General features: G+C 66.5%; 60 protein-coding genes, 1 tRNA gene and 1 pseudogene (2 of these 62 running past the window's edge). 41 read left to right on the top strand and 21 right to left on the bottom strand.

Features of this window, described 5'->3' with window-relative positions; translation table 11 throughout:
• From AC1RCS_RS13325 to AC1RCS_RS13310, 4 genes are all read left to right on the top strand, one after another.
• Window positions 1–94, top strand: the end of a protein-coding gene (locus tag AC1RCS_RS13325; protein WP_218296808.1) for a LysR substrate-binding domain-containing protein. The gene continues 872 nt to the left of window position 1, outside the view; the window shows 94 of its 966 coding nt (coding positions 873–966); the start codon falls outside the window, past its left edge; it ends in the stop codon at window positions 92–94.
• A gap of 158 nt (window positions 95–252) precedes the next feature.
• Entirely contained in the window at window positions 253–1,992 is a 1,740-nt protein-coding gene (locus AC1RCS_RS13320) for a dipeptidase (RefSeq protein WP_492245049.1), read from the top strand.
• A gap of 122 nt (window positions 1,993–2,114) precedes the next feature.
• Entirely contained in the window at window positions 2,115–2,618 is a 504-nt protein-coding gene (locus AC1RCS_RS13315) for a Dps family protein (protein ID WP_218296810.1), read from the top strand.
• Between the two features lie 172 nt (window positions 2,619–2,790).
• Entirely contained in the window at window positions 2,791–3,159 is a 369-nt protein-coding gene (locus tag AC1RCS_RS13310; protein ID WP_218296811.1) for a response regulator, read from the top strand.
• A gap of 20 nt (window positions 3,160–3,179) precedes the next feature.
• Here the strand turns inward: AC1RCS_RS13310 and AC1RCS_RS13305 are convergent, their stop codons facing one another.
• Genes AC1RCS_RS13305 through AC1RCS_RS13290 form a run of 4 tightly spaced genes read right to left on the bottom strand, consistent with a single transcriptional unit; the run spans window position 3,180 to window position 9,287 of the window.
• Window positions 3,180–4,316: a hybrid sensor histidine kinase/response regulator gene (locus AC1RCS_RS13305; protein ID WP_492245050.1), complete on the bottom strand. Its 1,137-nt coding sequence runs from the start codon at window positions 4,314–4,316 to the stop codon at window positions 3,180–3,182.
• 56 nt (window positions 4,317–4,372) lie between these two features.
• Window positions 4,373–4,984 carry a chemotaxis protein CheB gene (locus AC1RCS_RS13300; protein ID WP_492245051.1) on the bottom strand — a complete coding sequence of 204 codons (612 nt, stop codon included), beginning with the start codon at window positions 4,982–4,984 and terminating at the stop codon, window positions 4,373–4,375.
• Entirely contained in the window at window positions 4,981–5,820 is an 840-nt protein-coding gene (locus AC1RCS_RS13295) for a CheR family methyltransferase (RefSeq protein ID WP_218296812.1), read from the bottom strand. Before AC1RCS_RS13295 ends, AC1RCS_RS13300 begins: the two co-directional genes overlap by 4 nt.
• Before the next feature lie 14 nt (window positions 5,821–5,834).
• Window positions 5,835–9,287, bottom strand: coding sequence for a response regulator (locus AC1RCS_RS13290; protein ID WP_492245052.1), 3,453 nt, complete (start codon window positions 9,285–9,287; stop codon window positions 5,835–5,837).
• A gap of 129 nt (window positions 9,288–9,416) precedes the next feature.
• Here AC1RCS_RS13290 and ubiA point away from each other — a divergent pair, with 129 nt between their 5' ends.
• Window positions 9,417–10,304: a 4-hydroxybenzoate octaprenyltransferase gene (ubiA, locus tag AC1RCS_RS13285; RefSeq protein ID WP_492245053.1), complete on the top strand. Its 888-nt coding sequence runs from the start codon at window positions 9,417–9,419 to the stop codon at window positions 10,302–10,304.
• A gap of 94 nt (window positions 10,305–10,398) precedes the next feature.
• On the opposite strand, the gene proC is transcribed toward ubiA, so the two are convergent.
• The 3 genes and pseudogenes from proC to AC1RCS_RS13270 all read right to left on the bottom strand — a co-directional run.
• On the bottom strand, window positions 10,399–11,235 hold the full coding sequence (proC, locus tag AC1RCS_RS13280; RefSeq protein WP_218296815.1) for a pyrroline-5-carboxylate reductase: 837 nt from the start codon (window positions 11,233–11,235) through the stop codon (window positions 10,399–10,401).
• Between the two features lie 34 nt (window positions 11,236–11,269).
• Complete coding sequence (locus tag AC1RCS_RS13275; RefSeq protein WP_492245123.1) at window positions 11,270–11,761, bottom strand: VOC family protein; 492 nt, start codon at window positions 11,759–11,761, stop codon at window positions 11,270–11,272.
• Window positions 11,688–12,815: pseudogene (locus tag AC1RCS_RS13270) on the bottom strand (thiamine pyrophosphate-binding protein); the annotation flags it as partial. The gene AC1RCS_RS13275 and the pseudogene AC1RCS_RS13270, both read right to left, overlap by 74 nt.
• 93 nt (window positions 12,816–12,908) lie before the next feature.
• Here AC1RCS_RS13270 and AC1RCS_RS13265 point away from each other — a divergent pair.
• Entirely contained in the window at window positions 12,909–13,628 is a 720-nt protein-coding gene (locus AC1RCS_RS13265) for a GntR family transcriptional regulator (RefSeq protein ID WP_492245054.1), read from the top strand.
• A gap of 15 nt (window positions 13,629–13,643) precedes the next feature.
• Here AC1RCS_RS13265 and glpK read toward each other — a convergent pair whose 3' ends face one another.
• Window positions 13,644–15,137: a glycerol kinase GlpK gene (glpK, locus tag AC1RCS_RS13260; RefSeq protein WP_218296820.1), complete on the bottom strand. Its 1,494-nt coding sequence runs from the start codon at window positions 15,135–15,137 to the stop codon at window positions 13,644–13,646.
• Between the two features lie 160 nt (window positions 15,138–15,297).
• On the bottom strand, window positions 15,298–16,062 hold the full coding sequence (locus tag AC1RCS_RS13255; RefSeq protein ID WP_218296821.1) for a DeoR/GlpR family DNA-binding transcription regulator: 765 nt from the start codon (window positions 16,060–16,062) through the stop codon (window positions 15,298–15,300).
• A gap of 190 nt (window positions 16,063–16,252) precedes the next feature.
• On the opposite strand from AC1RCS_RS13255, the gene AC1RCS_RS13250 reads away from it, so the two are divergent.
• The 26 genes from AC1RCS_RS13250 to AC1RCS_RS13125 all read left to right on the top strand — a co-directional run bounded on the left by AC1RCS_RS13250 (window position 16,253) and on the right by AC1RCS_RS13125 (window position 33,959).
• Window positions 16,253–17,332 carry an ABC transporter ATP-binding protein gene (locus AC1RCS_RS13250; protein ID WP_218296822.1) on the top strand — a complete coding sequence of 360 codons (1,080 nt, stop codon included), beginning with the start codon at window positions 16,253–16,255 and terminating at the stop codon, window positions 17,330–17,332.
• Between the two features lies 1 nt (window position 17,333).
• Window positions 17,334–18,410, top strand: a complete 1,077-nt coding sequence (locus tag AC1RCS_RS13245; RefSeq protein ID WP_492245055.1) for an ABC transporter ATP-binding protein — start codon at window positions 17,334–17,336, stop codon at window positions 18,408–18,410.
• Window positions 18,407–19,303: a carbohydrate ABC transporter permease gene (locus tag AC1RCS_RS13240; RefSeq protein ID WP_218296824.1), complete on the top strand. Its 897-nt coding sequence runs from the start codon at window positions 18,407–18,409 to the stop codon at window positions 19,301–19,303. Before AC1RCS_RS13245 ends, AC1RCS_RS13240 begins: the two co-directional genes overlap by 4 nt.
• Window positions 19,296–20,108 (top strand): carbohydrate ABC transporter permease, encoded by an 813-nt coding sequence (locus AC1RCS_RS13235; RefSeq protein WP_218296825.1) that lies wholly within the window; start codon window positions 19,296–19,298, stop codon window positions 20,106–20,108. The genes AC1RCS_RS13240 and AC1RCS_RS13235 overlap by 8 nt, the downstream gene beginning before the upstream one ends.
• Window positions 20,109–20,120: 12 nt before the next feature.
• Window positions 20,121–20,429, top strand: a complete 309-nt coding sequence (locus AC1RCS_RS13230; protein ID WP_218296826.1) for a DUF2160 domain-containing protein — start codon at window positions 20,121–20,123, stop codon at window positions 20,427–20,429.
• Between the two features lie 114 nt (window positions 20,430–20,543).
• The gene (locus AC1RCS_RS13225) at window positions 20,544–22,274 is read left to right on the top strand and encodes an ABC transporter substrate-binding protein (protein WP_218296827.1); all 1,731 of its coding nucleotides are present in this window, start codon (window positions 20,544–20,546) and stop codon (window positions 22,272–22,274) included.
• Between the two features lie 187 nt (window positions 22,275–22,461).
• Entirely contained in the window at window positions 22,462–24,054 is a 1,593-nt protein-coding gene (locus tag AC1RCS_RS13220) for a glycerol-3-phosphate dehydrogenase/oxidase (RefSeq protein WP_492245056.1), read from the top strand.
• Window positions 24,055–24,249: 195 nt separating this feature from the next.
• Window positions 24,250–24,618 (top strand): 50S ribosomal protein L14, encoded by a 369-nt coding sequence (rplN, locus tag AC1RCS_RS13215; protein WP_007861702.1) that lies wholly within the window; start codon window positions 24,250–24,252, stop codon window positions 24,616–24,618.
• Between the two features lie 9 nt (window positions 24,619–24,627).
• Complete coding sequence (gene rplX, locus AC1RCS_RS13210) at window positions 24,628–24,948, top strand: 50S ribosomal protein L24 (protein ID WP_184860255.1); 321 nt, start codon at window positions 24,628–24,630, stop codon at window positions 24,946–24,948.
• A 9-nt stretch (window positions 24,949–24,957) separates the two neighbouring features.
• Window positions 24,958–25,497, top strand: coding sequence for a 50S ribosomal protein L5 (rplE, locus tag AC1RCS_RS13205; protein WP_005793632.1), 540 nt, complete (start codon window positions 24,958–24,960; stop codon window positions 25,495–25,497).
• Window positions 25,498–25,505: 8 nt separating this feature from the next.
• Entirely contained in the window at window positions 25,506–25,811 is a 306-nt protein-coding gene (gene rpsN / locus AC1RCS_RS13200; RefSeq protein WP_007861712.1) for a 30S ribosomal protein S14, read from the top strand.
• 20 nt (window positions 25,812–25,831) lie between these two features.
• Complete coding sequence (gene rpsH, locus AC1RCS_RS13195; protein ID WP_008906523.1) at window positions 25,832–26,227, top strand: 30S ribosomal protein S8; 396 nt, start codon at window positions 25,832–25,834, stop codon at window positions 26,225–26,227.
• 25 nt (window positions 26,228–26,252) lie between these two features.
• A complete protein-coding gene (gene rplF, locus AC1RCS_RS13190; RefSeq protein WP_218296829.1) occupies window positions 26,253–26,786 on the top strand; it encodes a 50S ribosomal protein L6 in 534 nt (177 codons plus the stop codon).
• Between the two features lie 11 nt (window positions 26,787–26,797).
• A complete protein-coding gene (rplR, locus tag AC1RCS_RS13185; protein ID WP_005793639.1) occupies window positions 26,798–27,163 on the top strand; it encodes a 50S ribosomal protein L18 in 366 nt (121 codons plus the stop codon).
• A 16-nt stretch (window positions 27,164–27,179) separates the two neighbouring features.
• Window positions 27,180–27,698, top strand: a complete 519-nt coding sequence (gene rpsE, locus AC1RCS_RS13180; protein ID WP_218296830.1) for a 30S ribosomal protein S5 — start codon at window positions 27,180–27,182, stop codon at window positions 27,696–27,698.
• Window positions 27,699–27,712: 14 nt separating this feature from the next.
• Window positions 27,713–27,895, top strand: coding sequence for a 50S ribosomal protein L30 (rpmD, locus tag AC1RCS_RS13175; protein ID WP_007861725.1), 183 nt, complete (start codon window positions 27,713–27,715; stop codon window positions 27,893–27,895).
• Between the two features lie 10 nt (window positions 27,896–27,905).
• Window positions 27,906–28,337, top strand: a complete 432-nt coding sequence (gene rplO / locus AC1RCS_RS13170) for a 50S ribosomal protein L15 (protein ID WP_055395677.1) — start codon at window positions 27,906–27,908, stop codon at window positions 28,335–28,337.
• 24 nt (window positions 28,338–28,361) lie between these two features.
• Window positions 28,362–29,681 (top strand): preprotein translocase subunit SecY, encoded by a 1,320-nt coding sequence (gene secY, locus AC1RCS_RS13165; protein ID WP_218296831.1) that lies wholly within the window; start codon window positions 28,362–28,364, stop codon window positions 29,679–29,681.
• 149 nt (window positions 29,682–29,830) lie between these two features.
• Window positions 29,831–29,944, top strand: coding sequence for a 50S ribosomal protein L36 (gene rpmJ, locus AC1RCS_RS13160; protein ID WP_005793651.1), 114 nt, complete (start codon window positions 29,831–29,833; stop codon window positions 29,942–29,944).
• A gap of 23 nt (window positions 29,945–29,967) precedes the next feature.
• A complete protein-coding gene (rpsM, locus tag AC1RCS_RS13155; RefSeq protein ID WP_008906516.1) occupies window positions 29,968–30,333 on the top strand; it encodes a 30S ribosomal protein S13 in 366 nt (121 codons plus the stop codon).
• A gap of 18 nt (window positions 30,334–30,351) precedes the next feature.
• Complete coding sequence (gene rpsK / locus AC1RCS_RS13150; protein WP_005793662.1) at window positions 30,352–30,756, top strand: 30S ribosomal protein S11; 405 nt, start codon at window positions 30,352–30,354, stop codon at window positions 30,754–30,756.
• Between the two features lie 92 nt (window positions 30,757–30,848).
• Window positions 30,849–31,472 carry a 30S ribosomal protein S4 gene (gene rpsD / locus AC1RCS_RS13145; protein WP_218296832.1) on the top strand — a complete coding sequence of 208 codons (624 nt, stop codon included), beginning with the start codon at window positions 30,849–30,851 and terminating at the stop codon, window positions 31,470–31,472.
• A gap of 112 nt (window positions 31,473–31,584) precedes the next feature.
• Window positions 31,585–32,577, top strand: coding sequence for a DNA-directed RNA polymerase subunit alpha (locus AC1RCS_RS13140; protein WP_008906514.1), 993 nt, complete (start codon window positions 31,585–31,587; stop codon window positions 32,575–32,577).
• Between the two features lie 122 nt (window positions 32,578–32,699).
• Window positions 32,700–33,092, top strand: a complete 393-nt coding sequence (gene rplQ, locus AC1RCS_RS13135; protein ID WP_008906513.1) for a 50S ribosomal protein L17 — start codon at window positions 32,700–32,702, stop codon at window positions 33,090–33,092.
• A 22-nt stretch (window positions 33,093–33,114) separates the two neighbouring features.
• A tRNA-Met gene (locus AC1RCS_RS13130) sits at window positions 33,115–33,191 on the top strand.
• A 165-nt stretch (window positions 33,192–33,356) separates the two neighbouring features.
• Entirely contained in the window at window positions 33,357–33,959 is a 603-nt protein-coding gene (locus AC1RCS_RS13125; RefSeq protein ID WP_492255474.1) for a LysE family translocator, read from the top strand.
• 154 nt (window positions 33,960–34,113) lie between these two features.
• Here the strand turns inward: AC1RCS_RS13125 and AC1RCS_RS13120 are convergent, their stop codons facing one another.
• From AC1RCS_RS13120 to AC1RCS_RS13085, 8 genes are all read right to left on the bottom strand, one after another.
• Window positions 34,114–35,583, bottom strand: coding sequence for an N-acyl-D-amino-acid deacylase family protein (locus tag AC1RCS_RS13120; RefSeq protein WP_492245058.1), 1,470 nt, complete (start codon window positions 35,581–35,583; stop codon window positions 34,114–34,116).
• The gene (locus tag AC1RCS_RS13115) at window positions 35,583–36,551 is read right to left on the bottom strand and encodes a MurR/RpiR family transcriptional regulator (protein WP_218296835.1); all 969 of its coding nucleotides are present in this window, start codon (window positions 36,549–36,551) and stop codon (window positions 35,583–35,585) included. Before AC1RCS_RS13115 ends, AC1RCS_RS13120 begins: the two co-directional genes overlap by 1 nt.
• A gap of 15 nt (window positions 36,552–36,566) precedes the next feature.
• Window positions 36,567–37,856 (bottom strand): amino acid deaminase, encoded by a 1,290-nt coding sequence (locus tag AC1RCS_RS13110; RefSeq protein ID WP_492245059.1) that lies wholly within the window; start codon window positions 37,854–37,856, stop codon window positions 36,567–36,569.
• A gap of 42 nt (window positions 37,857–37,898) precedes the next feature.
• Window positions 37,899–38,891 carry an ABC transporter ATP-binding protein gene (locus AC1RCS_RS13105; RefSeq protein ID WP_492245060.1) on the bottom strand — a complete coding sequence of 331 codons (993 nt, stop codon included), beginning with the start codon at window positions 38,889–38,891 and terminating at the stop codon, window positions 37,899–37,901.
• Window positions 38,888–39,940 carry an ABC transporter ATP-binding protein gene (locus AC1RCS_RS13100; protein WP_492245061.1) on the bottom strand — a complete coding sequence of 351 codons (1,053 nt, stop codon included), beginning with the start codon at window positions 39,938–39,940 and terminating at the stop codon, window positions 38,888–38,890. Before AC1RCS_RS13100 ends, AC1RCS_RS13105 begins: the two co-directional genes overlap by 4 nt.
• A gap of 61 nt (window positions 39,941–40,001) precedes the next feature.
• Window positions 40,002–40,871 (bottom strand): ABC transporter permease, encoded by an 870-nt coding sequence (locus tag AC1RCS_RS13095; protein ID WP_492245062.1) that lies wholly within the window; start codon window positions 40,869–40,871, stop codon window positions 40,002–40,004.
• Between the two features lies 1 nt (window position 40,872).
• Window positions 40,873–41,820 (bottom strand): ABC transporter permease, encoded by a 948-nt coding sequence (locus tag AC1RCS_RS13090; RefSeq protein WP_492245063.1) that lies wholly within the window; start codon window positions 41,818–41,820, stop codon window positions 40,873–40,875.
• A gap of 27 nt (window positions 41,821–41,847) precedes the next feature.
• Window positions 41,848–43,446 (bottom strand): ABC transporter substrate-binding protein, encoded by a 1,599-nt coding sequence (locus AC1RCS_RS13085; RefSeq protein ID WP_492245064.1) that lies wholly within the window; start codon window positions 43,444–43,446, stop codon window positions 41,848–41,850.
• A gap of 111 nt (window positions 43,447–43,557) precedes the next feature.
• Here AC1RCS_RS13085 and AC1RCS_RS13080 point away from each other — a divergent pair, with 111 nt between their 5' ends.
• Window positions 43,558–43,950 (top strand): RidA family protein, encoded by a 393-nt coding sequence (locus AC1RCS_RS13080; protein ID WP_007849612.1) that lies wholly within the window; start codon window positions 43,558–43,560, stop codon window positions 43,948–43,950.
• A complete protein-coding gene (locus tag AC1RCS_RS13075; RefSeq protein ID WP_492245065.1) occupies window positions 43,943–44,893 on the top strand; it encodes a sugar kinase in 951 nt (316 codons plus the stop codon). The genes AC1RCS_RS13080 and AC1RCS_RS13075 overlap by 8 nt, the downstream gene beginning before the upstream one ends.
• A gap of 140 nt (window positions 44,894–45,033) precedes the next feature.
• On the opposite strand, the gene nhaR is transcribed toward AC1RCS_RS13075, so the two are convergent.
• On the bottom strand, window positions 45,034–45,930 hold the full coding sequence (gene nhaR / locus AC1RCS_RS13070; RefSeq protein ID WP_492245066.1) for a transcriptional activator NhaR: 897 nt from the start codon (window positions 45,928–45,930) through the stop codon (window positions 45,034–45,036).
• 157 nt (window positions 45,931–46,087) lie between these two features.
• On the opposite strand from nhaR, the gene AC1RCS_RS13065 reads away from it, so the two are divergent.
• Window positions 46,088–46,633, top strand: a complete 546-nt coding sequence (locus AC1RCS_RS13065) for an Rrf2 family transcriptional regulator (protein WP_218296843.1) — start codon at window positions 46,088–46,090, stop codon at window positions 46,631–46,633.
• Window positions 46,634–46,672: 39 nt separating this feature from the next.
• Here AC1RCS_RS13065 and AC1RCS_RS13060 read toward each other — a convergent pair whose 3' ends face one another.
• Both AC1RCS_RS13060 and AC1RCS_RS13055 read right to left on the bottom strand, forming a co-directional pair.
• Entirely contained in the window at window positions 46,673–47,266 is a 594-nt protein-coding gene (locus tag AC1RCS_RS13060) for a MarC family protein (protein WP_369643559.1), read from the bottom strand.
• Entirely contained in the window at window positions 47,263–47,676 is a 414-nt protein-coding gene (locus tag AC1RCS_RS13055; protein WP_218296845.1) for a VOC family protein, read from the bottom strand. Before AC1RCS_RS13055 ends, AC1RCS_RS13060 begins: the two co-directional genes overlap by 4 nt.
• 113 nt (window positions 47,677–47,789) lie before the next feature.
• Here AC1RCS_RS13055 and AC1RCS_RS13050 point away from each other — a divergent pair, with 113 nt between their 5' ends.
• Complete coding sequence (locus tag AC1RCS_RS13050; RefSeq protein WP_218296846.1) at window positions 47,790–48,599, top strand: enoyl-CoA hydratase/isomerase family protein; 810 nt, start codon at window positions 47,790–47,792, stop codon at window positions 48,597–48,599.
• A 133-nt stretch (window positions 48,600–48,732) separates the two neighbouring features.
• On the opposite strand, the gene AC1RCS_RS13045 is transcribed toward AC1RCS_RS13050, so the two are convergent.
• Window positions 48,733–49,371: a glutathione S-transferase gene (locus tag AC1RCS_RS13045; protein WP_218296847.1), complete on the bottom strand. Its 639-nt coding sequence runs from the start codon at window positions 49,369–49,371 to the stop codon at window positions 48,733–48,735.
• A gap of 123 nt (window positions 49,372–49,494) precedes the next feature.
• Between AC1RCS_RS13045 and AC1RCS_RS13040 the strand changes: the two genes are divergently transcribed.
• From AC1RCS_RS13040 to AC1RCS_RS13020, 5 genes are all read left to right on the top strand, one after another.
• On the top strand, window positions 49,495–49,863 hold the full coding sequence (locus tag AC1RCS_RS13040) for a DUF2946 family protein (protein ID WP_218341257.1): 369 nt from the start codon (window positions 49,495–49,497) through the stop codon (window positions 49,861–49,863).
• A gap of 80 nt (window positions 49,864–49,943) precedes the next feature.
• Window positions 49,944–52,247, top strand: a complete 2,304-nt coding sequence (locus tag AC1RCS_RS13035; RefSeq protein ID WP_492245067.1) for a TonB-dependent receptor — start codon at window positions 49,944–49,946, stop codon at window positions 52,245–52,247.
• Between the two features lie 209 nt (window positions 52,248–52,456).
• Complete coding sequence (locus AC1RCS_RS13030; protein WP_492245068.1) at window positions 52,457–52,933, top strand: YcnI family copper-binding membrane protein; 477 nt, start codon at window positions 52,457–52,459, stop codon at window positions 52,931–52,933.
• A 61-nt stretch (window positions 52,934–52,994) separates the two neighbouring features.
• The gene (locus tag AC1RCS_RS13025) at window positions 52,995–53,483 is read left to right on the top strand and encodes a copper chaperone PCu(A)C (protein WP_218296851.1); all 489 of its coding nucleotides are present in this window, start codon (window positions 52,995–52,997) and stop codon (window positions 53,481–53,483) included.
• Between the two features lie 88 nt (window positions 53,484–53,571).
• Window positions 53,572–53,688, top strand: the beginning of a protein-coding gene (locus AC1RCS_RS13020; protein WP_492245069.1) for a PhaM family polyhydroxyalkanoate granule multifunctional regulatory protein. Its footprint extends 762 nt past the window's final position; the window shows 117 of its 879 coding nt (coding positions 1–117); its start codon is at window positions 53,572–53,574; its stop codon lies off the right edge, out of view.

Below are 53,688 nucleotides of genomic sequence, written 5' to 3'. Positions count from 1 at the left end.
ATGGCGGCGCAGCTTCACGCGCTACGAAGCCATCGCGGCACTGCGCAACGCCGTGTATGCCTGCGAGCTGCCCGGCGTCAAGCGCCTGTCCTGACCCCGCCTGCGCGGGACTACACTCTCGCCCCGCATGGCGTGCGGCTGCTTTCGGGCGGCACGCCGCGGGCGGCGCCAACGGGCCGTCCGCACCGCGGGGCTGCGCCACATGCGCACCGCGGGCGCCCTGCGCACTCCACAACCCAAGGAAAGCAATAGATGAAAAAAATCCTGATGGCCGCCGGCCTGGCCCTGGGCCTGGCCGCGTGCACCAGCATGCCCACCAACGCACCCTCGGCGGGCACGGTCAAGAAGGCCGACATGGACCGCCTGGTGGCCGTGCTGCCCGCCGCAGCGCAAGGCAGCTTCACCGAGTTCCTGGCCCAGGCCGCGCGCGAGAACCCGCTGCTGCGCGCCAGCGTCTCGGCCTATGCGGCCAAGCAGCCGCTGGCGGGCGATGACCTGGTCAACATCAGCCGCCTGCTGGGCCTGTACAACCGCCTGCACAACCAGGCCGCGGTGATCGACGCCACGGCGAAGATGGTGGCGCTCCCCACCTTCCGGTCCGAGAAAGTGCCGCCGCACGAGGACAAGTCCATCATCGCCTTCGGCGCGCTGGTGGAACGCATGGCCCGCGATTTTGGCCTGCAGTACCGCAATGTGGACAACCGCATTTTTGAAGTGAAGCTGCCCGGTACGGGCAAGGAGGAGTTCGGCATCCTCACGCACGCCGACGTGGTGCCCGTGGTGGCCGACGAATGGGTGTTGGACGACGGCACGCGCCTGGACCCGTTCAAGCTCACGCGCGTGGGCGGCAACCTGTACGGCCGCGGCTCCATCGACGACAAGGGCTCGATCGCCGCCGTGCTGTATGCGATGAAGACGGTCAAGGACAGCGGCCTGCCGCTGTCGCGCACCATCCGCCTCATGATCGAGACGACGGAAGAGACCGGTGGCGACGCCATGAAGTACTACCGCGCCAGGACCGAACTGCCCGAGTACAACATCGTGCTCGACAGCAAGTACCCCGCCGTGGTGGCCGAGAAGGGCTCCGGCGCGCTGCGCGCCTCGTTCGCGCTGGGATCGATGGCTAGCGTCAGCGCCACCGCCATCACCGCCATGGCCGGCGCCGCATCGGCCAACGCCGTGCCGCAGACCGCCACGGCCAGACTGCAGGGAGGCAACACCGCCGACGTGTCGGCGCGCCTGAACGCTGCCAAGGCGGCGTTCGTCGAGAAGTACAAGCCGCAGGGCGGGCCCTTCAGCATCGATGTGGCCCTGGACGGCGCGGCCGTGCAGGTGAAGGTCACCGGCGCATCGGCCCACGGCTCGCGCCCTGAAGAAGGCGTGAACCCGCTGCCGCGCCTGGCGCTGTTCCTGAAGGAATCCGGCGTGGCGCTCGCCCCCAACGGCTACGCGCAGGCCGTGCGCTACCTCACCGACCTGTACGGCACCGACTACCTGGGCCGCACGCTGGGCCTGGCGTATGCCGACGACTTCATGGGCCCGCTGACGATGTCGCCCAACCTCATCCGCGAGAAGGATGGCAAGGTCGATGTGCTGGTGAATGTGCGCATGCCCCGCGGCAGCACGCCCGAGGCGCTCTCCCAGGCGACGGCCGCGAAGATCAAGGCCTGGGGCGCCCAGGCCGGCGTGGCGGTGGAGGTGGACCACCAACAGGGCAACTGGATGGCCCGCGATCCCCAGGGCGCCTGGCTCTCCACGCTGCTCAACACCTTTGGCGACACCACGGGACTGGAAGCCAAGCCCGTGCCCACGGCCGGCAGCACCACGGCCAAGCTCATGCCCAACGCCATCAACTTCGGACCCGCCATGCCGGGCAAGAAGTACACGGCCCACAACGCCAAGGAGTTCAAGGAAGTGGTGGACCTGGACGCGGACATGCAGATGTTCACCGAGATGCTCGTGCGCATCGGGAATTTGAGCCAGATGCAGTGATGGCTTTGGCGCCTGCGCTACAGTGACCACCAGCCGCCGTGCGCCGTGGCCCGGAGCCTTCCGGGCTGCGATGGCGCGGCGGATTCCATCGATTGACCCCCATTCCAACGAAGGAGCTTCCCATGGCCAAGGCCCCCAAGACCACCGCAGCCCCCAGCATCAACATCGGCATCAGCGACAAGGACCGCGCCGCGATCGCGCAAGGCCTCTCGCGCCTGCTGGCCGACACCTACACGCTGTACCTGACCACGCACAACTTCCACTGGAACGTGACGGGCCCCATGTTCAACACGCTGCACACCATGTTCATGGCGCAGTACACCGAACTGTGGAACGCGGTGGACCCGATCGCCGAGCGCATCCGCTCGCTGGGCCATGTGGCGCCCGGCTCGTACGCCGAGTTCGGCAAGCTCGCCACGGTGCCCGACGCGCCCGCCAAGCCGCCCAAGGCGCTCGATATGGTGCGTGTGCTGGTCGAAGGCCACGAGGCCGTGGCCCGCACCGCCCGCAGCCTGTTCCCGCTGGCGGACAAGGCCAGCGACGAGCCCACGGCGGACCTGCTGACGCAGCGCCTGACGGTGCACGAGCAGACGGCGTGGATGTTGCGCTCGCTGCTGGAGGAGTAGCCGCACCGCAGCCCTGGACGCGGGGCGGCGCCCGTGTGCGCCCCGAGGGGACGGAAGTGCGTGTTGTCCTACAGGGGGCCGCCTGGCTTGTGTGGATGATCCGGGCTTGGGCATGCCGCCTGCTGCCGTGGGGCGACGTCAGGGGCATGGAGGACAAGAAAATCTGTGATGTATGCGAATCCTCTACGTGGAAGACAACGCCGAACTGCGCGAGACCATTGGCATGCTGATGGAGGGCGAAGGCCAGACGGTGACTTCGTGCGCCACGGCCGAAGAAGCCCTGGAGCTTGATGCCCTGCAGTCCTACGACCTGCTGGTCTCGGACGTGAGCCTGCCCGGCATTTCGGGGACGGATCTCGCGCGCCGGCTGCTGGCACAGGACCCGCAACGCTGGGTGGTCCTGTGCTCGGGCTATGAGCTGGGCCACTATCCCGGCGCCTGGGGCCCCAATGTCCGGACCTTGCTCAAGCCCTTCGACCTGGAGGACCTGGAGCAGCTGCTGAGTTCCATCCGCGAGGCCGTGGCGCGCCCCGTCGCCTGACGCGCCACCGCGGTGCCGGCTCAGGCCGGCGGTGCCTTGCGATCGCCGGGCGCAGGCGAGACCCGGGGCAGGGTCACGCGAAAAGAGGTGCTTGCGTCCTGTGAGCACACCTCGATGTTCCCCGAGTGCGCGCGAACGATCTGGTGCGCGATGAACAGTCCCAGCCCCAGCCCCTGGTGGCGTCCCGGCTCTCTTTCCCGTCCGTGGAACGGGTCGAAAAGATGGGGCAGCAGGCCTGGCGGTATCACGCCCCCGTTGGCCACCGAGACCGACACGCTCCCCGCCTGGGTTCCGTCCACCGCGATGCGCACGGGTTGTGCGGGATCGCCGTGGTGGATGGCATTGCCCACCAGGTTGGTCATCACCTGGCACATGCGCTCGGCGTCCCAGACCCCGGCCAGGTCCCCCGCCAGCGTGGACTCGATGCGGTGGGCCGGGAACCCGGTCTGCACCTCGTCCAGCGCGCGCTGCACCACGGCCTGCATGCCGACGGGGCCCAGCTGCAGGGCCAGCCCGCCCGCGTGGCGTATGCGGGTGACGTCCAGCAGGTCTTCGATCATCCGGCCCATGCGCTGGCTGCTGCTGAGCACCCGGTCGGCCATCGCGCCCACCTTCTCGGCATCGGGCTGGCGCTTGAGCACCGTGGCGGCCGCCGTGATCGACATCAGGGGCGTGCGCAGGTCGTGGCTCAGCACCGCCATGAACATCTCGTTGATGCGCAGCGCCGCCGTGCGCTCCTTCAGTTCGTGGGCCAGGGCCTGCTTGCGCCGGTGCAGCTCGAAGAACACGTTGGCCTTGCTGGTGAGCACGTGCGGTTCGATGGGCTTGTACAGAAAGTCCACCGCACCGCTTTCGTAGCCCCGGAACTGCCAGTTCTGCTCGCGGGAACCGGCGGTCATGAAGATCAGCGGAATATGGCGCGTGCGCTCGCTGCCGCGGATCAGTTCGGCCAACTCGAAGCCATTCATCTCCGGCATCTGCACATCGAGCAGGGCCAGCGCCACGTCCCCGTGGGCGAGCAGCAGCTCCAGTGCCTGCGGGCCGGACTGGGCCTTCAGGATGTCGAGGCCGTCGCGCTGCAGCAGCGCTTCCAGCGCGATCAGGTTTTCAGGAATGTCATCGACGAGCAGGCATTTGATGCGGTCGGTGTGTGGCATGGTCTTCGCGTGCGGGGAGAGGATGTGGGCGTCGGGGTGGGTAAGGGCGCGGTGCATCACAGCAGGCGCTGGCGGTGCAGGTCTGCGAGCAGATCGGCAATGCCTTTGGGGGGCAGGACGTGGTGGGCCTCGGTGCAGGCCAGCGCGGCCTGCGGCATGGCGGGCATGGCCGCGCTGGCGGGTTCCTGGACGATGGCCAGCCCGCCCGCGGCGCGGATGGACCGCAGGCCGTGGGCCCCGTCCTCGTTGGCGCCCGAGAGCAGGATGCCCACCAGGCGGCCGCCATACTGGTCGGCCGCGGATTCGAAGAGCACGTCGATCGAGGGGCGCGAGAAATGCACGGGCGCGTCCACGGACAGCGCGATGCCCGGCCCCGCATCCACCAGCAGGTGGTAGTCCGGCGGCGCGAAGTACACCGTGCCCGGGGCGATGGACTGCTTGTCCTGCGCTTCGTGCAGGGGGAGCGCGCAGCGTTGCCGGAAGATCTCCGCCAGCAGGCTGCGCCGGTCGCGGGGCAGGTGCAGCACGATCAGCACCGCGGCGCGCAGGCTGGCGGGCAGCGCGGGCAGCACCTGCATGAGCGCATCGATGCCGCCGGAGGACCCGCCCACCACGATGGCGTCGTAGCCCTCCAGGGGCTCGGCTGGCGGGTGTCGTGGCCGCGTCACAGGCCCGCCTTCTTGCGGTAGATGCGGTCCTCGGGCACGAGGTCGTCAAAGGCATCCGCCTGGCCGGAGAACCGCAGCGACTCCTTGGAGCCCAGGCCCAGGAAGCCCCGGTGGCACAGCGCATCGCGGAACAGCCCCAGCGCCCGGTCCTGCAGTTCGCGCTCGAAGTAGATGAGCACGTTGCGGCAGGAGACCAGGTGCATCTCGGCGAACACGCTGTCGGTGGCCAGGCTGTGGTCCGAGAACACCATGTGCTCCTTGAGCGACTTGTCGAACACCGCCCGCCCATAGTGGGCCGAGTAGTAGTCCGACAGGGAGCTGCGCGCGCCCGAGCGGGCATGGTTCTCGGTGAAGGACGCGACACGGGCCACGTCGAACACGCCGGCCTCGGCGGCATGCAGCGCATGGGGGTTGATGTCGGTGGCGTAGATCAGCGTGCGCTCGAGCAGGCCTTCCTCGTGCAGCAGGATGGCCAGCGAATACACCTCCTCACCCGCGCTGCAGCCCGCCACCCAGACCTTGAGCGACGGGTACGTGCGCAGCAGGGGCACCACCTCGTTGCGCAGCGACAGGAAGTAGCTTGGGTCGCGGAACATGTCGCTGACCTGCACCGTGAGGTACTCGAGCAGTGCCGGGAACACCGCGGGCTCGTGCAGCACGCGGTCCTGCAGCTGCGACAGCGTCTGGCACTGGAACTGCAGCAGGGCCGTGTTCAATCGCCGCTTGAGGGACGCCTGCGCATAGCCCCTGAAATCGTAGTGGTAGCGGTGGTAGATCGCATCGATCAGCAGGCGCTGCTCGATGTCCGCCGTGCGTGCCTTCTTGCGGTGGGGCATGGTGCGCTGCCGGGTTACTTGGGCATCCAGACCCGCACCAGCGACAGCAGCTTTTCCACGTCGAGCGGCTTGGCGATGTAGTCGTTGGCTCCGGCCGCCAGGCATTTTTCCTGGTCGTCCTTCATGGCCTTGGCGGTGAGCGCGATGATGGGCAGGCGCCGCCATTCCGGGCGGGCGCGAATCTCGCGCATGGCGGTGTAGCCGTCCATCTCCGGCATCATGATGTCCATGAGCACGAGGTCGATGGCATGGGCGCTTGCGCCGCTGTCGGCGCGGGCCAGGGCGTCCAGCGCTTCGCGGCCGTTGCGGGCGATCTCCACGCGGATGCCCGAGGGCTCGAGGATGCTGGAGAGCGCGAACACGTTGCGCACGTCGTCCTCCACCACGAGCACGGTGCGCCCTTCCAGGGCCGTGTCCCGGTTGCGGGCCACCTGCAGCATCTGGCGGTGTTCGGCGGACAGCTCGGACTCCACCTGGTGCAGGAACAGCGTGACTTCGTCCAGCAGCCGCTCGGGCGAGCGGGCGTCCTTGATGATGATGGACTTGGAGAAGCGCCGCAGCAGCTGTTCCTCGTCGCGCGACAGCGCCCTGCCGGTGTACACGATGACGGGCGGGAACGACACGCCGTCCTGCTCGGTCATCTGCTGCAGCAGCTCGTAGCCGTTCAGGTCGGGCAGGTTCAGGTCCATCACCATGCAGTCGAAGGTCGCGCCGCGCAGGTGTTCGAGGGCGGCGGCGGCGGTGCCGGCGCAGACGATCTCCACGCCATCGCGGCTGAGCAGGTGGCGCACGCTTTCCCGCTGGCGCTCGTCGTCTTCGACCACCAGCACGCGGTGCATGTTCTGGGTGAACTTGGCCTCCAGGCGCTCCAGCGCATGCACCAGTTCCTCGCGCTTGACCGGCTTGAGCGCGTAGCCCACGGCGCCCCGGCCCATGGCTTCCTGCGAATAGTCGGCCACCGACACCACGTGCACGGGGATGTGGCGCGTGGCCGGGTTGCGCTTGAGCTGGTCGAGCACGCCCAGTCCCGAGAAGTCCGGCAGGTTCACGTCCAGCACGATGGCGCTGGGCAGGCTCTGCGTGGCGGCCAGCATGCCGTCGGCGGCGTTCAGGGCCACGGCGCACTCGAAGCCCATTTCCTGGGCCAGGTCGCGCAGGATGTGCGCAAAGCGTTCGTCGTCCTCGATGATGAGAATGCTGCGCGCACCGGCACGCGGCAGTGGCGCCGGGCCCGCGCGGGTGCCCGGAGGGGGCGGGGCGTCCTGCGGCGCCGCGGCGGGCAGCCGCGCGGGCGCATCGGCGGGCGGGGCGGGCTCCGCGCGCACGCTCGCGGGCAGGAGGGGCGCCACCGGCATGGCCGCTTCCAGCTGCAGGGGCAGGACCAGCGTGAACACGCTGCCCTGGCCGGGCGTGCTTTCCACGGTGATGTGCCCGCCCAGCAACTGCGCCAGGTCGCGTGAGATCGACAGGCCCAGGCCCGTGCCGCCGTACTTGCGGTGGGTGCTGCCATCGGCCTGGCGGAAGGCTTCGAAGATCAGTTCCTGCTGGTGCGCGGGAATGCCGATGCCGGTGTCCTTGACCACGAACGACAGCGTGTCGCCGGGGTTGCGGGACACGTGCAGCGCCACCGAGCCCTGCTCGGTGAACTTGATCGCATTCGACAGCAGGTTCTTGAGCACCTGTCCCAGGCGCAGGGGGTCGGTGTCCATGGTCGCGGGCACGTCCGGGGCCACGGTGGCGTTGAGCGCCAGGCCCCTTTCCTGGGCCAGCGGGCGCAGCGGGTCCACCAGTGCCTGCACGGCCCGTGCGATGGAAACCGGCTCCACGGCCACGGTGGCCTGGCCCGCCTCGATCTTGGACAGATCCAGGATGTCATTGATGAGCGCCAGCAGGTCGTTTCCGGCCGCGTAGATGGTCTGCGCGTACTTCACCTGGTCGCTGCTGAGGTTGCCGGGCTTGTTGTCCGACAGCAGCTTGGCCAGGATCAGCGTGGAGTTGAGGGGCGTGCGCAGCTCATGGCTCATGTTGGCCAGGAATTCGCTCTTGTACTGGCTCGACAGTTCCAGCTCGCGGGCCTTGTCGGTCAGCGCGCTCTGGGCGCGCAGGAGCTGTTCGCGCTGGTGCTCGAGCTGCTGGGTCTGCTCTTCCAGGTGCGCATTGGTCTGCTCCAGCTCGGTCTGCTGCACTTCCATCTGCGCCTGCGATTCCTGCAGCACGCGGCTTTGCTGCTCCAGCTCCTCGTTGTTGACCCGCAGCTCTTCCTGCTGCATCTGCAGCTCCTCGGACTGGCGCTGGGTTTCTTCCAGCAGGGATTCAAGGCGCGTGCGGTCGATGCCCGAGCGGATGGCCACGGCCAGCATCTCCGAGGCGCGCTCCATCAGGTCGCGCTCGGCCTCGCCCACCGGCCGGTAGAAGCCCAGCTCGATCACGGCGAAGACTTCGCCGTTTTCCACTGCGGGCGCCACCAGCAGCTCGGCCGGGCCGGACTGCCCGGTGCCCGAGGCGACCTGCAGGTGGCCCGGCGGCACATCGCGCACATGCAGCAGCTGGCGCGAGCGCACGGCCTGCCCGACGAGGCCCTCGCCCGCGAGGAGTTTCTGCTCCAGGCGTTCGCGCGGCAGGGCATAGCCGCCAAACAGCGCGAAGCTGCCGTGGCCATTGGCCGCATAGCCCGCGCCGACGGAGGCCTTGAGGTAGGTGGCCAGGTATTCCAGGGCCAGCTCGCCGATGTCCTCGAGCCGGTGGTCGCCCTGGATGCGCTGGCCCAGGCCGGTGAGGCCCGCCGCCACCCACGACTGCAGGGCCTTGGCGCGGTATTCGCGCGCGGTCAGCGCGGCGGAGACGCAGATCAGCACCAGCAGCACCAGCGAGCCGCCCCACGAATAGTAGGCGGAGGCCGTGGCGGCATCCACCCACTGCTGGCGGCGGGCTTCCAGCTGCTGGCTTTGCAGCGTGAACAGGTCGGCGGCCAGGTCGCGCACGCGGTCCATGAGGTTCTTGCCGGCATCGGTGTGCACGAGCGCCATCGCGCCGTCGGCATTGCCGGCCTTGCGCAGCTCGATGGTTTCGTTCAGCTCGCGCAGCTTTTGCTGGGCCAGGTCATCGATCTGCACCACCAGCCGCCGCTGCACGGGGTTGTCCGCCGTGCTGGCCTTCAGGGCGGACATCTGCCGCTCCACCGCGGTGAGCGCGAGCTGGTAGGGCTGCAGGTAGGGGGCTTCGCCCGTCAGCAGGTAGCCCCGCTGGCCCGTCTCCGCGTCCTTGAGGGCCGAACTCAGCAGATTGAGCTGGCGCATCGCCAGGGTGGTCCGGTCCATCGCATCGACCGCGTCGGCGCGCAGTTCGGAGGCGCGGAAATTGACCAGAGCGATGACCAGCGTGGCCAGGGCCGCCACCACGAAACCCGCCAGCAGCGTGCGGGGGATGGCAAAGCGCGTGGCGGCCTGGGGGCTCGATGATCGGGGCATGCGGGCTGGTCCGTAGTGGAAGGGAACGGGAGACTTTACCGGTTCTTCGGGCTGCCCGTACCCTCCCTGCTACATTCGGTGCGCCCGCGTGTCCGGCGGGTTTCCACCGTCCTTTTCCGCTCAGCCCGCATGCCGTCCGTATCTTTGCGCAGCCGCTTCGCCCTGTACCTTGACCTCATTCGCTGGGACCGCCCCGCCGGCTGGCTGGTATGCCTGTGGCCCACGCTCAGCGCGCTGTGGATCGCGGCGGACGGGTTTCCGGGCTGGCACCTGCTGGCGGTGTTCGTGCTGGGCACCATCCTCATGCGCAGCGCGGGCTGCTGCGTGAACGACGTGGCCGACCGCGACTTCGACAGGCATGTCAAGCGCACGGCGCAGCGCCCGGTCACCACGGGCGCCGTGGGCGTGAAGGAAGCCCTGGCCCTGGGCGCGGTGCTGGCGCTGCTGGCGTTCGGCCTGGTGCTCACCACCAACGCCGCGGCCATCGCCTGGTCGGTGCCCGCGCTGCTGGTGGCCATCGCCTACCCGTTCTCCAAGCGCGTGATCTCCATGCCGCAGGCGGTGCTGGGCATCGCGTTCAATTTCGGCATCGTGATCGCGTTCGCCGCGGTGCAGGGCGCGGTGCCTGCCGTGGCCTGGTGGATGTGGCTGGGCAACCTGTTCTGGGTGCTGGCCTACGACACCGAATACGCCATGGTGGACCGCGACGACGACCTGCGGATCGGCATCAAGACCTCGGCCATCACGCTGGGCCGCCTGGACGTGGCGGCCATCGTGGCGTTCTATCTGCTCTTCCTGTCCATTTGGGCTGTAGCGCTTGATCGGTATGCGCTAGGTGCTATGTTTTGCATAGCAATTGCCGGTGCGCTCGTGCAGGTGCTGTGGCATTGGCGCCTGATCCGCCATCGCACCCGCGAGGGGTGCTTCAAGGCCTTCCGGGTCAACCATTGGCTCGGCGCCACGGTGTTCGCGGGGATCGCCGGCAGCTATCTGCTGCGCCAGCTGGCGGCCCATTGACCCGTTTGCAGACGGTGTCTCCGCCTGTCACGGGGCTGCGCGGTACCCGCTGGCCGCGGACGGCATGGCCCCGGCCAGGGCAGCGCCTCGGGGCTTAGCCGCCGAATTCATCGCCCAGTTCAAGCGCCCGCTGCTCGGCGGCGCGCATGGCGGCCTCGAAGCTCGCGCCCATGCCCGCGGCCTCCATGGACTGCAGCGCCGCGTAGGTGGTGCCGCCTTTGGAGGTGACGCGCTGGCGCAGCACGGCGGGCGGCTCGTCGGAGCGGCGCGCCAGCTCCGATGCGCCCACGAACGTGCCCACGGCCAGCTGGTGCGCCTGCTGCTGCGACAGCCCCATGCCGACGCCCGCGCGGGTCATGGCTTCCAGGAAGTAAAAGACATACGCCGGGCCCGAACCCGACAGCGCCGTGACCGCGTCGAGCTGCTTTTCGCTTTCCACCCACAGGAATTCCCCGGTGGACGCCATGATGGACTCGACCTGCACGCGGGCGGCCGCGTCCACGGCGGGGCGGGCATACAGCGCGCTCATGCCCTTGCCCACCAGCGCCGGCGTGTTGGGCATGGTGCGCACGATGCGTTCGGTGCCCAGCCATTGGGCGATGCTGTCCGAGCGGATGCCGGCGGCCACGCTCAGGTGCAGCGCGTCCTGCGTGTGGGCCCGGGCCTGGGCGGCCGCGTCCTTGAAGGTCTGGGGCTTGACGGCCCAGACCACGATGCGGGCGCGCTGCAGGGCGGGGCCGGCTTCGGGCTGGGCCTCGATCCCGTAGTTCTTGCGCAGCGCCTCGCGCGCTTCGGGCCAGGGCTCGACCACTTCGATGTCGCGGGCGGGGTGGCCCTGGTGGATCAGCCCGCCAATGATGGCGCTGGCCATGTTGCCACCGCCGATGAAGGCGATGACGGGCAGGGAGGTGGGAGCGGCGGTGGTGTTCATGTCGGGCAGGCGGAGGGAATCAAAAGCTGGCAGTTTAGGGAATCTCGGCGGCCAGCCATTGGAGCGCGACGCCGTGGGTGGCCGCGGTGCCGGGCGGGAGCGTGTCAGCGCGGCGGCGAAGGACCAGCGCGCAGGGCCCTTCGCCGCGCGAGGCCAGCCGCTCGCGCAGCGCCTGGGCGGCGGGCGGTTCTGCCGCGCCGGGGGCGCTGGCCGCGCGCTCGGGGCTCTGCAGCCACAGCAGCGTGCTGCCCAGCGGGAGCCGCGCGGTGCGGATTCCGCCTGCGCTGGCCAGGGTGGCGGCCTGCGCCTGCGCGCCCAGCAGGGCCTGGTAGCGCGCCAGGGTGGCATCCAGGTCGTGCACGGCCACCGTCAGCGCCGCAGCGCCCTCTGCGCCGTTGGGGTGGACCCGGGCGGCGCCTTCGGGCACGCGCAGGGCCCGGGGGGTGATGTCGCCGCACAGGAAGGGAACGTCCGGCGTGGCGTGGCGCGCGGTCTGCCAGCGAAGCTGCGCGCCGTCGGGCCGCAGCCGGCCGCCGTCGACCGGGGCGGCGCCCGATGCGCGCCTGCACCGCGGCGTGCAGCGCCTGCAGGCCGAGCAGGGCATCCCCGACCAGCGCCACGTCGGTGCGGTAGTTGGTGCCGATGGTCATCGCATCCACGTCAAGGTGCAGGATGGTGACCTTGCGGGACGGCATCTGCCAGTGCTCGGTGGTGGTGGAGCCCGCGCGCGCGCCGATGAACAGGACGAGGTCGGCCTGCGCCACCACGGCGCGGGTGGCATCGATCCCGCCATTGGTGCCGACCACGCCCGCGTTCAGCGGGTGCGTGTCGGCCAGGCTGCCCTGGCCGCTCACGCTGGTGCAGACCGGCGCGTTGAGCAGCGTGGCCAGGGCGTCGAGCGCCGCGCTGGCGCCAGCGATCACCACGCCGCCGCCGCAGATGAGCACGGGCGACGTGGCCGCCACGAGGCGGTCGGCGGCCTCGTCCACCGCCGCGGGGTCGGGTGCCGAGCGGTGGGCGGGAAACTGGCCATGCCCTGGCTGCGCCCACACCTCCGCGGGGTCGATGGCATGTTTTTGCACGTCGTAGGGCAGGCAGATGTGGGCCGCGCCGGGGCGGCCCGTGGTCATGGCACGGAAAGCACTGCGCACGGCATGCGGAATCTGGTCCACCCGGTCGATGGTGGTGTTCCATTTGGTCAGGGGGCGGTAGAGCGCCTGCTGGTCGAGTTCGGTCAGCGGGAATTTGCCGCGCGCGCCCACCGACACATCCGAGGTGATGCCCAGCACCGCCACGGAGGACTCGTTGGCCTCCACCAGCCCGGGCAGCAGGTAGGTGGCGCCCCCGCCGCTGGGGCCCTCGCACACACCCACCTTGCCGGTCACGCGGGCGTAGGCGTCGGCCATGTAGCCGGCGCTGCGCTCGTCGCGGGTAAGGATGTGGTCGATGCCGTGGTCCAGGCGCGCCAGGGCGTCATAGAACGGCAGGCTGGTGTCGCCGCATAGGCCGAAGATGTGCTTCACGCCGTTGTGCTGCAGCATGCGCACCATCGCATCGGCGCCATTGAAAGGGGTCGTCATGTCGGAGGGCCTTCGTCGGGTTGGGTGATTCGCGAGAATTCATTTAAGTATACCTAAATGAATTCTGAAAGAGCGCGTGCACAATACACCCCCATGACAGCTCCCATTGCCAAGATTCGCCGCGAGAGAGGTTCCAGCGTCTACAACACGCTGCGGCACATGGCGATTGCCTACCAGTTCAAGCCCGGAGAGCGCCTGAGCGAAATCGAGCTGGCCGAGCGCCTGGGCGTGAGCCGCACGCCCGTGCGCGAGGCCCTGGGGCGGCTGGTGACGGAAGGGTTCCTGCAGCCGGCCACGCGGGGCTACATGCGCCGCCCGCTCGACGTGCAGGAAACGCTGGACCTGTATGAAGCGCGCGTGGCGATCGAGCGCGAATGCATGCGGCTGGCGATCGAGCGGGCAACGGACGCCCAGGTGGAAGAGGCCTGTTCCTACCTGGAGGAGAGCCGGCGCGTTCCCGCCGCGGCTGCGGTGCAGCGGCTGGTGGAGCTGGACGAGGGCTTTCACATGCGCATCGCGGACATGGCGGGCAATTCCGAATTGCGGCGCATGCTGCTGAGCGTCAATGAACGCATCCGGTTCATCCGCTGGATTGACATGGAAAACGTCGGGCGCGATTCCACCCAGCATGAGCACCAGGACATCCTGCAAGCCCTGCGCGCGCGGGACCCGGCCCTGAGCGAGCGTCTGCTGTCCGCGCACATCGCATTGCGGCGCGACCAGATCGTGGACGCGATCACGCGGGGGCTGGCGCGCATCTACCTGCCGCAGGAGCAGGCGCAGCCGCCCGGGGCCATGCCGCCCGCGGCCTGAAGGCGGTGAGCCTGCCTATGCGGCCGTGGTCTGCCGCACGGCGTGTTCCCAGTTCGCCATCAGCTCCTGCGCGCGCGCGCTGCCCAGCGTGGGGACGAAGCGGCGGTCGGCGCGCCACAGCTGCGAGAGTTCGTCCGTGCTGCGGTACACGCCGCTCGACAGCCCCGCCAGATAGGCTGCACCGAGGGCCGTGGTTTCGATGACGGCCGGGCGCACCACCGGGATGCCCAGCAGGTCGGCCTGGAACTGCATCAGCAGGTCGTTGATGCAGGCGCCGCCGTCCACGCGCAGTTCGCTGACCGGTGCGCCGCCGGCGACCACGGCATCGCGGCTCATGGCCAGGAGCAGGGCGGCGCTCTGGTAGGCGATGCTTTCCAGCGCTGCGCGGGCGATGTGGCCCAGCGTGGTGCCGCGCGTGAGGCCCGTGATGGTGCCGCGCGAATCGGGCTTCCAGTACGGGGCGCCCAGGCCCGTGAAGGCGGGCACCATCATCACGCCGCCCGAGTCGGGCACGCTCTGCGCCAGCGACTCGACCTCGTTGCTGGTGGAGATGGCGCGCAGGCCGTCGCGCAGCCACTGCACCACGGCGCCGCCCACGAAGACACTGCCCTCCATGGCGTATTCGGGCGCCGTGCCTGCCTGCGCCGCGCTGGTGGTGAGCAGGCCGTTCTGGCTGGTCTGGAACACGCCGCCCGTGTGCATCAGCATGAAGCAGCCGGTGCCGTAGGTGTTCTTGGCCATGCCGGCCGTGAAGCAGGCCTGGCCGAACAGCGCGCTTTGCTGGTCGCCCGCCACGCCGCCGATGCGGATGGAGTGGCCCAGCAGGTCGGGGGCGATGTCGCCAAAGTGGGCGCTCGACGGCAGCACTGCGGGCATCAGCGCCCTGGGAATGCGCAGCAGCGCCAGCAGCTCGTCGTCCCACTGGTTGGTGTGCACATTGAAGAGCATGGTGCGCGAGGCGTTGCTCACGTCCGTCACATGCACCTGGCCATGGGTGAGTTTCCACATCAGCCAGCTGTCCACCGTGCCAAAGGCCAGGTCGCCGCGCTCGGCGGCTTCGCGCGCACCGGGGACATGGTCCAGCAGCCACTGCAGCTTGGTGCCCGAGAAGTAGGCGTCCACCAGCAGCCCGGTCTTGGCCTGGATGGTGGCTGCGTGGCCTTGTTCGCGCAGCTGTGCGCAGGCGGGTTCGGCACGCCGGTCCTGCCAAACGATGGCGTGGTGCACGGGCTGGCCGGTCCTGCGGTTCCACAGCACCGTGGTCTCGCGCTGGTTGGTGATGCCCACCGCGCGCACGGCGCTCGCTGCTATGCCCGCCTTGGCAAGCGCATCGCGTGCCGTGGCCAGCTGGGTGCGCCAGATCTCCAGCGGGTCATGCTCGACCCAGCCGGGCTGGGGGTAGATCTGCGGCAGCTCCAGCTGCGCCTGCGCCACGATGTGGCCGCCTTCGTCAAAAACGATGCTGCGGGAGCTGGAGGTGCCTTGGTCGAGGGCGAGCAGGTAGGTCATGGTGACGAGGGGCTCCGAAATGTATGAATCCACGTAGTGTCCACGGCGGTCGATCAGCGCGCGGCCCAGGCCAGCGGACGCCGAGCAAGGGCCGCCCCGCAGCGAGGGCGTCGTCCCCCACCGGGGGAAGGCGCCGCAGGCGACTCAGGGGGGCCTTCTGTCATGCAGCGACCGTGCAGATGACCTCGGCGTCCTGGAGCAATACGGGAAAGGGCTCGGGCGGTGGCGCATCGGTGAACAGGCGGTCGATCTGCTGCAGCGTGGCCAGCTGCACCATGGCCGGGCGGTTGAACTTGCTGTGGTCGGCCGCCAGCCAGACCTCGCGCGACTGCTCGATGATGGTTTGCGCCACCTTCACCTCGCGGTAGTCGAAGTCGCGCAGCGAGCCGTCTGGCTCGACGCCCGAGATGCCGATGAGCGCGATGTCCACCTTGAACTGGCGGATGAAGTCCACCGCCGCCTCGCCCACGATGCCGCGGTCGCGCGCGCGCACCACGCCGCCGGCCACGATGACCTCGCACTCGGGGTTGCCGCTCAGGATGGCAGCCACGTTCAGGTTGTTGGTGATCACGCGCAGGCCGCGGTGGTGCAGCAGCGCCTTGGCGATGGCTTCCGTGGTCGTGCCGATGTTCAGGATCAGCGAGCAGTCGTTGGGCACCTGTTCGGCCACGGCGCGCGCTATGCGTGCCTTGCCTTCGGCATGCAGCGTCTCGCGCTGGGTGTGGGCCAGGTTCTCCACCGTGGAGCTGGGCACGCGCACGCCGCCATGGAAGCGCGTGAGCAGGCCGGACTCGGCCAGGCGCTGCACATCGCGGCGCACGGTCTGCAGCGTCACGCCCAGCGTGTCGGCCAGTTGTTCGACCGTGGCGGACTTGCGCGCGCGGACTTCTTCGAGAAGCAGCAGTTGTCGGGGGTTCGTATTCACGCGAATCAATGGTCTGAGGATTGGAGATACTTTAAATCGAACAAAAAGGAACCTGTTAAGGGTAAACCTTGATTCAATACGATCAAAAAAGAACAAAAATGAACGCAATCGAAAACGAGGCGTTTTGCTGCGTGCGCGGCAGGGAGCCAGATCCACCCGGCCCTCAGGGGCCCATTAGAAAGGTTGCGTGATGCAGCTGGCACTGGACAGCATCAGCAAGAAGGTTGGTCCGCAGACCTGGCTCCATGACATGAGCCTGGCGCTGCACAGCGGCGCCGTGACGGTGCTGCTGGGCGCCACGCAGGCAGGCAAGACCAGCCTCATGCGCATCATGGCCGGGCTGGACACGCCGACCGCGGGCCGCGTGACGGTCGATGGCGTGGATGTGACCGGCATGCCCGTGCGCGACCGCAACGTGGCCATGGTGTACCAGCAGTTCATCAACTACCCCTCGATGAAGGTGGCGGCCAACATTGCGTCGCCGCTCAAGCTGCGCGGCGAAAAGAACATCGACGCCCGGGTGCGCGAGATCGCCAGCCGCCTGCACATCGACATGTTCCTGGACCGCTATCCTGCCGAGCTGTCGGGCGGGCAACAGCAGCGCGTGGCGCTGGCCCGCGCCCTGGCCAAGGGTGCGCCCCTGATGCTGCTGGACGAACCCCTGGTGAACCTGGACTACAAGCTGCGCGAAGAGCTGCGTGAAGAACTGACGCAGCTGTTTGCTGCCGGCCAGTCCACGGTGGTCTATGCGACCACCGAGCCGGGCGAGGCCCTGCTGCTGGGCGGCTACACCGCCGTGCTGGACGAGGGGCAGCTGCTGCAGTACGGCCCGACGGCGGAGGTGTTCCATGCGCCCAACTCGCTGCGCGTGGCGCGTGCCTTCAGCGACCCGCCCATGAACCTGATCGCCGCATCGGCAACCCCGCGTGGCGTGCGCCTGGAGGGCGGCGTGGAGCTGGCCGTGCCGCTGCCGCAGGGTGTGGCCACGGCCGCGGGGCTCACCGTGGGCGTGCGCGCCAGCGCGCTGCGCGTACATGCCCGCCCTGATGACATCAGCGTGGGGGGCGTGGTGGAGCTGGCCGAGATTTCCGGGTCCGACACTTTCGTGCACGCCACGACGCCCTGGGGTGACCTGGTCGCCCAGCTGACGGGGGTGCATTACTTCGAACTGGGCACGCCCCTCACGCTGCATCTGGACCCGGCGCAGGCCTATGTGTTTGGCGCTGACGGCCGGCTGGCATGGGCGCCCGCGCGCCAGGGAGGGCGCTGAAATGGCTCGCATTAGTCTGGATCTGGCGCATTCCTACAAGCCCAACCCGCAGCAGGACAGCGATTACGCGCTGCTGCCGCTCAAGATGGAGTTCGAGGACGGCGGTGCCTATGCGCTGCTCGGCCCCTCGGGCTGTGGCAAGACCACCATGCTCAACATCATGTCGGGCCTGCTCGTGCCCTCGCACGGCAAGGTGCTGTTCGATGGCCGCGACGTGACGCGCGCCAGCCCGCAGGAGCGCAACATTGCGCAGGTGTTCCAGTTCCCCGTGATCTACGACACCATGACGGTGGCCGAGAACCTGGCCTTCCCGCTGCGCAACCGCAAGGTGCCCGAAGACCAGATCAGGCAGCGCGTGGGCGTGATCGCCGAGATGCTGGAGATGAGCGGGCAGCTCAACCAGCGCGCGGCCGGCCTCGCGGCCGATGCCAAGCAGAAGATATCGCTGGGCCGTGGCCTGGTGCGCGCCGATGTGGCGGCCGTGCTGTTCGACGAGCCGCTCACGGTGATCGACCCGCACCTCAAGTGGCAGCTGCGGCGCAAGCTCAAGCAGATCCACCACGAACTCAAGCTCACGCTGATCTATGTGACGCACGACCAGGTCGAGGCACTGACCTTTGCCGACCAGGTGGTGGTGATGACGCGCGGCAAGGCGGTGCAGGTGGGCTCGGCCGACGCGCTGTTCGAGCGGCCCGCACACGTGTTTGTGGGCCACTTCATCGGCTCGCCCGGCATGAACTTCCTGCCCGCCCAGCGCGATGGAGCCGCGTTGTCGGTGGCGGGCCACCGCCTGGCCGCGCCGGTGGACCGCGCCCTGCCCGAAGGTATGTTGCAGGTGGGCGTGCGGCCCGAGTACCTGGCCCTGGCCGAGCCCGGCCAAGCCGGTGCGTTGCCCTGCACGGTGGTGCAGGTGCAGGACATCGGTACCTACCTGATGCTGACCGCCAAGGTGGGTGAGCACACGCTCAAGGCGCGCTTCAGCCCGGAAGCACGGCTGCCTTCCGCGGGGGATGCCGTCTGGCTGCAGGTGCTCGGTGAGCACACGTGCTTCTATCAAAACGAGGAGCTGCTGGCATGAGCACCACCACCAAGCCCGTGAACCAGAAGGCCTGGTTCCTGATCCTTCCGGTCATCATCTGCGTGGCTTTCTCGGCCATCCTTCCGTTAATGACGGTGGTCAATTACTCCGTGCAGGACATCATCTCGCCCGAGCGGCGCGTGTTCGTGGGCACCGAGTGGTTCGCCGCCGTGATGCGCGACGAGGAGCTGCACGCCGCGCTGTGGCGCCAGATCACGTTCTCGCTGGCCGTGCTGGCGGTGGAGATCCCGTTGGGCATCCTGCTCGCGCTGTCCATGCCCGCGCAGGGGTGGAAGTCGTCCGCCGTGCTGGTGGTGGTGGCGCTGTCGCTGCTGATTCCCTGGAACGTGGTAGGCACCATCTGGCAGATCTATGGCCGCGCGGATATCGGCCTCATGGGGCGCCTGCTGCAGGAGGCGGGCATCGAGTACAGCTACACCGGCAACGCCGCGCATGCGTGGCTCACGGTGCTGCTGATGGACGTGTGGCACTGGACGCCGCTGGTGGCGCTGCTCGCCTTCGCCGGCCTGCGCTCCATTCCTGATGCGTACTACCAGGCCGCCCGCATCGACGGCGCCAGCAAGTTCGCGGTGTTCCGCTACATCCAGCTGCCCAAGATGCGTGGCGTGCTCATGATCGCGGTGCTGCTGCGCTTCATGGACAGCTTCATGATCTACACCGAGCCCTTCGTGCTCACGGGTGGCGGGCCGGGCAATGCCACCACCTTCCTGAGCCAGTACCTGACGACCAAGGCCGTGGGCCAGTTCGACCTGGGCCCCGCCGCAGCGTTCTCGCTGATCTATTTCTTCATCATCCTGCTGCTGTGCTTCATCCTCTACAACTGGATGCAGCGCGTGGGCACCGCCAGCAACGAAGGGGCCGGCCATGAATGAAAAACGCTTCCACAAGCGGTCGGTGTTCCTGATCGCCTACCTGGTCTTCGCCGTGCTGCCCATCTACTGGATGGTCAACATGAGCTTCAAGACCAACGCGGAGATCCTCTCGACGTTCTCGTTCTTTCCCCAGAACTTCACGTGGGACAACTACAAGACCATCTTCACCGACGAGTCCTGGTACTCGGGTTACATCAACAGCCTGATCTACGTGGCCATCAACACGGCGATATCGCTGACCGTGGCGCTGCCGGCGGCCTATGCGTTCTCGCGCTACCAGTTCCTGGGCGACAAGCATGTGTTCTTCTGGCTGCTGACCAACCGCATGACGCCGCCGGCCGTGTTTTTGCTGCCGTTCTTCCAGCTCTACACCACCGTGGGGCTGATGGACACGCACATTGCCGTGGCGCTGGCGCACCTCTTGTTCAACGTGCCGCTGGCGGTGTGGATCCTGGAAGGCTTCATGAGCGGCATTCCGCGCGAGATCGACGAGACGGCCTATATCGATGGCTACAGCTTTCCGCGGTTTTTCATGACGATCTTCCTGCCGCTGATCAAGGCCGGCGTGGGCGTGGCGGCGTTCTTCTGTTTCATGTTCAGTTGGGTGGAGTTGCTGCTGGCGCGCACGCTGACCAGCGTGAATGCCAAGCCCATCGTGGCCACCATGACGCGCACGGTGAGCGCGAGCGGCATGGACTGGGCCACGCTGGCCGCCGCCGGCGTGCTGACCATCGTGCCGGGTGCCATCGTGATCTGGTTTGTTCGGCACTACATCGCGAAGGGTTTCGCGATGGGCCGGGTTTGAGGAGATATCGCCATGTTTGAGTGGATGGCTTGGACGCTGCCCGTGGCGGTGTTCTTCATTTGCATCGTACTGATGCTGATTGGCATGACGGTGTGGGAGATCAAGTCGCCCACGACGATGCGCAAGGGCTTTTTGCCGCTGGAGACGACGCGCGGTGATCGGCTGTTTATTGGGCTGTTGTCAGCGGCCTACGTGAATCTGATTTTTGTGGGCATCAGCGGCAAGCTGGCCCAGTGGTTCAGCCTTCAGGGCGATCCTTCGATCTGGATCAGCTTCGTGCTGTCGATGGCGCTGCTGGCGCTGATCCTGCGCAAGGGGTAGCGCGTTCGCAGGCAGCTTTCATTCCGTTGGTTCCCGTCGCGCGGCTCAACCCTTCCCCGGAGCCGGGCGACCCTTGCATCCAAAAGGGGAGATGACTATGAGGAGACAGGCACTATGAAGACGCGGTACACAGCGCTGGCATTGGCAGTTGCGGTCATGACGGGCCAGGCCGCCATGGCGGGCGAGGCGGAAGCCAAGAAGTGGATTGACAGCGAGTTCCAGCCCTCCACGCTGAGCAAGGACCAGCAGATGGCCGAGATGAAGTGGTTCATCGATGCGGCCAAGAAGCTGCAGGCCAAGGGCGTGAAGGAAATCTCGGTGGTGTCTGAAACCATCACCACCCACGAATACGAATCCAAGACGCTGGCCAAGGCGTTCGAGGAAATCACGGGCATCAAGGTCAAGCACGACCTGATCCAGGAAGGCGACGTGGTCGAGAAGCTGCAGACCTCCATGCAGTCCGGCAAGTCGATCTATGACGGCTGGATCTCGGATTCGGACCTGATCGGTACGCACTACCGCTACGGCAAGATCATGAGCCTGACCGACTACATGGGCGGCGCGGGCAAGGAATTCACCAACCCCGGCATCGACCTCAAGGACTACATCGGTACCAAGTTCACGACCGGCCCGGACGGAAAGATGTACCAGCTGCCCGACCAGCAGTTCGCCAACCTGTACTGGTTCCGCGCCGACCTGTTCGACCGCAAGGACATCAAGGACAAGTTCAAGGCCAAGTACGGCTACGACCTGGGCGTGCCGCTCAACTGGAGCGCCTATGAGGACATCGCCGAGTTCTTCACCAACGACGTGAAGAACATCGACGGCAAGCCCATCTATGGCCACATGGACTACGGCAAGAAGGACCCTTCGCTGGGCTGGCGCTTCACGGATGCATGGCTGTCCATGGCGGGTACGGCGGACATTGGCGCGCCCAACGGCCTGCCGATCGACGAATGGGGCATCCGCGTGGCCGACGACAAGTGCACGCCCGTGGGCGCCTCGGTGGCCCGTGGCGGCGCTACCAACTCGCCTGCGGCGGTCTACGCGCTGACCAAGTACGTGGACTGGATGAAGAAGTACGCGCCCAAGGAAGCCACGGGCATGACCTTCGGCGAAGCCGGCCCCGTGCCCGCCCAGGGCCAGATCGCCCAGCAGATCTTCTGGTACACCGCCTTCACGGCCGACATGACCAAGCCCGGCCTGCCTGTGGTGAATGCCGACGGTACGCCCAAGTGGCGCATGGCCCCCGGCCCGAACGGCCCGTACTGGAAGCAGGGCATGCAGAACGGCTACCAGGACGTGGGCAGCTGGACCTTCTTCAAGGACCACGACGCCAACAAGACCGCCGCTGCCTGGCTCTACGCCCAGTTCGTGACGGCCAAGACCACGTCGCTCAAGAAGACCATCGTGGGCCTGACCCCGATCCGCGAGAGCGACATCCAGTCCAAGGCCATGACCGACATGGCGCCCAAGCTGGGCGGCCTGGTGGAGTTCTATCGCAGTCCCGCCCGCGTGGCATGGTCGCCCACCGGCACCAACGTGCCTGACTACCCCAAGCTGGCACAGCTGTGGTGGAAGAACGTGGCCCAGGCCGTCACGGGTGAAAAGACGCCCCAGGGCGCCATGGACACGCTGGCCGACGAAATGGACCAGGTGATGGCCCGCCTGGAACGTGCCGGCATGGCGCATTGCGCCCCCAAGCTCAATCCGAAGAGCGACAACGCCAAGTGGCTGAGCGACAAGCAGGCGCCTTGGGCCAAGCTGGCCAATGAGAAGCCGAAGGGCCAGACGATTGCGTACGGCACGCTGCTGCAGGCTTGGAAGGACGGCAAGGCACGTTGAGACCCTGAAGCGGTCGCTTCTTGACGACTGATGCCACCGGCAGCCAGGGCTCACAAGGTCTCTGGCTGCTTTTTTACTCCATGCCGCCCCCCGGAGTTCCTTCCCCTTGGGCGGTTTCTCATCCCGGAAGTGCCAAGAATTCAAGGGTAAACCCTTAATTCTTGTTCCGCCCATGGACAATCACCCCATGACCATCGCCACTGCCCCCCTTCCTACGCGACGCGCCGACCTGCTGGCCCGTCTGGCCCAGCCGCACCACTACGACCTTGCCGTGATTGGTGGCGGGGCGACGGGGCTGGGAGTCGCTCTGGATGCTGCGGCGCGCGGTTTCAGCGTGGTCCTGGTGGACTCGCACGACTTCGCCAAGGGGACCTCGTCCCGTGCCACCAAGCTGGTGCATGGCGGTGTCCGCTACCTGGCCCAGGGCAACATCGCGCTGGTGCGCGAAGCGCTGCACGAGCGCACGACCTTGCTGCACAACGCGCCGCATCTGGCCCAGCCCCTGCCTTTCGTGATGCCCTCGTACCGTTTCTGGGAGACGCCTTTTTATGGCATCGGGCTCATGATGTACGACGCCCTGGCCGGAAAAGCCGGACTGGGTGCCACCCAGTTCCTGGGCCGTGCGCGCACCCTGGAATGCCTGCCCACGGCCCGGACGGAGGGGCTCAAGGGAGGGGTCAAGTACTGGGACGGGCAGTTCGACGATGCCCGGCTGGCCCTGGCGCTGGCGCGGACGGCGGCGGGTCTGGGCGCCCTGGTGGTCAACTACTGTCCTGCGCGGGCCCTGGTCCATGAGGCGGGAAAGGTGGCGGGCCTTGTCTGCGAGGACGCCGACAGCGGCCAGCAGTTCACGGTTCGCGCCCGCACCGTGGTGAATGCCACCGGCGTGTGGGTGGATGCCCTGCGCCAGATGGACGGCGAGGCCATTGGCCGCCCCGTCAAGCCGATCGTGGCGCCAAGCCAGGGTGTGCACATCGTGGTGGATCGCGAGTTCCTTCCCTCCGACCATGCCCTCATGGTGCCCAAGACGGCCGATGGCCGGGTTCTGTTTGCAGTGCCCTGGCTGGGCAAGCTCATTCTGGGGACGACGGACAGCCCGCGCCAGGACATCGTGCGGGAGCCGGAGCCTTTCCACGAGGAAGTCCAGTTCATCCTGGAAGAATCGGCGCGCTACCTCACCCGCGCCCCCAAGATCGGGGACATCCGCAGCATCTGGGTGGGCCTGCGTCCCTTGGTGAAGCCGCAGGACGACGATGGCGACAACACCAAGAAAATCAGCCGCGAGCACACCGTCCTGGCCAGCCGCAGCGGCCTGATCACCGTGACCGGTGGCAAATGGACCACCTACCGCGCCATGGCTGAAGATGTGTTGCAAAAATGCTTCACCACGGGCCTGCTGCCCGAAAAACCCGCGGGCGTGACCAATCATTTGCCCCTGGTGGGAACGCCCCCGGGGCCTGTGCGGCACCGTATCAGCGATGCCCAGGGGCTGCACTCCTATGGCAGCGAAGCGGCGGCCGTTCAGGAAATGCCGGGTGCACAGACGGATCTGGGCGGCGGCCTGACGGAGGCGATGGTGCGGTTCGCTGCGCGGCATGAATACGCCCGCACGGTGGAAGATGTGCTGGCGCGCCGCTGCAGGCTGCTGTTCCTCGATGCCCGCAAGGCCATTGAACTGGCGCCCGCCGTCGCTGGCCTCCTGCAGGAGGAACTGGGTTCGGACCCTCGTCTCGGCGACTTTCTGGCGCTGGCGCAACAGTATCTGCACGCCCCTGGCTGATGCGGCGCTTGACTTTCCTGAAGTCCTTTGCAATAATCGAGGGCTTCGCGTTTCCTACGTGAAGTTTCTGCCCAGCGGGAAGTGCTGCAAATGGTTTGCGGTGCGGACGACGGGCCCAAGACTGACTGGCTGATCCGCAGCCCTTGAGAAGTTCTCTGGGGCTGTTGTCTTCTGGTGCAAGTTGGGAATATTGAAATGATCCAGACAGAATCTCGGTTAGAGGTTGCCGACAATACCGGCGCTAAGTCCGTCCTTTGCATCAAGGTGCTGGGTGGTTCCAAGCGTCGCTATGCAAGCGTTGGCGACATCATCAAGGTGAGCATCAAAGAAGCCGCTCCACGTGGCCGCGTCAAAAAAGGCGAGGTTTACAGTGCGGTGGTCGTTCGTACGGCGAAGGGTATTCGCCGTGGCGACGGTTCGCTCGTCAAATTCGATGGCAACGCTGCAGTGTTGCTGAACGCAAAGTTGGAGCCTATCGGCACCCGCATCTTTGGACCCGTGACGCGTGAACTGCGTACCGAGAAGTTCATGAAGATCGTGTCCCTGGCTCCTGAAGTTCTCTAAGGACGCGCCATGAACAAGATTCGCAAGGGCGACGAAGTCATCGTGCTGACCGGCCGTGACAAGGGCAAGCGTGGCACGGTGTCGCTGCGCAAGGATGACTCCCACCTCGTCATCGACGGCATCAACCTCGTCAAGAAGCACGCCAAGCCAAACCCCATGAAGGGTACGACGGGCGGCATCGTTGAAAAGGCCATGCCGATTCACCAGTCCAATGTGGCCATCTTCAATGCCGCGACCGGCAAGGCTGATCGCGTGGGCATCAAGGTGCAGGCTGACGGCACGCGCGTTCGCGTGTTCAAGTCCAGCGGCGCTGAAATCAAGGCGGCCTAAGGGGTAAACATGGCACGACTCCAAGAAATTTACCGCGACAAGATCGCTCCCGAACTGACCAAGCAGTTCGGTTACACCTCGCCGATGCAGGTTCCCCGTCTGACCAAGATCACCCTGAACATGGGCGTGAGCGAGGCAGTCTCGGACAAGAAGGTGATGGACAACGCCGTGGCCGACCTGACCAAGATTGCTGGTCAGAAGCCCGTGGTGACCAAGGCCAAGAAGGCTATCGCCGGTTTCAAGATCCGCGAAGGCCAGGCCATCGGTTGCATGGTCACGCTGCGCGGCGTGCAGATGTATGAGTTCCTGGACCGTTTCGTGACCGTGGCTCTGCCCCGCGTTCGTGACTTCCGTGGTATCTCCGGCCGCGCTTTCGACGGCCGCGGCAACTACAACATCGGCGTCAAGGAACAGATCATTTTCCCTGAAATCGAGTACGACAAGGTGGATGCCTTGCGCGGTCTCAATATCAGCATCACCACGACGGCCAAGTCGGACGAAGAAGCCAAGGCTCTCCTCGCTGGTTTCCGTTTCCCGTTCAAGAACTGAGGCGAAGCATGGCTAAAGTAGCTTTGATCCAGCGCGAACTGAAGCGCGAAAAACTGGCAGCCAAGTACGCAACCAAGTATGCGGAACTGAAGGCAATCGCTGGCGATGCCAAGCGCAGCGACGAAGAGCGCGATGCAGCCCGCCTGGGCCTGCAAAAGCTCCCCCGCAATGCCAACCCGACGCGTCAGCGCAACCGTTGCGAAATCACCGGTCGTCCACGCGGCACCTTCCGTCAATTCGGTCTGGCTCGCGCCAAGATCCGTGAACTGGCTTTTGCAGGCGACATCCCTGGTGTCACCAAGGCCAGCTGGTAAGCAGGCAGGAGAGATTAAACATGAGCATGAGTGATCCCATCGCTGACTTGCTGACCCGCATCCGTAATGCACAGATGGTCGCCAAGGCCACGGTTCTGGTGCCTTCTTCCAAAGTGAAGATTGCCATCGCCCAGGTGCTGAAGGACGAAGGTTATATCGACGGCTTCCAGGTGAAAACCGAAGCTGGCAAGTCGGAACTCGAAATTGCCCTGAAGTACTACGCAGGCCGTCCCGTGATTGAGCGCATCGAGCGCGTCAGCCGCCCCGGACTGCGTGTCTACAAAGGCCGTGATTCCATTCCACAAGTCATGAACGGTCTGGGTGTGGCAATTGTCACGACGCCCAAGGGCGTGATGACCGATCGCAAGGCGCGCGCTACCGGTGTCGGTGGCGAAGTGCTCTGCTATGTGGCCTAACCCGCGGCATTGAGGAGAAACTGAAATGTCCCGAGTAGGAAAAATGCCCGTGACCATCCCCGCTGGCGTGGATGTGTCCGTGAAAGATGACCAGATCTCTGTCAAGGGTTCTGGTGGCGCCCTCTCGCTCGCACAGAATGTGCTGGTGAAGGTGTCGAGCAATGAAGGCAAGCTGAGCTTTGCGCCTGTCAACGACTCCCGCGAAGCCAATGCCATGAGCGGCACGATTCGCCAGTTGGTCAACAACATGGTGGTCGGTGTCAGCAAGGGCTTTGAAAAGAAGCTGAGCCTGGTGGGTGTGGGTTACAAGGCTGCGGCTTCCGGTTCCAAGCTGAACCTGGCTGTGGGCTATTCGCACCCGGTCAATATCGAAATGCCCGCTGGCATCACGGTCGCAACCCCCACGCCCACGGAAGTGGTGATCAAGGGTGCTGACCGCCAGCGTGTGGGGCAAATCGCTGCTGAGATCCGTGCTGTTCGTCCACCCGAGCCCTACAAGGGCAAGGGTATCCGCTATGCGGACGAAAAGATCACGATCAAAGAGACCAAGAAGAAATAAGGAGCTGCAACATGTTGACCAAGAAAGAGCAGCGTCTTCGTCGTTCGCGCCAGACCCGCATCCGCATTGCACAGCAAGGCGTGGCGCGTCTCACCGTGAACCGTACGAACCTCCATATCTACGCCAGTGTGATCTCCGGCGACGGCAGCAAGGTGCTGGCAAGTGCATCGACGGCAGAAGCCGACGTGCGCAAGTCGCTCGGCGGTTCGGGCAAGGGTGGCAATGCCGCTGCAGCCCAGATCATCGGCAAGCGCATCGCTGAAAAAGCGAAGGCTGCGGGTGTCGAGAAGGTTGCATTTGATCGCGCAGGCTTTGCCTACCACGGTCGCGTCAAGGCCCTGGCCGACGCAGCCCGTGAAGCCGGCCTGCAGTTCTAAGCGGAGCGAATAAAAAATGGCTAAATTTCAACCCAAAGTGCAGAGCGAAGGTCAGGACGACGGTCTGCGCGAAAAAATGATCGCGGTCAACCGCGTGACCAAAGTCGTGAAGGGCGGCCGTATCCTCGGCTTCGCCGCACTGACGGTGGTTGGCGACGGTGACGGCCGTGTTGGCATGGGCAAGGGCAAGTCCAAGGAAGTGCCTGCTGCCGTGCAAAAGGCGATGGAAGAAGCCCGCCGCAACATGGTCAAGGTATCGCTCAAGAATGGCACCATCTACCACAACGTGACGGGCCACCATGGCGCTGCTGTCGTGATGATGGCTCCCGCTCCCAAGGGTACCGGCATCATTGCTGGCGGCCCCATGCGCGCCGTTTTCGAAGTGCTGGGCGTGACGGACATCGTGGCCAAGAGCCATGGTTCCTCCAACCCCTACAACATGGTCCGTGCCACTTTTGATGCGCTCGTCAATTCGACCACTCCGTCGAATGTGGCAGCCAAGCGCGGCAAGACGGTCGAAGACATCTTCGCCTGAATCGGAGCCTGAAAATGACAACGCAACAAACCGTCAAGATTCAATTGGTGCGCAGCCCTATCGGCACCAAGGAATCGCACCGCGCCACCGTCCGTGGCCTGGGCCTGCGCAAGCTCAACAGCGTGAGCGAACTGCAGGACTCGCCCGAAGTGCGCGGCATGATTAACAAGATCAGCTATCTGGTCAAAGTCCTCTGAGAGATAGATCATGGAACTCAATAGCATCAAGCCCGCAGACGGTGCCAAGCATGCCAAGCGCCGTGTAGGCCGTGGTATCGGCTCCGGCCTGGGCAAGACCGCTGGCCGTGGTCACAAGGGTCAGAAGTCGCGCGCCGGTGGCTACCACAAGGTGGGCTTCGAAGGCGGTCAAATGCCTCTGCAACGTCGCTTGCCCAAGCGCGGCTTCAAGTCGCACCTGCTCAAGTTCAATGCAGAAGTGACGCTGACGGCGCTCGATCAGCTCGGCCTGGCCGAAGTGGACGTGCTGGCACTCAAGCAAGCTGGCCTCGTGGGCGAGCTGGCCAAGGTGGTCAAGGTCATCAAGAGCGGTTCCCTCACCAAGGCTGTCAAGCTCAATGGCGTGGGCGCTACGGCAGGTGCCAAGGCAGCGATCGAAGCTGCTGGCGGCAGCGTCGCCTGAGTGTGGCTCTGAAGGAAGGCATCTGTGGCTACTAGCGCGGCTCAAATTGCAAAGACCGGCAAGTTCGGCGACCTGCGTCGCCGTCTGGTTTTTCTGTTGCTTGCGCTGGTCGTGTATCGCATAGGGGCTCATATCCCTGTGCCTGGTATCGATCCAGCCCAACTCCAGCAGCTGTTCAGTGGCCAGCAAGGCGGCATCCTGAACCTGTTCAACATGTTCTCGGGTGGTGCGCTGTCGCGTTTCACGGTCTTCGCTCTGGGGATCATGCCGTACATCTCGGCATCGATCATCATGCAGCTGATGACTTACGTGATTCCCACGTTCGAGCAGTTGAAGAAGGAAGGCGAAGCCGGTCGCAGGAAGATCACGCAGTACACCCGCTACGGAACGTTGGGCCTGGCCCTGTTCCAGTCGCTGGGTATTGCCGTCGCGCTGGAAAGCTCCGCAGGTCTGGTGCTGAGCCCTGGTTTCGGGTTCCGCATGACCGCCGTCGTCAGCCTGACCGCCGGCACGATGTTCCTGATGTGGCTGGGTGAGCAGATCACTGAACGTGGTTTGGGCAACGGTATCTCGATCCTGATCTTTGCAGGTATCGCAGCCGGATTGCCCAGCTCCATCGGTGGTCTCCTTGAACTGGTTCGTACGGGTGCCATGAGCATCCTGGCCGCCATCTTCATCGTCCTCGTGGTCGGTCTGGTGACCTACTTCGTGGTGTTTGTGGAGCGTGGTCAGCGCAAGATTCTGGTGAACTACGCCCGTCGGCAGGTAGGTAACAAGGTCTACGGCGGCCAGTCGTCGCACTTGCCCCTCAAGCTGAACATGGCTGGCGTGATTCCTCCGATCTTTGCCTCGTCGATCATCCTGTTGCCCGCCACGGTGGTGAACTGGTTCAGTGCAGGCGAGTCGATGCGCTGGTTGAAGGACATCTCGGGTGCGTTGACTCCTGGTCAGCCCATCTATGTGATGTTCTACGCTGCCGCGATTGTGTTCTTCTGCTTTTTCTATACGGCACTGGTGTTCAACAGCCGTGAGACTGCAGATAACCTGAAGAAGAGCGGTGCGTTCATTCCAGGCATCCGGCCCGGTGAGCAGACGGCCCGTTATATCGACAAGATCCTGGTTCGCCTGACCTTGGCAGGCGCTGTGTACATCACCTTCGTGTGCTTGCTGCCAGAGTTCCTGATCTTGAAGTACAACGTTCCGTTCTACTTTGGTGGGACATCGCTGCTGATCATTGTGGTGGTGACCATGGACTTCATGGCCCAGGTTCAGAACTACATGATGTCGCAACAGTACGAATCGCTGCTCAAGAAAGCCAATTTCAAGGGCAACGCAGGCGGTTGATGATGATGAAGGAAGGCAGTTGATCGCATAGCGGCGACTGCCTGCAGAACTGGATATCGGTTGAGTTGGCGCCCCACGATTTTTCGCGGGCACAAATTGTGTTCCGTGCGAAACAGCCGGGACGGATGGAAAAGTTTTAGGAGAATGCAATGAGAGTTTCGGCTTCGGTCAAAAAAATCTGCCGCAACTGCAAGATCATCCGCCGCAAGGGTGTGGTGCGCGTGATCTGCACGGATCTGCGTCACAAGCAGCGCCAAGGTTGATTGGAAAGTATTAGAGGACGCATATGGCACGTATCGCTGGCATTAATATTCCGCCGCACAAGCACGCGGAAATCGGTTTGACCGCCATTTTTGGCATTGGTCGCACCCGCGCTCGCAAGATCTGCGAAGCAACTGGTATCGCTTACTCCAAGAAGATCAAGGATCTGACGGATGGCGATCTGGAAAAAATTCGCGAGCAAATCGAGCAGTTCACCATTGAAGGTGACCTGCGCCGCGAAACCACGATGAACATCAAGCGCTTGATGGACATCGGCTGCTATCGTGGCTTCCGCCATCGCCGCGGTCTGCCAATGCGTGGTCAGCGCACCCGTACCAATGCACGCACTCGCAAGGGTCCGCGCAAGGGTGCAGCTGCACTGAAGAAATAAAGAGATTGAAAGATCATCATGGCTAAGTCTCCTGCCAATAACGCAGCTCAGCGCGTTCGCAAGAAGGTCCGGAAGAATGTTTCGGACGGCATTGCACACGTGCACGCCTCGTTCAACAACACCATCATCACGATCACCGATCGCCAGGGCAATGCCCTGTCGTGGGCATCGTCCGGTGGCCAAGGTTTCAAGGGCTCGCGCAAGTCCACTCCCTTCGCGGCCCAAGTGGCTTCGGAAGTGGCTGGCCGCGCTGCCATCGACCAAGGCATCAAGAACCTTGACGTTGAAATCAAGGGTCCTGGCCCAGGCCGTGAATCCTCGGTGCGCGCTCTGGGCGCCCTGGGCATTCGCATCACGTCCATCTCCGATGTGACCCCCGTGCCTCACAACGGCTGCCGCCCTCAAAAGCGCCGTCGTATCTAATCTCTCTCTAAGCCCACCGCCGCCTGTGAACGCGCAAGCGCCTCAGGCGGCTCCCGCAATGGTTTGCGGTAGATGACACAAAGGAAGCTCAAGTGGCACGTTACCTCGGCCCCAAGGCCAAACTCTCCCGCCGTGAAGGCACGGACCTGTTCCTCAAGAGCGCACGTCGCTCGATTGCCGACAAGTCCAAGTTCGACTCCAAGCCAGGCCAGCACGGCCGCACCTCCGGTGCCCGCACGTCCGACTACGGCCTGCAACTGCGTGAAAAGCAGAAGGTCAAGCGCATGTACGGCGTGCTGGAAAAGCAGTTCCGCCGCTACTTCGAAGCCGCCGAAGGCAAGAAGGGCAATACCGGCGCCAATCTGCTGTTCCTGTTGGAATCCCGTCTCGACAACGTGGTGTACCGCATGGGCTTCGGCTCGACCCGCGCCGAAGCGCGCCAGCTGGTCTCGCACAAGGCGATCACGGTGAACGGCAAGTCCGTGAACATCGCTTCCTACCTCGTGAAGACGGGCGATGTGGTGGCCGTGCGTGAAAAGTCCAAGAAACAGAACCGCATTGTTGAAGCCCTGCAATTGGCTGCCCAGGTCGGCATGCCTGCGTGGGTGGAAGTGAACGCCGAGAAGGCCGAAGGCATCTTCAAGAAGGTGCCGGACCGTGATGAGTTTGGCGCCGACATCAACGAATCCCTGATCGTTGAGTTGTACTCGCGCTAATCGCTCGGTACATATTTCAAGAAAACCGTCCCTGAACCGCGAGGCATCGCGGTTTAGGCGCTTCACCAGCCTTACCGGTGTAACGAGCTGGGGGTATTGAGAGGAAGTCTGAATGCAAACCAATTTGCTGAAACCCAAGGCGATCAATGTCGAGCAGCTTGGCCACAACCGTGCCAAGGTCGCGCTGGAGCCGTTCGAGCGTGGGTACGGCCACACGCTGGGTAACGCCATTCGGCGTGTCCTGCTCTCGTCCATGGTGGGTTACGCAGCGACGGAAGTCACCATTGCAGGCGTTCTGCATGAGTACTCGTCCATTGACGGCGTTCAGGAAGATGTGGTCAACATCCTGTTGAACCTCAAGGGCGTGGTGTTCAAGCTCCACAACCGTGATGAAGTCACGCTGAGCCTGCGCAAGGATGGCGAAGGTGTGGTTACCGCACGCGATATCCAGACCCCTCACGACGTGGAAATCGTCAACCCTGACCACGTGATCGCGAATCTGTCGGCCGGCGGTAAGCTGGACATGCAGATCAAGGTCGAGAAGGGCCGTGGCTACGTGCCCGGCAGCCTGCGCCGCTATGCCGACGAGTCGACCAAGTCGATTGGCCGGATCGTGCTGGATGCATCGTTCTCCCCTGTGAAGCGCGTGAGCTACACGGTGGAAAGCGCTCGCGTGGAGCAGCGTACCGACCTGGACAAGCTGGTTGTCGAGATCGAGACCAATGGTGCCATCACTGCCGAAGACGCAGTGCGCGCATCGGCCAAGATCCTGGTGGAACAGCTGGCGGTGTTCGCGCAGCTGGAAGGTGGCGAGCTGGCTGCGTTCGACGCACCGGCAGGCCCGCGCGGCAATGCCACATTCGATCCGATCCTGCTGCGTCCTGTGGACGAGCTGGAACTGACCGTGCGTTCCGCCAACTGCCTGAAGGCCGAGAACATCTACTACATCGGTGACCTGATCCAGCGCACCGAGAATGAGCTGCTCAAGACGCCTAACCTGGGTCGCAAGTCGCTCAACGAAATCAAGGAAGTACTCGCATCGCGTGGTCTCACGTTGGGCATGAAGCTTGAGAACTGGCCACCAGCCGGTCTGGACAAGCGTTAAGTTATAATTCTGGGTTCCCCGAATCGCGGGAACCCGGTTTTTGGTTCCCTTGGATGGGAACAGTGCCTCGGGCAGTACCTTACACGGCTGCCTGATTTAATTTTAAATAAGGAAAAAGCACCATGCGTCACGGTCACGGCCTCCGCAAACTCAACCGCACCAGCTCGCACCGCCTTGCGATGCTGCAGAACATGATGAACTCGCTCATCGAGCACGAAGTCATCAAGACCACCGTCCCCAAGGCCAAGGAACTGCGCCGTGTGATCGAACCCATGATCACCCTGGCCAAGGAAGACTCCGTTGCCAACCGCCGCCTGGCCTTCAACCGCCTGCGCGACCGTGACAGCGTGACCAAGCTGTTCAACGACCTGGGCCCCCGCTTCAAGGTGCGTCCTGGTGGCTACACCCGCATCCTCAAGATGGGTTTCCGTGTGGGCGACAATGCACCCATGGCCCTGGTTGAATTGGTGGATCGTGCTGCAGAAACCGAAAATAATTCGGCAGCAGCTGAATAATAGGGTATAATTTATTTCTTGCCGCGCGATGGAGCAGTCTGGTAGCTCGTTGGGCTCATAACCCAAAGGTCGGAGGTTCAAATCCTTCTCGCGCAACCAATATGTAGCGGTCTCCGCTCACAGAAAACGCCCACTTCACCGTGGGCGTTTTTGTTTGTGCCCTTCCATTGCAGTGAGCGGCTTTCCTCTTTGGTGGGGTGTGCATTCCAGGAGGCCTCTTCCATGGATGCAGGTTTTCTGTCCCCGGCCCTGCTGGTGGCGCTCATGGCCTATACCGTTGGTGTTGCAAGCCCTGGCCCCAGCAATCTGGCGATCATGGCGGCCGCCATGTCGCATGGACGGAGGCGTGCCATGGCCCTGGCTGCCGGGGTGGTCCTCGGCTCGGTGTTTTTGGGTGTGGCCGCTGCACTGGGCATGTCGGCACTCATGCGCAGCTATTCATGGTCCTTGCTCGTCCTGAAGGTGCTGGGCGGCATCTACATGCTCTGGCTGGCCTGGAAGGCGGCGCGTGCCGCATTCACGCCGAATGCCCTGCACGAGGCCTCCGACACCACGGGCCGCGACCACCTCCAGGCTTTTCGGCGCGGCCTGGCGATGCACATGACCAACCCCAAGGCCGTCTTCGTGTGGCTTTCCATCGTCGCTCTCGGCGTGCCCGCCGGCGCCGGACGCAGCCATGCCCTGGCGGTCGTGGCGTGTTGCGCCGGCATCGGAGCTTGTATCTTCATGGGCTATGCCCTGGCATTTTCGACACCGTTGGCACGTGCGGCATACGCCCGCATCCATCGCGCATTCAATGCGCTGCTGGCTGGAGTCTTCGTGTACGCAGGCATCCGGCTGCTGCTGACCCGCTCAGCCGTGAGCTGACGGATCACCGTGCCAGCAGGCAAGTCCGCCCAGACGGCGAAACTCCTGGGTCTTGGTGCCACAGCTGCACGCGGTTGACGGCAGGCTCGGCAGGAGAAGATGGAATTCCTGGGGGCATGGATGATGATCCAGGCCCCGCAGGCAAATCGCCCCTTCAGGCCGGTATTGCCTGACGCCGGATGAACCGCCCGGCCCGCGCGCCCGTGGCACGACCAGCCGCGGTGTAGCTCAGCACGCCGTTGACCCAAACCTGCTCGATCCCCTCGCTGAACTGCACGGGTTGTTCGTAGCTCGCGGTATCGCGCACGCGCGCCGGGTCGAACACCACGATATCGGCCATGCAGCCGGCTTCCAGCCGCCCGCGCTCGCCGATGCGAAAACGCTGGGCCGACAGGCCGGTCATCTTGTGGATGGCTTCCTCCAGGCGCAGCAGGCCCTTCTCGCGCCAGTAGCAGGCCAGCACACGCGGGAAGGCGCCCCACAGGCGGGGATGCGGCCGCTCGTCATGGGGCAGGCCGTCCGAGCCGATCATGGACAAGGGGTGGGCAATCACGCGCTCTACATCGTCCTCGCGCATCTGGAAGTAGCAGGCACCGCCGGGCTGCAGCCGGTCGCAGGCCGCCTGCTCGGTCGTGTCCCATTCCCGCGCGATGTCCTTGAGGTAACGGCCCACCATTTCCGGGTGTGGCTGGCTGCCGGTGATCAGGATGTCGATCACACCGTCTACCAGGTCGGTGCGCAGCACCGTCGAACCCGCGGTGTAGGGGTACACGTCCAGGCTGATGGGCTGGCCCTTTGCGAGGGACTCGATCAGCGGCAGCGTCTCGCGCGTGCGGCCCCAGTTCGAGGCGCCGGCGCACTTGTGGTGCGACAGCACCAGCGGCAGCCCGGCATGGCGCGCCGTGAGCGCCGCCTCCTGCAGCGCCGGGAGGATGCCGGCGAGTTCGTCGCGGATGTGGGTGGCGTACACGCCGCCATTGCGCGCAGCCACGCTGGCCAGTTCGGTCAGCTCGGTGAGGTCGGCCGCGTAGGCTTCCTTGTAGAACACGCCCGATGACAGGCCCAGCGCGCCCGCGTCCATGGCCTCCTGCATGTCGACCGCCATGGCGGCGCGCTCGCTGGCCGTGGCCGCACGGCCCAGCTCGGGCAGGTGGCGCATGCGCAGGGCCGTGTGGCCCAGCAGCGCGGCCACGTTCACCCCGGGCCGCGCGGCATCCACGGCGCGCGCATAGTCGGCCATGCGCGCGTGGCGGAACTGGTGCTGGCCCAGCAGCGACAGCGGTGCGGCCGGTGCGGCCGTCACCATGGGCGACAGCGAGATGCCGCAGTTGCCCACGATCACCGTGGTCACGCCCTGCGACAGCTTGGGCAGCATGTCGGGCGCATCCAGCGCCGCCGCATCGTCGTGCGTGTGCACGTCGATGAAGCCCGGTGCGATCACGCGGTCCGTGCAGTCCACGGTGCTGACGGCCAGGCCTGACAGCAGCGCCGGGTCGATCGTGCCCGTTGGCGCCAGTGCCACGATGCGCTCCCCGGCCATCAGCAGGTCGCCCGTCCAGCCGGGGCGGTCCGTGCCGTCGATGATCGTTCCGTTCCTCAGCAGGGTCGCTTGCGTTGCTGCCATCAGTGTTCTTTCTTGCCCGGCTTGTTGTGCATGGCCGGTCCATGGTCCATGGCGCCGGCATACTCGGCGCTGTCGAATCCGTGCTTGTGCAGCAGGGCCTTGAATTGCTGCAGGCCCCGCGTGGCCACCGGCCCCAGCTGCTGCGCCAGGCGCACCATCAGGATCTCGATCACCACCAGGTGGGCCAGGTAGGCCTCGGTGCCCACGCGCATCACCGCGTCCTGCGGCACCGACACCGCCAGCACCAGGTCGGCGGTTTCGGCCAGTGGCGTGCCCGGCTGGGTGAGGGCCACCACGGTGGCCCCTTGCGAGCGCGCGAACTTGGCCGCCTCCACCGTGTAGGGCATGCGCCCCACGTGCGAGATGACGAAGGCTACGCCCTCTGGCCCCAGCGTGCTGGCCGAGACCAGTTGCTGGTGCGCGTCGAAGATCGCGTTGGCCGTGAGGCCCAGGCGGAACAGCCGGCTCTGCAGCTCGCTGGCCGTGAAGGTCGACGCCGCACCCACCGAGTAGCAGTCGATGCGCCGCGCCTTGGCGAGCTTGGCGGCCACCTGGTCGATCACGTCCACGTCGATGCGCCGGCCCAGCTCGGTCAGCGAGGAGACGGCCGCATGGATGATCTTGCTGGAGACATCCTGCGCCGTGTCCTCGGCCAGCACGCTGCGGTGCAGGTAGGAGCCCGAGACCGCCAGGTCCTGCGCCAGCGCCAGCATGAACTCGCGCACCGAGTCGTAGCCGAAGCTGCGGCAGGTGCGCACGATGGTCGGCATGGACACGCCCGCCTGCTGCGCCAACTGCTCCACCGTGGCCGCCACGGCAGCGCGCGGGTCTTCGAGCACGGCACGCACCACGCTGCGCTGCGCATCGGGCAGGCTGTCCTGGCGCTCGCGCAGTTGCTGCAGCAGGCCCGGCGTGGGGCTGGGCGGCTGGGTGGAGGACGATGGCGAAGGAGGCAGGCTGCTGTTCATGCGCTTCTCCGCGTCTCAGAACCGGGTGCTGATGGCGCCCGTGATGGCGCCATCGTCTTCCACCAGCGGCATCCAGCGCCACTTGTCGAAGGTGGTGCAGGGGTGCGAGATGCCCAGCGCCACGCGGTCGCCCACACGCGGCGTACCGGCGTCGCCGGCTGCGGCATCGAAGCGCAGGTAGGCATGCTGGTCGTTCAAGGCGCTCACGCTCCAGCCTGCAGGGGCGGCTGCTGCCGAGCGCTCGCCGCGCCGCGCCAGCTGCACCGGGATGGGCATCTCCAAGTCGTAGGAGATGTCGCGGCGCCCGCAGGTCAGCAGGGCCAGGCCCGGCTCCGGCACCGACTGCACCATGGCCCAGACCGTGAGGGCCGGGCGCAGCGAGGTATCGAGCCCTTCGCGCTGCTCCACGTTCTTGAGGAAGCGCGCGTAGTTGCCATGGTCGTGCGTCACATAGCAGCCCGAGCGCAGCACGCCCTCCACGGGGCGCGACAGGCCCTGGGCCTGCAGCAGCGGCACCACCAGGTCGAACACGGCCGAGCCGCCCGCGGTGAGCAGGATGCGGTCCTGTGCGAACAGGTGCCCTGCATCGCAGGCGCGTGCCACCTCCATCACGCGGCGCACCAGGGCCGTCACCTCGCGGGCGTCGTGCTCGTTGTCGCAGCGCGCCACGCCGCCTTCATAGCATTCGATGCCATCGAACTGCACCGCCTTCGACACCGCCAGCGCGCGCGCCAGGGTCAGTGCCTCGTCCAGCGTGCGGCAGCCGGTGCGCTGGCCGGGGATGCCCATCTCCAGCAGCACGTTGAACACGCGGGCACTGCCGCGGCGCTGCTTCCAGTCCTCGACCAGCGTGAGCTGCGCCAGCGAATCGACGAGGAACCACACCGTGAGACCGGCGTGGCGGGCCAGCAGTGCATCGAGCGCATCCAGGTCGGCATCGCAGACCACCTGGTTGGCGATGATGACGCGGCGCGCACCGGCTTGCACCCCCACCGCGACCTGGAAGGCCGTGGCGAAGGTCAGGCCCCAGGCACCGCCCGCCAGCTGCTGTGCAAAGAGCTGGGGCGACATGGTGGTCTTGCCGTGCGGCGCCAGGGCGATGCCCTTGCGCTTGGCGAAATCCTGCATCCAGGCCAGGTTGTGCGCCAGCGCCGTGCGGCTGAGCACTGCCAGCGGGAAAGCCAGGTCGTCGGCCAGCACATTCCAGCCGCGTGCGGCGATCTCGCTGGCGCGGCAGGGCGCCGCCGCGATGGGAAAGCTCTTGCTGGTGGCGTCCAGGGTGAAGTCAGTGGTGGTGTTCGTCATGTCGTCTCGTCATGTTGGAGGGACGCAGCAGGGCTGCGCCGGTCAGATGTCGTCGCGCCAGCAGGCCTTCCAGTGCTCGGTGCCCACGGGGCGCAGGGCCATGTCGGCGCTGGCGCATTCGGCCACCGCATGCGGGCAGCGCGTGCGGAACACGCAGCCCGAGGGCGGATTGGCGGGGCTGGGCAGGTCGCCCTGCAGCAGGGGGATGGTACGCCGCTGCGCCGGGTCGGGGATGGGGGCCGCGGCCAGCAGGGCGCGCGTGTAGGGATGGGCTGGCCGCGCATACAGCGCGCTGGTGGGCGCGATCTCCATCACGCGGCCCAGGTACAGCACCACCACGCGGTCGCACAGGTACTCCACCACGTCCAGGTCGTGCGAGATGAACAGCAAGGTCAGGCCCAGCTGCTGCTTGAGGTCGCCCAGCAGGTTCACCACCTGCGCCTGGATCGACACGTCCAGCGCCGACAGCGGCTCGTCCGCCACGATGAAGTTCGGCTGCACTGCCAGCGCGCGTGCAATGCCGATGCGCTGGCGCTGCCCACCCGAGAACTCGTGCGGAAAGCGGTCCGCATGCTCGGGCCTGAGGCCCACCTGGGAGAGCAGCTCGTGGATGCGCGGCAGGCGTGCCGCACCGCGCGCCTGGCGGTGCGTGTCCAGCGCCTCGCCCAGCACCTCGCGGATGCGCATGCGCGGGTTCAGGCTGGCATAGGGGTCCTGGAAGATGATCTGGATCTTCGAGCGCAGCGGGCGGAACTGGCCCTGGCTCATCCCTGCCAGGTCCTGCCCGCCAGCGTCGCTGCCGTGGTACAGCATCTGGCCCGCCGTCGGGTCCACCAGGCGCGTCAGCAGGCGGCCGATGGTGCTCTTGCCCGAGCCCGACTCGCCCACCAGGCCCAGCGTCTCGCCGCGCCGGATGGCAAAGCTCACGTCGTCCACCGCGCGCACCGGGTGCGGGCCGCTGCCGAAGTACTTGCGCAGGCCGCGCACTTCGATGAGGTTGTCGCCCGGGGTCAGGGCCATGGCCACGGCGTTCATGCGCTCACCTCCTGCTGCGCCTGCTCGCCCACACGGATGCAGCGCACCCGCCGGCCGGCCTCGGTGGCACTGCCGTCGGACAGGGCCGGCATGCGCGCATCGCAGGCCGCGATGCGGCGCTCGCAGCGCGGCGCGAAGGCGCAGCCCGGCGGCGGCGCGAGCGGGCTCGACACCTGGCCCGGTATGGCCACCAGGCGCGGGCGCTGCCCGGCCACCGCGACCGCATGGCGCCTGGCCACGCCGGGCAGGCAGGCCAGCAGGCCGCGCGTGTAGGGGTGCTCGGGCTGCGCGAACAGGTCGTGCACCGGGGCCGACTCGACGATGCGGCCCGCGTACATCACGGCCACCGCGTCGGCGTACTGCGCCACCACGCCCAGGTTGTGGGTCACGAACAGCATGCTCATGCCCGTCTCCTTCTGCAGCCGGCCCATGAGGGCCAGGATCTGCGCCTGGATGGTCACGTCCAGCGCAGTGGTCGGCTCGTCGGCGATCAGCAGCGTGGGGTTGCAGGCCATGGCCAGCGCGATCATCACGCGCTGGCGCATGCCGCCCGAGAGCTGGTGCGGGTACTCGTGCACGCGCTGCTTGGCGGCCGGTATCTCCACCAGCTCCAGCATGCGCTGGGCATGGGCCAGTGCAGCGCGGCGGTCGAGCTTGAGGTGCAGGCGCACCGATTCGGCGATCTGCTCGCCCACGGTCAGCACCGGGTTCAGGCTGGTCATGGGCTCCTGGAAGATCATCGCGATCTCGTTGCCGCGCAGCGCCCGGCGCTCGGCCTCGGGCAGGGCCAGCAGGTCCACGCGCTGGCCGTCGCGCCGGGTGAACCAGGCCTGGCCACTGACCTGGGCCTGCGAGGTCTTGGCGTGCAGGCCCATCAGCGTCAGGCTGGTGACGGACTTGCCCGAGCCCGACTCCCCGACCAGCGCCAGCGTCTGGCCCGGGTGGATGGCAAAGGACACGTCGGCCACGCTCTGGATGCGGCCGGCGTCGGTGGCGAACGAGGTGGACAGGCCCTGCACTTCGAGCCGGGCAGCCGTGGGGGTGGTCATGGGGTGGGTGCCTTCGTAACGCGCTCGCCAGGGGCGGGCGCTTGCGTGGGTCGGTGAAAGCTCATGCGGCCTTCTTGAGCTTGGGGTCGAGCAGGTCGCGCACGCCGTCGCCCAGCATCTGCAGCGACAGGGCGGTGAACACGATGGCCAGGCCCGGGTAGAGAATCGTCCAGAACGCGCGGTCGGCCGATTCCAGGCTGCCCGCGATCATGGTGCCCCAGGTGGGGATGTCGGGCGGCACGCCCACGCCCAGGAAGGACAGGCCCGCCTCGGCCAGGATGGCATAGGCGAAGATGAAGGTCACCTGCACCAGGATGGGCGAAACCAGGTTGGGCAGGATGTGCTTGAGCAGGATGCGCGGCGTGCGCACGCCCAGGGCGCGCGCGGCGTCCACGAACAGCAACTCGCGCAGCACCAGGGTGCTGGCCCGCACCACGCGCGCCACGCGCGGCGTGTAGACGATGACCAGCGCCAGCATCACGTTCCACAGCGAGGCCCCCAGGATGGACACCAGGGCGATGCCCAGCAAGATGTCGGGGAAGGACATCATCGCGTCCACCACGCGCATCAGCGGCGCGTCCAGCCGCCGGAAGAAGCCCGCGAACATGCCCAGCAGCGTGCCGAACAGCACGGCGCCCGCGGCCGTGAGCCCGCCGATCAACAGCGAATAGCGTGCGCCGTGCACGATGCGCAGCATCACGTCGCGCCCGAGCTCGTCGGTGCCGGCCCAGTGCGCGGCCGAGGGCGCGTTCAGGCGCTCGCTGATCGAGATGGCGTTGGGGTCGGCGTCCGACACCCAGGGGAACACCGTGGCCACCGCGACCACTACGGCCAGCACGATGGCCGAGGCCAGCACCACCTTGCGTGCGAACAGGCGGCGTGCCAGTGGCAGCCAGTAGTCCTTGAGATTGCGAATCAGGCCTTGCACCATGTCATTGGCCCTCCAGCCGGATGCGTGGGTCGACCAGCGTGTACAGGAAGTCGATGGCCAGGTTGATGAATACATAGATGGCCGCGATGACCAGCAGCGTGCCCTGGATCACCGGGTAGTCGCGGCGCAGCACGGCGCGCACCACCAGATTGCCCACGCCGGGCAGGTTGAACACCGTCTCGGTCACCACCGTGCCGCCGATCATCAGCGCCAGTGTCAGGCCCAGCACCGTGACGATGGGCACCAGCGCATTGCGCAGCACGTGCTTGACCATCACCGTGCCTTCGGCCAGGCCCTTGGCGCGTGCCGTGCGCACGTAGTCCTCGCCCAGGATGTCGAGCATCGAGGCGCGCGTGAAGCGGATGATCAGCGCCGAGTTCAGCAGCCCCAGCACCAGCGCCGGCAGCAGCAGGTGCGACAGGCGCTCGGCCAGCGGCGAGGCCGGGTCGCCATAGCCCGAGGCCGGGAACCAGCCGAGCTTGACCGCGAACAGCTGGATCAGGATCAGCCCGAGCCAGAAGCTGGGCACGCTGGCGCCCAGCATGGCCACGCCGCTCAGGGCCTGGTCACCGGGGCTGCCGCGCCAGATGGCGGCCGCCATGCCGCAGGGGATGCCGATCAGCGCCGCGATGCCCACCGCGAACAGCGCCAGGAACAGCGTGGGCTCGGCGCGCTCGAGCAGCGCCTGCGCCACCGGGCGCTGCAGAAAGATGGACTGGCCCAGGTTGCCCTGCAGCAGCTCGCCCACCCAGAGCACGAACTGCGTGGGCAGGGGCTTGTCCAGCCCGTACTGCACGCGCGCCGCGGCGATGTCCTCGGCCGTGGCCTGCTCACCCAGCAGCAGCGCCACCGGGTCGCCCGAGGCCAGGCGCGTGAGCGCGAACACCAGCACCGCGACAAGGGCCAGCACCACCAGGGCGCCGCCCAGGCGGGTCATCAGAAAACGCATGGCAACGAACCTTCGTGCAGTGGGGGCTTACTTGGCCAGGCCCGTGTTCCAGAAGAACGGCCAGATCGCCGGCGTGTAGCCTTCCAGCTTGGCCGAGCGCGCCGAGAGTCCGTTGAACTTACCGACCTCGATGAAGGGCACTTCGTCGTACACCACCTGCTGCACGGCACCCCACAGCGGGCCGCGCTTGGCGACATTGGTCTCCTGGTTGAAGGCCGTGAGCGTGGCCTTCTTGGCGGGCGAATCCCACCAGCCCGGCGCGCCGTCACCGAGCTGCGGCGGCGAGAGCATGGGCTCGGGGAACAGGCCCGAGTGCGTGAAGTACACGTCCCACAGCTTGGCATCGTTGCGCCGCTGCACCAGCGTGGCCCAGTCCACCACCTGCAGTTCGGTCTTGAAGCCGGCCTTCTTGAGCTGCTCGGCCATCACCAGCGCCATGTTGTAGTGGAACTCGTACTGCCGGCTGGCCATGATGCGCACCGGCTGGCCGCTGTAGCCGGCCTTGGCCGCCTGGTCCTTGGCAGCCTGCGGGTTGCGCTCGTTGTACAGCTTGCCGCCCGCGTCCGAGTAGTAGGGCGTGCCCTTGGGGAAGAAGTTGGGCTCCACCACGAAGAAGCGGTTGTCGCCAAAGCCCGCAGCCAGCAGCTCGCCCGAGCCCACGGCGGTCTGCACCGCGCGGCGCAGCGGCTGCGCGGCCAGCACGCCTTCCTTGGTGTTGAAGACGATGTAGGGGAAACCGAAGTTCTTGGTCACGATGGGCACCACGGCCGGGGCCCCCTTGTCGATGCGGCCGGCCGCTTCCACGGGCAGCAGGTCGGCGTACTGGAACTGGCCCGACAGGGCGCCCTCCACGCGGGTGTTGGCGTTGGGCACGGGCACGAAGCGCAGTTCGTCGAGCAGCGCCTCGCGGCGGCCGGCATAGCCGCTCGGGGCCTCCTTGCGGGCGCTGTAGGTGTCGTGGCGCACCAGCACGGTGAACTGGTCGGGGCGGCGCTCCTTGAACTTGTAGGGACCGGTGCCGATGAAATCCTTAAGCTGCGGCGCGATGCTCTCCTTGGCCATGATGGCGGCCATGCCGCTGGGCAGCGCCAGCTGGGCCAGCAGCGGCGCGTAAGGTGCCTTGAGCGTGAGCTCCACCGACAGCGGGCCCTTGGCGGTGAGCGAGGCCACCTCCTTGCCCACGGCCTTGCCACGCGGCGACAGCTCCATCCAGCGCTGCAGCGAGGCCACCACGTCGTCGGCATTCAGGTCGCGGCCGTTGTGCAGCTTCACTTCCTTGCGCAGGGCGATGGTGTAGGTCAGGCCGTCCTTGGACACGGAGGGCAGGCCCTCGGCCAGCATGGGCGCCACGGCCCAGTTCGCGTCGAAGGTGTACAGCGGCTCGTAGACGTGCTGCATGATGGTGCCGACCAGGTCGGCCGTGCTCACCATGGGGTCCAGCCCCTGGGGCTCGCCGACCATGGCCAGGTTGGCGGCGCCCCCCTTGGCGGGGGCGGCCAGGGCGGGCTGGCCCGACCCCAGGGCCACGAGCACGGCAGCACTTGCTGCCAGGCCCAGAACGCTGCGCCTGGCGGCCTGAACAGGCCTTCCGGGCGTCAACCAATCACGGATGGATGAGGATTGCATCGTGGCTCCATAAGTAATAACATTACATTTTTAATCGTAGATGACTCGTTTGTGAAAGTCAAACGGGTTTTTTCCGATGATTTATGTAAATTCATTACAAAAGGAGCTTGCATGAGCCATGTAGAACTGCTGGGCCAGTCCCCCATCGCATCCGACCGCCAGGCGCGTCCCCTGTCGCCCGCCACGCGCGCCGGCGACTTCGTCTTCGTCTCGGGCCAGGTGCCCACGGACGACCAGGGCCAGGTCATCGTCGGCGGCATCGAGGCCCAGACGCGCCAGGTGTTCCAGCGCGTCAAGGACGCCCTGGCGCTGGCCGACTGCACCCTGGCCGATGTGGCCAAGGTCAGCGTCTGGCTGGCCGATGCGCGCGATTTCGGCAGCTTCAACCGCGTCTACATGGAGTGCTTCGGCGAGCACCGGCCGGCCCGCTCCACGGTGGAGTCGCGCCTCATGATCGACGCCAAGGTCGAGATCGACGTCACCGCCTACAAGCCCCGTGCCTGAGCGTTCCACCACCTCCGTGGGCAAGACCTTCGACGTGGCCGCGCTCGGCGAGGCCATGGTCGAGTTCAACCAGGTCCACCCCGGCCAGCCGCAGTACCTGCGCGGCTTCGGCGGCGACACCAGCAATGCCGCCATTGCGGCGGCACGGGCCGGCGCGCGCGTTGCCTATCTCACGCGCATCGGGCAGGACAGCTTCGGCCAGGCGCTCACCGCGCTGTGGCGCGCCGAGGGCGTCGACACTCGCGCCGTGCAGAGCGACGGCGAGCACCCCACCGGCATCTACTTCGTCTCGCACGGGGCGGCCGGGCACGAGTTCAGCTACCTGCGCGCAGGGTCGGCCGCGAGCCGCATGGCGCCGCAGTGGCTGGCCGGCGAGCCCGCGGCCGTGCTGCGCGCCGCGCGCATCCTGCACCTCTCGGGTATTTCGCTGGCCATCTCGCCGCAGGCCTGCGACACCGCCTTCGAGGCCATGCGTCTGGCGCGCGAGGCCGGCACGCTGGTGTCCTTCGACTCCAACCTGCGCCTCAAGCTCTGGCCGCTGGCGCGCGCCCAGGCCTGCATCGCACAGGCCGTGTCGCTGTGCGACATCTTCCTGCCCAGCCTGGAGGACATGCAGGCCCTGACCGGTCTGTCCGATCCCGACGCCATCGTCGACTGGGGCCATGCGCGTGGCGCGGTCACCGTGGTGCTCAAGCTCGGTGCCGAAGGCGCACTGGCGAGCGACGGCCGGCGCAGGGAACGCATCGCAGGCCTGCGCGTCACGCCCGTGGACGCCACGGGCGCGGGCGACTGCTTCTGCGGCAACCTGCTGGCCCGCATGGCCCAGGGTGACGACGTGTTCGCGGCGGCGCGCTATGCCAATGCCGCGGCCGCGCTGGCCGTGCAGGGCTATGGTGCTGTGGCACCGTTGCCGTACGCGCGCCAGGTGCAGGTGACGGCTTGATGTAAGGGAAGCGTGGCAATAGTCGCAGCCTCAGGAAACTGGCGCGACCTGGGCGAGTGCCCCCGCGCAAGGGCCGCCCCGCCGCGCTGGGGGCGTCCCCCTTTGGGGGAAGACGCGAAGCGGCTCAGGGGGGCTACCCATTACGCTGCGAACAGGTCGGAGCGCGCTGCCTTGGTGATCGCGGCCACGCAGGGGTGGCTGATGCGCCGCTCCACCGAGATCGCGAAGAACTCCTCCACCAGCTCCCCCGAGCGGCCGATCACCTCCACGCCGAACTGGGCCCGGGTCTCTTCCTCCAGCACCGTGGGCGAGGTGAACACCCCGCGCCCCTCGCGGCCAAAGGCGTTCATGAGCGCACTGTCGTCGAACTCGCCCACCAGGCGCGGCTGCAGCTGGTGCTTGTTGAACCAGTGGTCCAGTTGCTGGCGCACCGAGGATTGGGGGCCCTGGATCAGCATGGGCGCGCCATGCAGGCACCGGGGAAACGGCCCGTCAAGCTGGCGGCGCAGCGCCGACGCGCAGAAAAAGCTCATACCGCTGCTGCCCAGGCCGTGGTTGAAGGCCTTGACGCCGATCTTCTTCGAGACCGGCTCGTCCGCCAGAACCAGGTCCAGCCGGTTCAGGCTCAACTGCGCCACCAGCTCGGCGAACTTGCCTTCGTGGCAGGTCATGTGCACCTGCTCGGCCAGGCCCAGGGCCGGTTCCAGCAGGTGGTAGGCCACCGACTTGGCCACCGAGTCCGCCACCCCCACGCGGAATTCGAGCGGACGCGACTGCCCGCGCGCCAGGCGGATGGATTTTTCGAGCTCGTCCCCCAGCGCAAAGATCTGCTCGGCATAGCCCAGCGCCACCCGGCCTTCGCTGGTCAGCTCCAGGCCCCGGCCGCGCTTCTTGAACAGGTCATGCCCGAGCCATTCCTCCAGCTGCTTGATCTGGCCCGACAGTGTCTGCGGCGTGGTGTTGAGCTGCTCCCCGGCGCGCATGATGCCGCCCGCCTTGGCCGTGGTCCAGAAGTAGCGCAGGTGCTTGAAGTTCATGCCGTCTCCTTGATACTTCGTAAAAATCGAAGTAAAAATCTCGATAAATCGAATATACGCGAAGTGTCAAGATCCCTACAGTACGTTCATGGACAGATCGCGGAACGCCCCTTCGGGCACCGAACCCTGGCCATACACCGTTCACAAGGAGTCAAAGATGCGGATCACCACCAGAGGACAACTCGCAGTCTCGGCCATGACCGATCTGGCCCTGCGCCAGAAAATGCGGCCCGTGGCCCTGTCGACGATCAGCGCGCGCCAGGGCACCTCGCTGTCTTACCTGGAGCAGCTGTTCAGTGCGCTGCGGCGCGCCGGGCTCGTGGACAGCACGCGCGGCCCCGGAGGCGGCTATACCCTCGCACGCAACACGGACGAGATTTCCGTGGCCGAGATCATCCTGGCGGTCGAGAACCTGAAGGCCGATGACATCCAGAACATGGCGCCCGGCCAGGCCGCGCAGGTGAAGTCGATGACGGGTGAGCTGTGGTCCACCTTCAACGCCCGAGTGATGGAATACCTGCAGTCGGTCACCCTGCAGGACCTCGTTGCCCAGCAGCTGGAGAAGGGCGTGGTCCCGCAAGAGGCCGCGCCCGCGGCCCCGCGGCCCAAGCTGAGCGCCAAGCCCCGCCCCCTGATGGCGCGGGTCGGGGTGCCCAACTCGGTCTTTGCCCTCGGCACGATCCCGTTGCTGCAGCGCCGCTGAGGGGGCGGCGCTCCTGGTGCGCCCGGAGCGCCGCCGTGGCTACAGCTGGTGGGCGAGCTGCTTGATGCCGCGAATGAGCATCTCCACGGAGATGGCCACCAGGATCAGCCCCATGAGGCGCTCGAAGGCCATGACCACGCGTTCGCCCAGCAGGCGCTGGATGCGCTCGGCCATCAGGAGCACGACCGCGCACACCGCCATGGTCACGCACAGCGCGCCCACCCATTCCAGCCGCCGCTCGGGCGCCTGGGCCACGAGCAGCATCACCGTGGCCATGGCCGACGGCCCCGCCAGCGCGGGGATGGCCAGCGGCACGATCAGGGGTTCTCCGGGCAGCTCGGTCTGCGGCCCGGTGTCCGGCGGAAAGATCATGCGCAGCGCGATCAGGAACAGCACGACCGCGCCCGCGATCTGCAGCGACAGGTCGCTCAGGTTCATGACCTGCAGGAACTGGGCGCCGAAGAACAGGAACACCAGCAGCAGCGCGAATGCGATCAGCACCTCCCGCAGGATCACGCGGGCGCGGCGCTCGGGGGCCACTCCGCGCAGGGCATTGGCGAAGATGGGGATGTTGCCCAGCGGATCCGTGATCAGCAGGAGCAGGATGGTGGCGGACGCGAAGGTGTAGCTCACGCGGCGTACACCCCATCGAGCGACCGGAAACCCTTGATCTCGATCGGGTTGCCGCTCGGGTCGTGGAAGAACATGGTCCATTGCTCGCCGGGCTCGCCCTCGAAGCGCACCTGCGGCTCCAGCACGAAGGCCGTGCCTGCCGCCTTCAGCCGCGCGGCCAGCGCATGCCACTCGGGCAGCTCCAGGATGGCGCCGAAATGCGGCATGGGCACCATGTGGTTTCCCACGTGGCCGGTGGGGGCGCTGGCGAAAGGCGCTCCCAGGTGCAGGGAGATCTGGTGGCCAAAGAAGTCGAAGTCCACCCAGGTGTCGGTGCTTCGGCCCTCCTGGCACCCCAGCACGCCGCCGTAGAAGCGGCGCGCGGCGTCCAGGTCGGTGACGTGAAAGGCGAGGTGAAAGAGGCTGCGCATGCGCACAGGATAGCAGCGGGATTTGCGCCACGCACGGGTTCCGGCGCCGCCGCCCCCGCGCCACAATGCCGCATCTTCCCCAACTGCACCGCGCTTGCCGCGCGCACACCGCCATGCCTGCTTCTTCCCCCGACTACCAGCGCTACGAGACGCTGAACATCACCCGCCGCGGCGCCGATGGCGCGGTGCTGGACATCCAGATGCGCGCGCTGAACGGCAAGCTGCCCACGGCGGGCCATGTGGGCCACCGCGAGCTGTGCGGGGTCTGGCGCGACGTGAGCGACGACGACAGCGTGCGCTGCGCCGTGCTGCGCGGCGAAGGCGCGGGCTTCTCGGGCGGGGGCGACCTGGCCATGGTGCAGGACATGACCGAGGATTTCGAGTTGCGCTGCCGCATCTGGAAGGAAGCGCGCGACCTGGTCTACAACATCGTGCACTGCGACAAGCCCATCGTCTCGGCCATCCACGGCCCGGCCGTGGGCGCGGGCCTGGTGGCGGGCCTGCTGGCCGACATCTCCATCGCGGCGCGTGGCGCGAAGATCGTGGACGGCCACACCCGCCTGGGCGTGGCGGCCGGCGACCACGCGGCCATCGTGTGGCCGCTGCTGTGCAGCATGGCCAAGGCCAAGTACTACCTGCTGCTGTGCGACCCGGTGAGCGGCGAGGAGGCCGAGCGCATCGGCCTCGTATCGCTGGCCGTGGACGAGGCCGAGCTGTTGCCGCGCGCCTACGAGGTGGCCGACCGGCTGGCGGCCGGCTCGCAGACCGCCATCCGCTGGACCAAGCATGCGCTCAACCAGTGGCTGCGCCAGGCGGGCCCGATGTTCGAAACCTCGCTGGCGCTCGAATTCATGGGCTTTGGCGGCCCCGACGCCCGCGAGGGCGTGGCGTCCCTGCGCGAGAAGCGCGCCCCCAAGTTCTGACCACCGGCTGCACGCGGCGCGCAGTGCCCGCGCCCCTCCGGTTCCGTCAGCACCAACATCCGCAGCCGCGTGAAACTGGTGCGTCCCCTTCCGGGGGAAGCCGCGCAGCGGCTCAGGGGGCTGCGCTCAAGCTTCACTTCCTCGCCAGCATGTCGGCGGTGTTCGTCTTGCGGTCGGCGTTCACGCGCTGCACGTGCGGGCGTTCGGCCATGCGCGCGAGGTAGTCGCGCACGGGCAGCGCGGCCAGGTAGTCGCGGCCATAGATGATCTTGGTGGCCGAGCTCACCAGTGGCAGGTGAACGATGGCCGCGCAATCGGCCATGGTGAACGTGTCGCCCGCCACGTAAGGGCTGAATTTCGCCAGCTGGCCGAACGCCGCGATGTTCTTCTCCAGCTGCGCGCCCACCTTGTCGCGGGCGGCCTCGCTCACGCTGCCGCCAAAGAAGGCCTGGGGGTACAGGTTGCGCGCCACCAGCTCCAGGTGCAGTTCCAGGAACGTGATCAGCTCGCGCACCTTGGCGGCCTGATAGGGGTCCGCGGGCAGCAGGGCGGGCTGGGGGTGGGCCATCTCGATGTAGTCGGCGATCACGGCCGATTCGCACAGTGGCCCGTGGGGGGTGCGCAGGTAGGGCACCTTGCCCAGCGGGCTGGCGCTGCGGTCGGTCTCGCCGACCCAGGCCAGCTCCTCGGTGAAGGGCAGGCCCTTTTCGAGCAGGGCGAGCTTGGCCTTGTTGTAGTAGTTGCTGGCGGAAAAGCCGCAGAGTGTGAGCATGGTGGAGTCTCCTTTGTAGTTGTGGATGACAGGCGCATGGTAGGCGGGCGCTCCTGCCGCGTCCGTCGCGCAGATGACCCTGATCAAGGCGGCCGGGGCCGGGCCACCTACAATCACCCTGCCATGCCTTCCTCCCTGCAAACCATCCGCGGCCTTCGCTGGCTCGCCCGCCTTGTGCTGGCGTGGTTTGTCCTGTCCATCGGCGTGGCCGTGGCCTCGCCCCTGGTCAACCCCCAGGCGATGGAACTGATCTGCTCGGGTTCGGGCGCGATCAAGCTGCTGGTCAAGACCGACGATGGCATGCAGGAGATGTCCAGCCACACGCTCGATTGCCCCCTGTGTGCGCATGTCGGCGCTCCGCCTCCCGTGTCCCAGGCCCGGCTGCCTGTGGTTCACCCCCTGGCGCACGCCCTGCGCCCCATCCCCGCCGCGCACATCGCTGCGCGCACCGCCGCGCCGCTGCCGCCGCGCGGGCCCCCCGCTTTCTCCTGAAATTGCTATTTGTTTGATAGCTGTTCGCGCTTGATGAGTAAGCGCTGACGGCCTATTTGGCTTGAAATTCAGGAGTTCCCATGCGCAAAAGCCGCATGGCGCTGGCCGTGGCCGGCGCCTTTCCCCTTGCCCTGTCCTGGGCCGTGCCCGCGTGGGCCCAGACCGCTGACAGCAGCACGCCCGTCAAGGAGCTGGGCGTGGTCACCATCCGCGGCGGCCAGCCCACGTCGCTGCCCACGCAGATTCCCACCACCATCGAGGGCGTGACGCGCGAGCAGATCGAGCACTCGATCAACGCCACCGACAGCGAAGACGCCCTCAAGTACCTGCCCAGCCTGCTGGTGCGCAAGCGCTACATCGGCGACTACAACCACGCCGTGCTGTCCACGCGCGCCTCGGGCACGGGCAACCCGGCGCGGTCCATGGTGTTCGCCGACGGCATCCTGCTCTCCAACTACCTGGGCAACGGCCCCACCAACGCGCCGCGCTGGATGCTGGTCACGCCCGAGGAGATCGAGCGCGTGGACGTGCTCTACGGCCCGTTCTCGGCCGCCTACGCCGGCAACTCGGTGGGCGCGGTGGTGGACTATGTGACGCGCATGCCCACAAAGTTCGAGGCGCATGCGCAGGTGAGCTACCAGCACCAGCCGTTCGATCTGTACGGCACCAGCGCCACCTACGCGGGCAAGCAGGTCAGCGCCTCGGTGGGCAACAAGAATGGCGACTGGTCGTGGTTCCTCAACTTCAACAAGACCGACAGCGAGGGCCAGCCGCTCACCTTCCCCACGCGCCTCGTGTCTGCAGGCGCCGTGGGCCATGCAGGCACGCCGGTGACGGGTGCCGTGCTGGGCGACAACCGCGGCAACCAGCCCTGGTATCTGCTGGGCACGGCCACGCAGTACCACACGCAGCAAGACCACATCAAGGCCAAGATCGCCTACGACCTCTCGCCCACCGTGCGCGCGGCCTACACCCTGGGCTGGTGGCACAACGAATCCGAAGGGCGCCCCGCCAGCTACCTGCGCGACGCCAACGGCAATGCGGTGTACGGCGGCACGGTCAACATCAACGGCCGCTCGTACACGCTGGCGCCCACCGACTTCAATGTGTCCAACGAGAACCTCACGCACTTCATGCACGGGCTCTCGGTCAAGAGCCACACGCAGGGCGCGTTCGACTGGGAAGTGGCCGCCAGCCTGTACGACTACCAGACCGACACCCTGCGTGCCGCGACGGTGGCGATGCCCGCCGCGTTGCATGGCGGCGCGGGCCGCATCGTCAACGGCAAGGGCACGGGCTGGAACACGCTGGCCGCCAAAGGCACCTGGCGGCCGGAGGGCGTCCTGGGCGCGCACATCGTGGACTTTGGCCTGCAGCGCGACAGCTACCAGCTGCGCACGGTGGAGAACGCCACGGCGAACTGGATCAACGGCGCTGCGGGCGCCCGCAACCAGGCGTTCAACGGCGACACACAGCTGCTGGGCCTGTGGGCGCAAGACACCTGGAAGATCGCGCCCCAATGGAAGGCCGTCCTGGGCGCCCGCGCCGAACGCTGGAGCGCCAGCCACGGCCAGACCGGCAACGCCACCACCACGGTGAACCACCCCAGGCGCAACGAGACGTACTTCTCGCCCAAGGCCGCCGTGGCCTGGCAGGCCAGCGACCTGTGGGTGCTGAAAGCCTCCACCGGCCGCGCGGTGCGCATGCCCACCGTGGCCGAGCTGTACCAGGGGGGCATCAGCGGCAGCGGCACGCTCATCAACAACGACCCGAACCTGAAACCCGAAAAGAGCTGGACCACCGAGCTCACGGCCGAGCGCGATATGGGCAATGGGCTGCTGCGCCTGACCGCGTTCTTCGAGCGCACCAGGGACGCGCTGTATTCGCAGACCAACGTGCTCGTCACGCCCAACGTGACCAACGTGCAGAACGTGGACGCCATCCGCACCAAGGGCATCGAGCTGTCGTACCAGGCCGCCAATGTGCTCCTGCGTGGGCTCGACCTCGGGTCAAGCCTGACCTGGACGGACTCCAGGATCACCCGCAACGACAAGTTTCCCGCCAGCGTGGGCAAGTGGCAGCCGCGCATCCCCGAGTGGCGCGCGAGTGCCGTGGCCACGTACCGGCCGGACGACAAATGGTCGTACACCCTGGGCGCGCGCTACAGCGGCAGGCAGTACAGCACGCTGGACAACACCGATGTGAACGGTTTTGCCTACCAGGGCGCGAGCCGCTACTTCACCACCGACGTGCGCGTGCGCTACCAGATCACCAAGCAGGTGAGCGCCGCCGTGGGCATCGACAACCTCAACAACTACCAGTTCTGGAACTTCCACCCCTACCCGCAGCGCACCTACATGGCAGAACTAAAGATAACCCCCTGAGCGGCTTCGTCGCATCCCCCAAGGGGGACGCCTCCCGCGGCCCGGCGAAGCCGGTTCCGCGGCGGCGCTCGCCTCGGGCGCGCCAGTGTTGAATGCAATGCATCGTTGAAACGAAAGGTCTGAATATGAAATCAAATACTATGAAAAATATAGCGGCTACCGCTTTGCTGTTAAGCGCTGCAGGCATTTTTGGCTCTGCATCCGCCCATGTGGTGCTCGAATACCAGGTGGCCCCGGCGGGCGCCAGCTACAAGGCGAGCTTCAAGGTCGGCCACGGCTGCGGCGCGTCGCCCACGCGGCAGATCGCGGTGGACATCCCGGCCGGCATGCGCGGCGCGCGCCCCATGCCCAAGCCGGGCTGGACGCTCGATGTGCAACGCGACAAGCTGGCCCAGCCGTACACCAGCCACGGCCGCAGCATCATCGAGGACGTGGTGCGCATCACCTGGACGGCCAAGACCCCGGAGGACATGCTGCAAAGCGCGCACTACGATGAGTTCGTGCTCGTGGCCCAGGCGCCCGAGCAGGCGGGCACCGTGTACTGGCCCGTGCGCCAGGCCTGCGCCGAAGGCCGGAACGACTGGACTGACGTGCCCAAGGCGGGCCAGAAACTTTCGGACCTGAAGTCCCCTGCGGCGGCGCTGGAGATTCTGCCCACGGGCGGCGGCGTTGCCCACCATCATTGACAGTCAGGCCCACGGGCTTGTTCCATTCAATTTTCCTTCTGATATCCGAAAGACATCCATCATGAAAAAACTGCTTCGCACCGCAGCCCTCGTTTCCACACTGGCCGCGACCTTGGCCAGCGCCCCTGCTGCGTGGGCACAGACCGCCGCCGTCAAGGTCGAAGGCGCCTGGGCGCGCGCCAGCGTGCAGGGCCAGAAGGGCACCGGAGCCTTCATGCAGCTGACCGCCCGGGACGGCGCCCGCCTGGTGCGCGCCGAGTCGCCCGCTGCGGGCGTCACCGAAGTGCACGAGATGAAAATGGAAGGCGACGTGATGAAGATGCGCGCCGTGCCCGCGCTGGACCTGCCCGCGGGCAAGACCGTGGAGCTCAAGCCCGGTGGCTACCACGTCATGCTGCTGGACCTGAAGGCCCCGCTGGCCAAGGACAGCTCGGTGCCCATCACGCTGGTGTTCCAGGACGCCAAGGGCGCGGAGAGCAAGCTGGAACTGAGCGTGCCCGTGGGCACGTCGGCGCCCGGCGGCGCCAAGGCGCATGAGCACAAACACTGAGGATTTGGCCTGCGCCACTGCCTTCGCGGCCGCAACGCATTGGAGTAAGCTGTGACCCCACCACAGACCCACCTCTTGCGGAGCGGCCATGAGCGACACATCGAATTTCGGTTTCGGCAAACTTGTTCCCGGTTTTGACTTTCTGCAGAGCCTGGCCAAGGGGGCGTCCAGCAGCATTCCGCAGTTGCCCAACCTGAGCAACTGG

The sequence above is a fragment of the Acidovorax sp. GW823-FHT01C06 genome, from assembly GCF_058798375.1.
Note: the sequence above shows the minus strand (reverse complement) of the source record. Positions and strands in the feature narration are given on the sequence as shown.

What these genes read in the sequence shown, in the direction of transcription:
- AC1RCS_RS13320 (WP_492245049.1), top strand. Translation starts at nt 253, where the DNA reads ATGAAAAAAATCCTGATGGCCGCCGGCCTGGCCCTGGGCCTGGCCGCG.
- AC1RCS_RS13315 (WP_218296810.1), top strand. Translation starts at nt 2,115, where the DNA reads ATGGCCAAGGCCCCCAAGACCACCGCAGCCCCCAGCATCAACATCGGC.
- AC1RCS_RS13310 (WP_218296811.1), top strand. Translation starts at nt 2,791, where the DNA reads ATGCGAATCCTCTACGTGGAAGACAACGCCGAACTGCGCGAGACCATT.
- AC1RCS_RS13305 (WP_492245050.1), bottom strand. Translation starts at nt 4,316, where the DNA reads ATGCCACACACCGACCGCATCAAATGCCTGCTCGTCGATGACATTCCT.
- AC1RCS_RS13295 (WP_218296812.1), bottom strand. Translation starts at nt 5,820, where the DNA reads ATGCCCCACCGCAAGAAGGCACGCACGGCGGACATCGAGCAGCGCCTG.
- AC1RCS_RS13290 (WP_492245052.1), bottom strand. Translation starts at nt 9,287, where the DNA reads ATGCCCCGATCATCGAGCCCCCAGGCCGCCACGCGCTTTGCCATCCCC.
- ubiA (WP_492245053.1), top strand. Translation starts at nt 9,417, where the DNA reads ATGCCGTCCGTATCTTTGCGCAGCCGCTTCGCCCTGTACCTTGACCTC.
- proC (WP_218296815.1), bottom strand. Translation starts at nt 11,235, where the DNA reads ATGAACACCACCGCCGCTCCCACCTCCCTGCCCGTCATCGCCTTCATC.
- AC1RCS_RS13265 (WP_492245054.1), top strand. Translation starts at nt 12,909, where the DNA reads ATGACAGCTCCCATTGCCAAGATTCGCCGCGAGAGAGGTTCCAGCGTC.
- glpK (WP_218296820.1), bottom strand. Translation starts at nt 15,137, where the DNA reads ATGACCTACCTGCTCGCCCTCGACCAAGGCACCTCCAGCTCCCGCAGC.
- AC1RCS_RS13250 (WP_218296822.1), top strand. Translation starts at nt 16,253, where the DNA reads ATGCAGCTGGCACTGGACAGCATCAGCAAGAAGGTTGGTCCGCAGACC.
- AC1RCS_RS13245 (WP_492245055.1), top strand. Translation starts at nt 17,334, where the DNA reads ATGGCTCGCATTAGTCTGGATCTGGCGCATTCCTACAAGCCCAACCCG.
- AC1RCS_RS13240 (WP_218296824.1), top strand. Translation starts at nt 18,407, where the DNA reads ATGAGCACCACCACCAAGCCCGTGAACCAGAAGGCCTGGTTCCTGATC.
- AC1RCS_RS13235 (WP_218296825.1), top strand. Translation starts at nt 19,296, where the DNA reads ATGAATGAAAAACGCTTCCACAAGCGGTCGGTGTTCCTGATCGCCTAC.
- AC1RCS_RS13230 (WP_218296826.1), top strand. Translation starts at nt 20,121, where the DNA reads ATGTTTGAGTGGATGGCTTGGACGCTGCCCGTGGCGGTGTTCTTCATT.
- AC1RCS_RS13225 (WP_218296827.1), top strand. Translation starts at nt 20,544, where the DNA reads ATGAAGACGCGGTACACAGCGCTGGCATTGGCAGTTGCGGTCATGACG.
- AC1RCS_RS13220 (WP_492245056.1), top strand. Translation starts at nt 22,462, where the DNA reads ATGACCATCGCCACTGCCCCCCTTCCTACGCGACGCGCCGACCTGCTG.
- rplN (WP_007861702.1), top strand. Translation starts at nt 24,250, where the DNA reads ATGATCCAGACAGAATCTCGGTTAGAGGTTGCCGACAATACCGGCGCT.
- rplX (WP_184860255.1), top strand. Translation starts at nt 24,628, where the DNA reads ATGAACAAGATTCGCAAGGGCGACGAAGTCATCGTGCTGACCGGCCGT.
- rplE (WP_005793632.1), top strand. Translation starts at nt 24,958, where the DNA reads ATGGCACGACTCCAAGAAATTTACCGCGACAAGATCGCTCCCGAACTG.
- rpsN (WP_007861712.1), top strand. Translation starts at nt 25,506, where the DNA reads ATGGCTAAAGTAGCTTTGATCCAGCGCGAACTGAAGCGCGAAAAACTG.
- rpsH (WP_008906523.1), top strand. Translation starts at nt 25,832, where the DNA reads ATGAGCATGAGTGATCCCATCGCTGACTTGCTGACCCGCATCCGTAAT.
- rplF (WP_218296829.1), top strand. Translation starts at nt 26,253, where the DNA reads ATGTCCCGAGTAGGAAAAATGCCCGTGACCATCCCCGCTGGCGTGGAT.
- rplR (WP_005793639.1), top strand. Translation starts at nt 26,798, where the DNA reads ATGTTGACCAAGAAAGAGCAGCGTCTTCGTCGTTCGCGCCAGACCCGC.
- rpsE (WP_218296830.1), top strand. Translation starts at nt 27,180, where the DNA reads ATGGCTAAATTTCAACCCAAAGTGCAGAGCGAAGGTCAGGACGACGGT.
- rpmD (WP_007861725.1), top strand. Translation starts at nt 27,713, where the DNA reads ATGACAACGCAACAAACCGTCAAGATTCAATTGGTGCGCAGCCCTATC.
- rplO (WP_055395677.1), top strand. Translation starts at nt 27,906, where the DNA reads ATGGAACTCAATAGCATCAAGCCCGCAGACGGTGCCAAGCATGCCAAG.
- rpmJ (WP_005793651.1), top strand. Translation starts at nt 29,831, where the DNA reads ATGAGAGTTTCGGCTTCGGTCAAAAAAATCTGCCGCAACTGCAAGATC.
- rpsM (WP_008906516.1), top strand. Translation starts at nt 29,968, where the DNA reads ATGGCACGTATCGCTGGCATTAATATTCCGCCGCACAAGCACGCGGAA.
- rpsK (WP_005793662.1), top strand. Translation starts at nt 30,352, where the DNA reads ATGGCTAAGTCTCCTGCCAATAACGCAGCTCAGCGCGTTCGCAAGAAG.
- AC1RCS_RS13140 (WP_008906514.1), top strand. Translation starts at nt 31,585, where the DNA reads ATGCAAACCAATTTGCTGAAACCCAAGGCGATCAATGTCGAGCAGCTT.
- rplQ (WP_008906513.1), top strand. Translation starts at nt 32,700, where the DNA reads ATGCGTCACGGTCACGGCCTCCGCAAACTCAACCGCACCAGCTCGCAC.
- AC1RCS_RS13125 (WP_492255474.1), top strand. Translation starts at nt 33,357, where the DNA reads ATGGCCTATACCGTTGGTGTTGCAAGCCCTGGCCCCAGCAATCTGGCG.
- AC1RCS_RS13120 (WP_492245058.1), bottom strand. Translation starts at nt 35,583, where the DNA reads ATGGCAGCAACGCAAGCGACCCTGCTGAGGAACGGAACGATCATCGAC.
- AC1RCS_RS13115 (WP_218296835.1), bottom strand. Translation starts at nt 36,551, where the DNA reads ATGAACAGCAGCCTGCCTCCTTCGCCATCGTCCTCCACCCAGCCGCCC.
- AC1RCS_RS13110 (WP_492245059.1), bottom strand. Translation starts at nt 37,856, where the DNA reads ATGACGAACACCACCACTGACTTCACCCTGGACGCCACCAGCAAGAGC.
- AC1RCS_RS13105 (WP_492245060.1), bottom strand. Translation starts at nt 38,891, where the DNA reads ATGAACGCCGTGGCCATGGCCCTGACCCCGGGCGACAACCTCATCGAA.
- AC1RCS_RS13100 (WP_492245061.1), bottom strand. Translation starts at nt 39,940, where the DNA reads ATGACCACCCCCACGGCTGCCCGGCTCGAAGTGCAGGGCCTGTCCACC.
- AC1RCS_RS13095 (WP_492245062.1), bottom strand. Translation starts at nt 40,871, where the DNA reads ATGGTGCAAGGCCTGATTCGCAATCTCAAGGACTACTGGCTGCCACTG.
- AC1RCS_RS13090 (WP_492245063.1), bottom strand. Translation starts at nt 41,820, where the DNA reads ATGCGTTTTCTGATGACCCGCCTGGGCGGCGCCCTGGTGGTGCTGGCC.
- AC1RCS_RS13085 (WP_492245064.1), bottom strand. Translation starts at nt 43,446, where the DNA reads ATGCAATCCTCATCCATCCGTGATTGGTTGACGCCCGGAAGGCCTGTT.
- AC1RCS_RS13080 (WP_007849612.1), top strand. Translation starts at nt 43,558, where the DNA reads ATGAGCCATGTAGAACTGCTGGGCCAGTCCCCCATCGCATCCGACCGC.
- nhaR (WP_492245066.1), bottom strand. Translation starts at nt 45,930, where the DNA reads ATGAACTTCAAGCACCTGCGCTACTTCTGGACCACGGCCAAGGCGGGC.
- AC1RCS_RS13065 (WP_218296843.1), top strand. Translation starts at nt 46,088, where the DNA reads ATGCGGATCACCACCAGAGGACAACTCGCAGTCTCGGCCATGACCGAT.
- AC1RCS_RS13055 (WP_218296845.1), bottom strand. Translation starts at nt 47,676, where the DNA reads ATGCGCAGCCTCTTTCACCTCGCCTTTCACGTCACCGACCTGGACGCC.
- AC1RCS_RS13050 (WP_218296846.1), top strand. Translation starts at nt 47,790, where the DNA reads ATGCCTGCTTCTTCCCCCGACTACCAGCGCTACGAGACGCTGAACATC.
- AC1RCS_RS13045 (WP_218296847.1), bottom strand. Translation starts at nt 49,371, where the DNA reads ATGCTCACACTCTGCGGCTTTTCCGCCAGCAACTACTACAACAAGGCC.
- AC1RCS_RS13040 (WP_218341257.1), top strand. Translation starts at nt 49,495, where the DNA reads ATGCCTTCCTCCCTGCAAACCATCCGCGGCCTTCGCTGGCTCGCCCGC.
- AC1RCS_RS13035 (WP_492245067.1), top strand. Translation starts at nt 49,944, where the DNA reads ATGCGCAAAAGCCGCATGGCGCTGGCCGTGGCCGGCGCCTTTCCCCTT.
- AC1RCS_RS13025 (WP_218296851.1), top strand. Translation starts at nt 52,995, where the DNA reads ATGAAAAAACTGCTTCGCACCGCAGCCCTCGTTTCCACACTGGCCGCG.